This window comes from Chthoniobacterales bacterium (assembly GCA_035274845.1).
Lineage (GTDB): Bacteria > Verrucomicrobiota > Verrucomicrobiia > Chthoniobacterales > UBA10450 > AV80.
Window position 1 is genome coordinate 57672 of sequence record DATENU010000005.1, and the last position, 56092, is coordinate 113763.

Annotated in this window: 49 protein-coding genes and 3 tRNA genes (1 of these 52 running past the window's edge); 32 read left to right on the plus strand and 20 right to left on the minus strand. The window is 59.0% G+C overall.

Annotation, left to right across the window (positions count from 1 at the left end):
• Together VJU77_01770 and VJU77_01775 are read right to left on the minus strand one after the other, a co-directional pair.
• Positions 1-632 carry the 5' end (the start) of a POT family MFS transporter gene (locus VJU77_01770; GenBank protein HKP02065.1) on the minus strand. Its footprint begins 787 nt before the window's first position, so only the first 632 of its 1419 coding nucleotides appear in the window; its start codon is at positions 630-632; the stop codon falls past the left edge of the window.
• An 18-nt stretch (positions 633-650) separates the two neighbouring features.
• The gene (locus VJU77_01775) at positions 651-863 is read right to left on the minus strand and encodes a hypothetical protein (GenBank protein HKP02066.1); all 213 of its coding nucleotides are present in this window, start codon (positions 861-863) and stop codon (positions 651-653) included.
• Positions 864-1119: 256 nt separating this feature from the next.
• Between VJU77_01775 and VJU77_01780 the strand changes: the two genes are divergently transcribed.
• The 3 genes from VJU77_01780 to rimO are packed head-to-tail and all read left to right on the plus strand — an operon-like array spanning position 1120 to position 5783.
• Entirely contained in the window at positions 1120-3579 is a 2460-nt protein-coding gene (locus tag VJU77_01780) for a DNA translocase FtsK (GenBank protein ID HKP02067.1), read from the plus strand.
• 21 nt (positions 3580-3600) lie between these two features.
• On the plus strand, positions 3601-4404 hold the full coding sequence (locus VJU77_01785; GenBank protein ID HKP02068.1) for a helix-turn-helix domain-containing protein: 804 nt from the start codon (positions 3601-3603) through the stop codon (positions 4402-4404).
• A gap of 5 nt (positions 4405-4409) precedes the next feature.
• Positions 4410-5783 (plus strand): 30S ribosomal protein S12 methylthiotransferase RimO, encoded by a 1374-nt coding sequence (gene rimO, locus VJU77_01790; protein ID HKP02069.1) that lies wholly within the window; start codon positions 4410-4412, stop codon positions 5781-5783.
• Positions 5784-5957: 174 nt separating this feature from the next.
• Here the strand turns inward: rimO and VJU77_01795 are convergent, their stop codons facing one another.
• Complete coding sequence (locus VJU77_01795) at positions 5958-6125, minus strand: hypothetical protein (protein HKP02070.1); 168 nt, start codon at positions 6123-6125, stop codon at positions 5958-5960.
• Positions 6126-6156: 31 nt separating this feature from the next.
• On the opposite strand from VJU77_01795, the gene trxA reads away from it, so the two are divergent.
• On the plus strand, positions 6157-6486 hold the full coding sequence (gene trxA / locus VJU77_01800) for a thioredoxin (GenBank protein ID HKP02071.1): 330 nt from the start codon (positions 6157-6159) through the stop codon (positions 6484-6486).
• A gap of 105 nt (positions 6487-6591) precedes the next feature.
• Here the strand turns inward: trxA and VJU77_01805 are convergent.
• Positions 6592-6665 (minus strand) — tRNA-Arg (locus VJU77_01805).
• Positions 6666-6793: 128 nt separating this feature from the next.
• Between VJU77_01805 and rplS the strand changes: the two genes are divergently transcribed.
• From rplS to VJU77_01820, 3 genes are all read left to right on the plus strand, one after another.
• Positions 6794-7135, plus strand: a complete 342-nt coding sequence (gene rplS / locus VJU77_01810; GenBank protein HKP02072.1) for a 50S ribosomal protein L19 — start codon at positions 6794-6796, stop codon at positions 7133-7135.
• Positions 7136-7247: 112 nt separating this feature from the next.
• Positions 7248-7958 (plus strand): ribonuclease HII, encoded by a 711-nt coding sequence (locus VJU77_01815; protein HKP02073.1) that lies wholly within the window; start codon positions 7248-7250, stop codon positions 7956-7958.
• Entirely contained in the window at positions 7909-8253 is a 345-nt protein-coding gene (locus VJU77_01820) for a YraN family protein (protein HKP02074.1), read from the plus strand. The genes VJU77_01815 and VJU77_01820 overlap by 50 nt, the downstream gene beginning before the upstream one ends.
• Positions 8254-8261: 8 nt before the next feature.
• On the opposite strand, the gene glmS is transcribed toward VJU77_01820, so the two are convergent.
• Positions 8262-10163, minus strand: coding sequence for a glutamine--fructose-6-phosphate transaminase (isomerizing) (glmS, locus tag VJU77_01825; GenBank protein ID HKP02075.1), 1902 nt, complete (start codon positions 10161-10163; stop codon positions 8262-8264).
• Between the two features lie 94 nt (positions 10164-10257).
• Here glmS and VJU77_01830 point away from each other — a divergent pair, with 94 nt between their 5' ends.
• Positions 10258-11604, plus strand: a complete 1347-nt coding sequence (locus tag VJU77_01830; GenBank protein HKP02076.1) for a glucose-1-phosphate adenylyltransferase — start codon at positions 10258-10260, stop codon at positions 11602-11604.
• Positions 11605-11616: 12 nt separating this feature from the next.
• Here the strand turns inward: VJU77_01830 and VJU77_01835 are convergent, their stop codons facing one another.
• Both VJU77_01835 and VJU77_01840 read right to left on the minus strand, forming a co-directional pair.
• Entirely contained in the window at positions 11617-11832 is a 216-nt protein-coding gene (locus VJU77_01835) for a hypothetical protein (protein ID HKP02077.1), read from the minus strand.
• Positions 11813-12538 (minus strand): hypothetical protein, encoded by a 726-nt coding sequence (locus VJU77_01840; protein HKP02078.1) that lies wholly within the window; start codon positions 12536-12538, stop codon positions 11813-11815. Before VJU77_01840 ends, VJU77_01835 begins: the two co-directional genes overlap by 20 nt.
• A gap of 220 nt (positions 12539-12758) precedes the next feature.
• On the opposite strand from VJU77_01840, the gene VJU77_01845 reads away from it, so the two are divergent.
• On the plus strand, positions 12759-12911 hold the full coding sequence (locus tag VJU77_01845) for a hypothetical protein (protein HKP02079.1): 153 nt from the start codon (positions 12759-12761) through the stop codon (positions 12909-12911).
• A 63-nt stretch (positions 12912-12974) separates the two neighbouring features.
• Positions 12975-13379: an NYN domain-containing protein gene (locus VJU77_01850; GenBank protein HKP02080.1), complete on the plus strand. Its 405-nt coding sequence runs from the start codon at positions 12975-12977 to the stop codon at positions 13377-13379.
• 26 nt (positions 13380-13405) lie between these two features.
• On the opposite strand, the gene VJU77_01855 is transcribed toward VJU77_01850, so the two are convergent.
• The 5 genes from VJU77_01855 to VJU77_01875 form a co-directional block, all read right to left on the minus strand.
• Positions 13406-13852 (minus strand): response regulator, encoded by a 447-nt coding sequence (locus VJU77_01855; GenBank protein HKP02081.1) that lies wholly within the window; start codon positions 13850-13852, stop codon positions 13406-13408.
• Between the two features lie 186 nt (positions 13853-14038).
• The gene (locus tag VJU77_01860; protein ID HKP02082.1) at positions 14039-14992 is read right to left on the minus strand and encodes a ketose-bisphosphate aldolase; all 954 of its coding nucleotides are present in this window, start codon (positions 14990-14992) and stop codon (positions 14039-14041) included.
• Positions 14993-15078: 86 nt separating this feature from the next.
• Positions 15079-17076: an ATP-binding protein gene (locus tag VJU77_01865; protein ID HKP02083.1), complete on the minus strand. Its 1998-nt coding sequence runs from the start codon at positions 17074-17076 to the stop codon at positions 15079-15081.
• Entirely contained in the window at positions 17073-19577 is a 2505-nt protein-coding gene (locus VJU77_01870) for an ATP-binding protein (GenBank protein HKP02084.1), read from the minus strand. The genes VJU77_01865 and VJU77_01870 overlap by 4 nt, the downstream gene beginning before the upstream one ends.
• Positions 19574-20812 (minus strand): beta-ketoacyl-[acyl-carrier-protein] synthase family protein, encoded by a 1239-nt coding sequence (locus tag VJU77_01875; GenBank protein ID HKP02085.1) that lies wholly within the window; start codon positions 20810-20812, stop codon positions 19574-19576. The genes VJU77_01870 and VJU77_01875 overlap by 4 nt, the downstream gene beginning before the upstream one ends.
• Positions 20813-21056: 244 nt before the next feature.
• Here VJU77_01875 and VJU77_01880 point away from each other — a divergent pair, with 244 nt between their 5' ends.
• The 3 genes from VJU77_01880 to VJU77_01890 all read left to right on the plus strand — a co-directional run bounded on the left by VJU77_01880 (position 21057) and on the right by VJU77_01890 (position 25518).
• A complete protein-coding gene (locus VJU77_01880) occupies positions 21057-22208 on the plus strand; it encodes a hybrid sensor histidine kinase/response regulator (GenBank protein HKP02086.1) in 1152 nt (383 codons plus the stop codon).
• A gap of 74 nt (positions 22209-22282) precedes the next feature.
• Positions 22283-24709: a hypothetical protein gene (locus tag VJU77_01885; protein ID HKP02087.1), complete on the plus strand. Its 2427-nt coding sequence runs from the start codon at positions 22283-22285 to the stop codon at positions 24707-24709.
• Positions 24706-25518, plus strand: a complete 813-nt coding sequence (locus VJU77_01890) for a ParA family protein (GenBank protein ID HKP02088.1) — start codon at positions 24706-24708, stop codon at positions 25516-25518. The genes VJU77_01885 and VJU77_01890 overlap by 4 nt, the downstream gene beginning before the upstream one ends.
• On the opposite strand, the gene VJU77_01895 is transcribed toward VJU77_01890, so the two are convergent.
• On the minus strand, positions 25504-26022 hold the full coding sequence (locus tag VJU77_01895; GenBank protein HKP02089.1) for a GNAT family N-acetyltransferase: 519 nt from the start codon (positions 26020-26022) through the stop codon (positions 25504-25506). The genes VJU77_01890 and VJU77_01895 overlap by 15 nt on opposite strands.
• A gap of 50 nt (positions 26023-26072) precedes the next feature.
• Here VJU77_01895 and VJU77_01900 point away from each other — a divergent pair, with 50 nt between their 5' ends.
• Entirely contained in the window at positions 26073-26735 is a 663-nt protein-coding gene (locus VJU77_01900; protein HKP02090.1) for a UdgX family uracil-DNA binding protein, read from the plus strand.
• A gap of 244 nt (positions 26736-26979) precedes the next feature.
• Here VJU77_01900 and VJU77_01905 read toward each other — a convergent pair whose 3' ends face one another.
• The 4 genes from VJU77_01905 to VJU77_01920 form a co-directional block, all read right to left on the minus strand.
• Positions 26980-27519: a hypothetical protein gene (locus VJU77_01905; GenBank protein HKP02091.1), complete on the minus strand. Its 540-nt coding sequence runs from the start codon at positions 27517-27519 to the stop codon at positions 26980-26982.
• A gap of 54 nt (positions 27520-27573) precedes the next feature.
• Complete coding sequence (locus VJU77_01910; protein HKP02092.1) at positions 27574-28629, minus strand: N(4)-(beta-N-acetylglucosaminyl)-L-asparaginase; 1056 nt, start codon at positions 28627-28629, stop codon at positions 27574-27576.
• Between the two features lie 168 nt (positions 28630-28797).
• Positions 28798-29691, minus strand: coding sequence for a thioredoxin-like domain-containing protein (locus tag VJU77_01915; GenBank protein ID HKP02093.1), 894 nt, complete (start codon positions 29689-29691; stop codon positions 28798-28800).
• Positions 29692-29774: 83 nt separating this feature from the next.
• Positions 29775-33515, minus strand: a complete 3741-nt coding sequence (locus tag VJU77_01920) for a Calx-beta domain-containing protein (GenBank protein HKP02094.1) — start codon at positions 33513-33515, stop codon at positions 29775-29777.
• Between the two features lie 181 nt (positions 33516-33696).
• Between VJU77_01920 and VJU77_01925 the strand changes: the two genes are divergently transcribed.
• From VJU77_01925 to VJU77_01940, 4 genes are all read left to right on the plus strand, one after another.
• Positions 33697-34260: a sigma-70 family RNA polymerase sigma factor gene (locus tag VJU77_01925; GenBank protein ID HKP02095.1), complete on the plus strand. Its 564-nt coding sequence runs from the start codon at positions 33697-33699 to the stop codon at positions 34258-34260.
• Positions 34257-36455, plus strand: a complete 2199-nt coding sequence (locus VJU77_01930; GenBank protein ID HKP02096.1) for a von Willebrand factor type A domain-containing protein — start codon at positions 34257-34259, stop codon at positions 36453-36455. The genes VJU77_01925 and VJU77_01930 overlap by 4 nt, the downstream gene beginning before the upstream one ends.
• A 125-nt stretch (positions 36456-36580) precedes the next feature.
• On the plus strand, positions 36581-36871 hold the full coding sequence (locus VJU77_01935; GenBank protein ID HKP02097.1) for a hypothetical protein: 291 nt from the start codon (positions 36581-36583) through the stop codon (positions 36869-36871).
• Positions 36849-37286: a hypothetical protein gene (locus VJU77_01940; protein HKP02098.1), complete on the plus strand. Its 438-nt coding sequence runs from the start codon at positions 36849-36851 to the stop codon at positions 37284-37286. Before VJU77_01935 ends, VJU77_01940 begins: the two co-directional genes overlap by 23 nt.
• Here VJU77_01940 and VJU77_01945 read toward each other — a convergent pair.
• Positions 37283-38227: a DMT family transporter gene (locus tag VJU77_01945; protein ID HKP02099.1), complete on the minus strand. Its 945-nt coding sequence runs from the start codon at positions 38225-38227 to the stop codon at positions 37283-37285. The two genes, VJU77_01940 and VJU77_01945, sit on opposite strands and share 4 nt — an antisense overlap.
• Before the next feature lie 93 nt (positions 38228-38320).
• On the opposite strand from VJU77_01945, the gene VJU77_01950 reads away from it, so the two are divergent.
• The 8 genes from VJU77_01950 (at position 38321) to rplK (ending at position 43203) form a co-directional block, all read left to right on the plus strand.
• Positions 38321-39211 (plus strand): tetratricopeptide repeat protein, encoded by an 891-nt coding sequence (locus tag VJU77_01950; GenBank protein ID HKP02100.1) that lies wholly within the window; start codon positions 38321-38323, stop codon positions 39209-39211.
• A gap of 162 nt (positions 39212-39373) precedes the next feature.
• The gene (locus VJU77_01955) at positions 39374-40180 is read left to right on the plus strand and encodes a tetratricopeptide repeat protein (GenBank protein HKP02101.1); all 807 of its coding nucleotides are present in this window, start codon (positions 39374-39376) and stop codon (positions 40178-40180) included.
• Positions 40181-40387: 207 nt separating this feature from the next.
• A tRNA-Thr gene (locus VJU77_01960) sits at positions 40388-40463 on the plus strand.
• A gap of 70 nt (positions 40464-40533) precedes the next feature.
• Positions 40534-41727 (plus strand): elongation factor Tu, encoded by a 1194-nt coding sequence (tuf, locus tag VJU77_01965; GenBank protein HKP02102.1) that lies wholly within the window; start codon positions 40534-40536, stop codon positions 41725-41727.
• An 82-nt stretch (positions 41728-41809) separates the two neighbouring features.
• Positions 41810-41882 (plus strand) — tRNA-Trp (locus VJU77_01970).
• A 17-nt stretch (positions 41883-41899) separates the two neighbouring features.
• Complete coding sequence (gene secE / locus VJU77_01975) at positions 41900-42118, plus strand: preprotein translocase subunit SecE (protein ID HKP02103.1); 219 nt, start codon at positions 41900-41902, stop codon at positions 42116-42118.
• A gap of 1 nt (position 42119) precedes the next feature.
• On the plus strand, positions 42120-42689 hold the full coding sequence (gene nusG, locus VJU77_01980; GenBank protein ID HKP02104.1) for a transcription termination/antitermination protein NusG: 570 nt from the start codon (positions 42120-42122) through the stop codon (positions 42687-42689).
• Positions 42690-42777: 88 nt separating this feature from the next.
• A complete protein-coding gene (gene rplK / locus VJU77_01985; GenBank protein ID HKP02105.1) occupies positions 42778-43203 on the plus strand; it encodes a 50S ribosomal protein L11 in 426 nt (141 codons plus the stop codon).
• A gap of 73 nt (positions 43204-43276) precedes the next feature.
• On the opposite strand, the gene VJU77_01990 is transcribed toward rplK, so the two are convergent.
• A complete protein-coding gene (locus VJU77_01990; GenBank protein ID HKP02106.1) occupies positions 43277-43510 on the minus strand; it encodes a LuxR C-terminal-related transcriptional regulator in 234 nt (77 codons plus the stop codon).
• A gap of 402 nt (positions 43511-43912) precedes the next feature.
• Between VJU77_01990 and VJU77_01995 the strand changes: the two genes are divergently transcribed.
• Positions 43913-45133, plus strand: a complete 1221-nt coding sequence (locus VJU77_01995; protein ID HKP02107.1) for an amidohydrolase family protein — start codon at positions 43913-43915, stop codon at positions 45131-45133.
• A 12-nt stretch (positions 45134-45145) separates the two neighbouring features.
• On the opposite strand, the gene VJU77_02000 is transcribed toward VJU77_01995, so the two are convergent.
• Positions 45146-45958 (minus strand): hypothetical protein, encoded by an 813-nt coding sequence (locus VJU77_02000; GenBank protein ID HKP02108.1) that lies wholly within the window; start codon positions 45956-45958, stop codon positions 45146-45148.
• Between the two features lie 364 nt (positions 45959-46322).
• On the opposite strand from VJU77_02000, the gene rplA reads away from it, so the two are divergent.
• The 5 genes from rplA to rpoC all read left to right on the plus strand — a co-directional run.
• Positions 46323-47024 carry a 50S ribosomal protein L1 gene (rplA, locus tag VJU77_02005; protein HKP02109.1) on the plus strand — a complete coding sequence of 234 codons (702 nt, stop codon included), beginning with the start codon at positions 46323-46325 and terminating at the stop codon, positions 47022-47024.
• A gap of 16 nt (positions 47025-47040) precedes the next feature.
• Positions 47041-47736: a 50S ribosomal protein L10 gene (gene rplJ, locus VJU77_02010; GenBank protein ID HKP02110.1), complete on the plus strand. Its 696-nt coding sequence runs from the start codon at positions 47041-47043 to the stop codon at positions 47734-47736.
• A gap of 143 nt (positions 47737-47879) precedes the next feature.
• Entirely contained in the window at positions 47880-48269 is a 390-nt protein-coding gene (gene rplL, locus VJU77_02015; protein HKP02111.1) for a 50S ribosomal protein L7/L12, read from the plus strand.
• 330 nt (positions 48270-48599) lie between these two features.
• Entirely contained in the window at positions 48600-52397 is a 3798-nt protein-coding gene (gene rpoB / locus VJU77_02020; GenBank protein ID HKP02112.1) for a DNA-directed RNA polymerase subunit beta, read from the plus strand.
• Between the two features lie 31 nt (positions 52398-52428).
• On the plus strand, positions 52429-56092 hold a 3664-nt coding region (gene rpoC / locus VJU77_02025), incomplete at its 3' end, for a DNA-directed RNA polymerase subunit beta' (GenBank protein ID HKP02113.1).

The following is a 56092-nucleotide window of genomic DNA, read 5'->3' on the forward strand; positions in this document are numbered from 1 at the left end:
ATGACGGTGGCGAGAAACATCAGTACGCCCGGCAAACCAAACGCATACTTGGGACCCCATTTCGGATCGCGAAGCAGAATCGGACAAAGCCAGATGGAAAACGAAGAGCCCAGGTTGATCGAGAAGTAGAACCAGCCGAAGACGCGCGCGAGCAGGTGCTTGTTCGATTCGCCGAACTGATCGCCAACGTTCGCCGAGACGCACGGCTTGATTCCGCCCGCGCCCGCCGCAATTAGAATCAGGCCGATGGCGAGCACCCATTTTTGGCCGAACGCGATGCCGAATGGTGTGTCCATGAACGCGAGGGTGAAATGGCCGAGGCAGTAAACGATCGAGAGATAAAAGATCGTCCGATATTTCCCCAGCCAGCCGTCCGAGAGGATGGCGCCGAAGAACGGCATCCAGTAAACCGACGAAACAAACTGGTGGAACCAGCCGTTGGCTTCGTTCTCCGGCATCCCCTCGAGCACGCCGGATTTGTTGACCAGAAAATTGGTCATGAATCCGATGAGGATGGTCCGCATCCCGTAAAAGCTGAACCGCTCGGCGCCTTCGTTGCCGATGATGTAGGGCACGCCTGGCGGCATCCCCTTGAGATTTGGGGGCGACGTCGCGTAATCTGGATTAGCCATGCGGCGTCCTTGATCTACCTACGGCTTCTGTTTGTCGGGGAAAAAATTGGCTGGAGTCGAATGAGCGGCGGGCGAGGGGGAAGCGTGGCTCGGCGAACCATGTTCCTCGGCCGCAGCTTTGGTGTGCGTTTCCCCGGGCAATTCGTCGACCCGATGGCGCTCGCAGGAGCAATAAAAGATCAACGACCCGGCCGCCGACAGGAAAGCGGCGTTGCGAAGAGATAATCGCATAAAGTCTGGCACACTAAGCGCCGGGGGTTGGCGGATGCAAGGGAGAAAGATAAGAGGAAAACGTCCAACGCTCAACGTCCAACCTCCAACATCCAATTGAAGAGAGAGAAACCCGGCCGGTTGGGGAGCGCGAGCATCCATGTCCTCTGAAGTCGAACGTTGGATGTTGAGCGTTGAGCGTTGGACGTTTCTTTTCTTCGTCCCGCTCTCCCGGAATGAATTGAAAGCTCGTTTCGCCGGATTACTATGAGCCGCAGTGGCCCGCTCGGTAAAAAACAATGCCTGGAACGAAGTCTTCGCTCTGATTCTCCTCGGCGTCGGCACTCTCCTTTTCCTTGCCCTGATTTCTTATACCCCCAAGGATGTGCCCTCCTGGATCTGGTTTAGCCAGGTTTCGTCACCGAACCGGCCCGCCCAGAACTTCATTGGGCCCTTTGGCGCGATCATCGCCGGGTTCTCTTACATGATGATGGGAGCGGCTTCCTACCTGCTCGCCGTCGTCCTCCTCGGATTCGGGGGCGCGAAACTGTTTCAGTCGAACCTGCGGGTGATTCCACGCCTCGGTTGGATCGCACTCTTCATCATCTCGGGAGCGTGCCTGCTCCAATTGCAAACCCAGCACCTGCAGGGCTGGAAATCGTTCTTCAATATCCAGGGACCGGGCGGATGGCTGGGCTACTTCATTGGCAAGAAGCTGCTCCTCACCTGGATGGGCGGAGTCGGGTCGATCATTCTCCTCGCGGGCGTTTATGTGACCAGCCTCATCCTGATGACGGGACTGCGCCCGATCCACGTGATGCGCCAGACGGTGGCCGGACTCCGGAGAGGGATGGCCGGGTTACGCGAATGGCAACTGAAGCGCCGGCTCCGGAAATCGGATCTAAAGGGGCGGTTGGAGATCAGCCAGCAAGAATTGGCGAAGCAGCAGCGGGTCATCGAAAAGCAGTTGAAAAAAAAGGGCGCGCCCGTGGCCGAACCGGCAGTCACGGCAGTCATTACGCCGGAGGAATTGTTGAATCGACCGAAGCCGAAAGTGGTCGACACGACCGCGCTGCCGACGGAGCCGGCCAAGAAGAAACCGTCGCTCGCCGAATTGCGCGGCTCGGAGAAAAAGGAGAAAGCGCCGGCTGGCCTAACGAGCAAAACCTGGGATGCGCAAAATTACACGCTGCCGGGCTTCGACCTGCTCGACGTGCACGACACCGAAGGCCGGACGGCGGCGGACCCGGCAGAGCTGGAACAAATTCAACAGGTCCTGATCGAAACCCTGGGCCAATTTGGGATCGCCGTCGCGGCGGGCGACATCACAAAAGGCCCGACGATTACGCGCTACGAAGTTTTCCCGGCGAAAGGCGTGCGCGTGGACAAGATTGTTTCGCTCGAGCGCGATCTCGCGCGGGCGACGCGAGCTGAACGGATCAACATTCTCGCGCCGATTCCCGGCAAGGACACGGTCGGCATCGAGTTGGCGAACACGCGCAAGGTGAAGGTGACCTTACGCGAGCTATTGCAGTCGCAAGACTGGGAAGAAGCGCGATCGAAATCCAAAATCCCCCTGGCGCTCGGCAAGGATGTTTACGGCAAAACGATCATCGCCGATCTCGCGCAGATGCCGCATTTGCTCGTCGCCGGGACAACCGGCAGCGGCAAGAGCGTCTGCATCAACGCGCTGGTAGCGAGCATGATCTTTCGGTTCACGCCGGAAGAGCTGCGCTTCATCATGATTGATCCAAAGGTGGTCGAGATGCAGATGTTCAACGCCCTGCCGCATCTCGCGTTCCCGGTGGTGACCGATCCAAAGAAGGTGCTCCTTGCCCTGCGCTGGGTGATCGATGAAATGGAGAAGCGCTACAAGATTTTTGCCCAGGCTGGCGTGCGAAACATCACCAGCTTCAATGGCCGGCCGCCGAAGAAGACCCAGAAGGAATTGAATGAAGCCGCCTCTGAGAATGGAGGGCGGAGCTCCAGCGACGCCGGGCGCGATGCCGGACTCGCCGGAGCTCGTCCCTCCAATGAAATTAAGGTCCCGCGGGATGACGAAGTCGTGATCCCGGATCGCATGCCCTACATTGTCATTATCATCGACGAGTTGGCCGACCTGATGCAGACCGCGCCGGCGGACGTGGAAAGCGCGATCGCGCGCATCACCCAAATGGCGCGAGCAGCGGGCATCCATCTCATCGTGGCCACGCAAACGCCGCGCGCCGACGTTATTACGGGCGTCATCAAGGCGAACATCCCGAGCCGGATTGCCTTCCAGGTCGCGTCGAAAATCGACAGCCGCGTGATTCTGGATGAAAACGGCGCGGACCGTTTGTTAGGTCAGGGCGACATGCTTTATTTGCCGCCCAGCACTTCACGCCTCATCCGCGCCCAGGGAGTCCTGGTAACCGACGATGAGATTCATCGGCTGGTCGAATTTGTCTCGGCCCAAAGCCCACCGACGTTCGACACCTCGATGCAGGACAAGCTTCAGTCCACGAGCACAATGGATGAGGAAGAGGTGACCGAGGAAGACGAGGAACTGGTCGAGAAATGCCTCGAAATTATCCGGCAGGAGAAGCGCGCGTCGACTTCGCTGCTCCAGCGACGGCTCCGGCTTGGCTACACGCGCGCGGCGCGGATCGTTGATATTCTGGAGCAGCGCGGCATATTGGGTCCTGGCGAGGGCGCGAAGCCGCGCGAGATTCTCGTCGACCTCGATGCCGCGGTGTAACCGGGCGACGGACGAATTTTCATGGAAGGTCTTGGAAAAAAAATAAAAGAAGCGCGGTTAGCGCGAAACCTCACTCTCGAAGAAGCGGGCCGGCTGACCAAGATCAGGCCGGGGCGGCTCGAAGAGATCGAGAACGAGGATTTTTCGCAATTCGCCAGCCTGGCTTACGCGAAGGGGTTCCTGCTCATCTACGGCAAGTTTCTCGAAGTGGATGTGAGCCCGTATCTCGAAGCGTTCGAGACCTCGGAGCACGTCACCGTGGACGGCTACGCTTATCTTCAGGACGCTCCGGAACCAATCCAGAGCCGGCCAGTGGTGGTGCGACGGCCAAGGAGCAGCGGCGACCGCACTTCCCTTTGGCCGTTCGTTATCGGTGTCCTGGTGCTGGTGATCGGATTTACGGTGATGAAGTCGCTCCTCCAGGTGCAGCGGCTCAAGCCGAGACCCTCTCCGACGCCCGGCGCGTCGCCGGTCGCAACCTCGACCGCCTCGGACAAGATTATTGCGCCTCACGCGTTGCCAGTGGAGAGCACGACCCCACCGGCGATCGACGCGAGTCCGGCCGCGCCTACGCCGGCTCCAACCGTTGTTCCATCTGTGACGCCGTTCGTGCCTTCGGCTCCATCGGCTGAGCCTGAAGTGCGCCGGGCCGAACCCGTGCATCCGGAAGAGGTGGCCAAGCAGCCGCCAGTAACGCCACGGCCCACCGCGTCTCCAAGAAAATCGCCGCGCCGAATCAGTCCGACTCCGGCTCCGCTCACGAGTCCGCGGGGCCCGCTCGCGAGCCCGCGTCCGACCCAGCGTCCAACAAATCCCCGTTTCTGACGGCTATGGTTTCGCACGCGCCCGTCGCCACACCGAAAGTCGGGATGATCAGCCTGGGTTGCGCGAAGAACCTGGTCGATGCCGAAATCATGCTGGGCAGTGTCCTGAAACAGGGCATGGAAATTACCTCGAGCGCCGAGGAGGCGGATGTGCTCGTGGTCAATACCTGCGCCTTCATCGATTCGGCGAAGGAAGAATCGATCGAAGCAATTCTCGATGCCCACCAACAACGCGGGCTCGGAAAAAGGCCGGGCCAGAAGCTGATCGTAAGCGGGTGCATGTCGCAGCGTTTTTCGCGTGAGCTGCGCGAATCTTTGCCCGAGGTGGACGCTTTCGTCGGGCTGGATCAGGTGAGCGAGATGGGGGCGATCGTGCAACGCGTCCTTCGCGCGGAGAACGATCGTGGCTCTAGCTTCGTCACCGAGCGTCCGACCTACATTCCAGATTATGACACGCCGCGGTTCCGCCTGACGCCTTCCCACAGCGCTTATCTCAAGATCGCGGAAGGGTGCAATCATCCCTGCAGTTTTTGCGTGATCCCGCAGATGCGTGGACGGCATCGCAGCCGCCAGCCGAGTTCGGTACTGGCGGAGATACGGGCGTTGGTCGCGGAAGGGGTGAAGGAGATCAACCTGATCAGCCAGGACACAACCTATTACGGAATGGATTTGTGGGCGGCGAAAGCCGGGCCGCGCCAGCCGGTGGATTCGTCGCGGGGCCCGACGCTCGCCGCGCTGCTTCGAGAGATTCAAACGATCGAAGGTGAGTTTTGGGTGCGGCTGCTCTACACCCACCCGGCCCATTGGAGCGGGGAATTGATCGAGACGATCGCCCAATGCGACAAGCTCGCGCGCTACATCGACATGCCGCTCCAGCACATTGAGGAGGGAATGCTTGGACGCATGCGCCGCGAAACGAGCCGGGCCCACATCGAGGACCTGATTGGGGATTTGCGGTCGGGAATTCCGGGCGTGGCGTTGCGGACCACCTTCATCGTCGGCTTTCCCGGTGAGACTGAGGAGGCGTTCGAATCCCTCCTGGAATTCATCGAGCGGACTCGATTTGAGCGGCTCGGGGTTTTCAAATACTCGCAGGAAGAGGGCTCGCGCGCCGCAAAGATGCCCGAACAAGTCCCGGCGAAGACCAAGAATGATCGCTACCGGCGCGCCATGACTCTGCAACAGCGGATTGCTCGCGAGATCGCCGCCAAAAACGTGGGTCGCGAGATGCGGTTGCTGGTGGATCAACCGCTGGTCGCCCGCACGGAAATGGACGCTCCGGATGTGGATGCCCGCGTAATCCTTTCGGAGCCCGCAACTGCCGGTGAGTTTGTCGAACGCAGGATAACTGGCAGTCGCGGCTACGATTTATTGGCTTAGAGCTGGCGAAAACTTCGCGCTGGGAAGTTAGGGAGTGACAACGGCCCGCGGATTGTGCCATTTTCGGCAGCGTCTCGCTCCCCCCATGAGTGAACTAAACAAGGACACTGTCCGCCTTCCACCCGCCCCGGCGCCAACCCGGGTGGCGTCAAAACCGGCCGCAGTCGCAGTCGATCATCTTGTTTCCGCATCGGGGCCGAGAAAGGAGACGGCACGGGTGGCCATCCAGCCAGGAGTCACACCGGTGCCGATTCTCGCAGACAGGCGCTCCGCTGCCTCGGATTCCATTCCCAGATCGTACTTCTGGGCAATCGTCGGTTTGGCGGCCCTAATTTTTCTCATTCAAATTTGGAATTACGTCGTATCGTAAGGGATGGAAAATTCCGCCGCTATTACTCTGGACGATTCTAATTTTGACAAGGAAGTGAACCAAAGCGCGCAACCGGTGCTGGTCGATTTCTGGGCCGAATGGTGCGGGCCGTGCAAAATGATTGCGCCGCTGATCGACGAGATTGCCAAGGAAAAGGCGGGCTCGGTGAAGGTCGCCAAAGTGAATGTCGACGACAACCAGAGCCTCTCCATGAAATACAACGTGCGGGCAATTCCGGCGCTCCTCTTCTTCAAGGACGGGCAGTTGCGAGATCAGATCGTCGGGATGACGAGCAAGAAGGATTTGCTCGGCCGGCTGGAAGCGCTGGCGTAAATTCGGCGAAGCCGAATTTGCTGTGAATGGTGATCGGTGACTGGTGAATAATCGGCGAATCCCATCCATTCACCGAGCACTAGTCACCATTCACTAAACAAAGAATGCGCCCGGCGCGGCTCGAACGCGCAACCTACAGCTTCGGAGGCTGTCACTCTATCCAGTTGAGCTACGGGCGCAGTGTGGTTGCGAGTATAGAGGGCCACGGCGAAAGCTCAACCGGGGCGGCGGACGATTGGGGATTTGCAATTTCCCCATCCCCGCATAACAGTGTCCGCCCCGCCAGCCACCCCCGGAGGAGACCATTATGAGCAGCATTATCGACGCAATTGAGAAGGAACAGTTCAAAACCGACGCCACGAAGTTCAAGGTGGGTGACGGCGTTCGTGTCCATACCCGGGTGGTGGAAGGCGACAAGGAACGAATCCAGATTTTCTCCGGGATCGTGATTGGCCGGAAAGGTCGGGGCCTGAATGAAACCTTTACGGTCCGGCGCATTTCCTACGGCGAAGGGGTCGAGCGCGTTTTCCCGATACACTCCCCTCGGATTGCGAAGGTCGAAGTGGAGAAGGAAGGCCGCGCCCGCCGGGCGAAGCTGAATTACCTCCGCACCCGCAAGGGCAAGGAAGCGACCGCGGTGCGGGAGTAGCGAAGCGTGAATGGTGATCAGTGATTGGTGAATAGTTTCCATTCACCGATCGCCAGTCACTTTTCACACTTTCGATTTCCAGTCGGCACAGCATTAGTTACGATGTTGAAGCATGTACCGACGTTGCGGCTTCCGGCATGAACGAAAACTCCGCGCCCTCGGCATCACGAGCATCGCCGGCGTTGATGAAGCCGGCCGCGGCGCCCTCGCTGGGCCAGTCGTAGCGGCGGCGGTTATTCTCCCGGAAAAATTTCGCCACAAAAAGCTGAACGATTCGAAGCAGCTGTTGCCGGAAAAACGCCAGGAAATCTACCAGGATCTCATGGCGAACGATTTGATCCGCTGGGCGATCGGAATCGTCGATTCAGTCGAAATCGACACGATCAATATTCTGCGCGCGACCCACAAGGCGATGCGGATTGCCCTTACCGGCCTCGCTCTTCAACCCGAGCACGTCCTCATCGACGGCCTCCCGGTGTTTCCCTTCCCGCTGCCGCAGACCGCGATCATCGATGGCGATTGTTATAGCCTCAGTATTGCCGCCGCGAGCGTGATCGCGAAGGTCACGCGGGACACGATTATGCGCGACTTTTGCGCCCGGTATCCCCAGTATTGCTTCAGTCAGCACAAAGGCTACGGGACGGAGCTGCACCTGATAAAACTGCATGAACACGGGCCTTGTCCGATTCATCGACGATCTTTCGAACCGGTGGCGCAGCCGGTTTTCGAGTTCGCCTCCCCGGCATCTGCGACTTGGAACGCGGGGCGAGAAATTGGCGAGCAAGCTCCTCCGCCGGAACGGATACAAAATTCTGTCCCATAACTTTCGTGGTCGCACCGGTGGGGAGATTGACCTCGTCTGCCGTGATGGCGACACCCTGGTTTTCGTGGAGGTCAAAACCCGGACGCGAGAAGATTTCGGCCGGCCGCTCGATGCTGTCGATCGGGAGAAACGGAAACGAATTTCTCGCGGTGGGCTGGCCTGGCTACGGCTGCTCGGCGATCCCGACATCCTTTTTCGGTTCGATGTCGTGGAAGTGATCATCGCGGAAGGCGCCGAGCCACGGCTGCACCTTGTGCAAAATGCTTTCTCGCTCCCGGAACCCTACATCTATTAGGCCGCCAACTATTCGACGGTGACGCTTTTTGCCAGGTTGCGCGGTTTGTCGACGTCGCGGCCTAATTCGACAGCCATGTGGTAGGCCAGCAGCTGGAGCGGAATCACGGTCAGGATCGGGCTGAGGAAGTCGAGCACCTTCGGCACGACTACAATATCGTCGGCGATTTTTTCGAGGTGTTTTGCGCAGGCGCCCGAGGTAACGGCGATGACGGGGCCTTTCCGGGCCCGGACCTGTTCGATGTTATTGAGGTTCTTCGAAAAGATGGTGTCGTCCGGTGCGATGAAGACCGAAGGGAGTTCGGGCCGGACGAGCGCGATAATGCCGTGCTTTAATTCCGCGCTCGGATGGCCTTCGGCAAAAAGGTAGGTTACCTCCTTCAGTTTCAAGGCCGCTTCGACCGCAATCGGGTAATTGAACTGGCGCCCGAAGAAGAGGAAACCGCTGGCTTGAGCGTATTTCTTCGCAATCGCCTTCATCTGATCGCTGAGTTTCAGCACCTCTTCGATCTTTTCAGGCAACTCTTCGAGCGCCTCAATAATTCGGGTTCCCTCGGAGGTCGAAAGGTGCCGCATGCGGCCGAGGAGCAGGCCGATCGTGACCAGGATCGTGACCTGCGACGTAAACGATTTCGTAGCGGCGACTCCGATCTCGGGGCCAGCGTGCATGTAAACACCGCCGTCGCTTTCCCGAGCGATGGAACTCGCGACATTGTTGCAAATCCCGAGGGTGCGATATCCTTTTCGCCGGCTCTCCCGCATGGCCCCAAGCGTATCCGCCGTCTCGCCACTCTGACTGATCGCGAACACCAGCGTGTCGCGGGTCATGGGAGTATTGCGGTGGCGAAATTCGCTGGCGTGTTCCACTTCGGTCGGGATCTGAGCGAGCGCCTCAATCAGGTATTCGCCAATCATGGCCGCGTGCAGCGCCGTTCCGCAGCCGGTCAAAACCACGCGGCCCACGTCGCGTAACTGGGCCGGGGTCATGTTCAGCCCACCGAGCTTGGCCGTGCATTCCTCTGGGCTGAGCCGGCCGCGCATCGCATCGCGCACGGAGCCGGGCTGCTCAAAGATCTCCTTGAGCATGTAATGCGGGTAATCGCCCTTCTTAACGTCGGCGTCCGTGAACTCGACCCTACTGAGCTGGTAATTGCCTCCCTCGCCGGCGACCGAGCTGATCTCGAATTTATCGCGCTCAACCGCGACGACGTCGAAGTCGTTCAAATAGACCGCGTCCCGGGTGTAAGCGACGATCGCGCTGACGTCGCTCGCGAGAAAATTCTCCTCTTTGCCAACGCCGAGGACGAGTGGACTGCCGCGGCGCGCGCCGACGATGAAGTCGGGAATGTCGCGGTGGACGAGTGCAATTCCGTAGGTGCCGATGACCTGGCGCAAAGCGGCGCGAACGGCATCGACGAGACGTCCCTTTTTGTTGGCGAGATTCGCCTTGGACTTCCCGTTCGAGCCGGGCTCGGAATCGGCTGCGACAGAGGCGTCGTAAAGTTTCCCAATGAGGTGGGCCAGGACTTCGGTGTCGGTATCGGAAGTAAAGTTGCGGTCGCCGTCCCGGATGAGCTGATCTTTTAGCGCCTGGTAATTTTCGATGACGCCGTTATGGACGAGCGCCAGATTTCCGGAGGCATCGAAATGAGGATGAGCGTTTTGATCGGTGGGTTTGCCATGGGTAGCCCAGCGAGTGTGGCTGATGCCGTAGGTCCCGGTGGGGGGATTGTCGGCCATGAGTTTGCCCAGAGCAGCGATCCTCCCGGCGCATTTTCGCGTCTCCACACGATCGCCATCCACGATCGCGACGCCCGCGGAATCGTAGCCCCGATATTCAAGGCGCCGCAGCCCATCGAGAAGGATGGGCGCCGCCTCCGAACGTCCGACATAGCCGACGATGCCACACATGAGAGGAGCGTGACATTAAGCCGGGACGGGTGCAACCGGCCGGGCCCGGCGAAAATGTTTGATGGTGAGAGCGGCAATCTGCCTAAATTGATTTGTGGACCCGAAAAGCCGCTCTAACCGTCAGCCGCTGGACGCCACGTCCGCCCTGTCGACTCCCGCGCTCCCTCCCGGAACGACCCGGCGCACCCTGGCGATCGTGATGGGCGGCGGCGCCGGAACCCGTTTGTTTCCGCTGACGAAGGACCGATCGAAACCCGCCGTTCCGTTGGGCGGCAAATACCGGATCGTGGATATCCCGATCAGCAATTGCCTCAACTCCGGGCTGCGCTCGATCTACGTGCTCACGCAGTTCAACAGCATGTCGCTGCATCGCCATATCCAGGCGAGCTACAAGTTCGACAATTTTTCGCGCAGCTTCGTCGACATCCTCGCGGCCCAGCAAACGCCGGAAGGCTCTCAATGGTATCAGGGCACGGCCGACGCTGTCCGGCAAAACATGCGCTACTTTCTGGAGCACCCTTTCGATTACTACATCATCCTCAGCGGCGATCAGCTTTATCGAATGGATTTTCGGGCGCTCCTGCATCAGCACATCCGTTCCGGCGCTGATATCACGCTCGCGATCAAACCGGTCCCGCGCGAACAGGCGTCGGACTTCGGGATCATGCTGAGTGACGCGGATCGGCGCGTTACTCATTTTGTCGAGAAGCCGAAGGACCCGAGCGTCCTGAACGAATTCAAAATGGGGCCCGAGCTTCTCGCCTCGGCTGGATCGGCCCCCGGCGCGGAACTCTACCAGGCGTCGATGGGCATTTATGTCTTCAATCGAGACGTGCTCGTGGAATGCCTCGACAACGATTTGGTTGATTTCGGGAAGCACATCATTCCCCAAGCTATTCAGGAACGGCAGGTGAGCGGTTACGTCTTCAATGGCTATTGGGAGGATATCGGGACGATCCGGGCGTTTTACGAAGCCAATCTCGATCTCACAGACTTGCTGCCGAGCTACAGTTTTTTCGAGGCCGCGGCTCCGATCTACACTCACCCGCGATTCTTGCCGGGCAGCAAGATCAACGGAGCGACTCTGCGCCAGGCGATCATCGCGGATGGTTGCATTATCTCAGATGCGCACCTTGAGCGGTCGGTCATTGGAGTTCGCAGTATCATCCAAAGCGGGGCGACGATTCGAAACAGCATCGTAATGGGCGCTGACTATTATGAGACGGATGCTGGAGCGCAACGCGGATCGCCGCCCATCGGGATCGGGCGCAACTGTGTGATCGATCGCGCGATCATCGACAAGAATGCCCGGATCGCGGATGGAGTGGTGATTACACCCGAAGGAAAACCGGCGGACATGGACGCCGGCAACTACTTCATCCGCGATGGGATCGTGGTGGTGCCCAAAAACGCGGTGATTCCGCCCGGATTCTGGATTTAGGAAGGCAGGGCGTTACCGGCGTTGCTGGTTGAGCATCGCTCCCTGGCCTTCGCGCTCCCACTTTTGCTGCTCGTTCCACGGCAGAGACGTTTCGTGGGTCGCGCTGGGATCGGACACCAGGGCGGGCGGTTCCTTGGATGCGCAGGAACCCAGCGCCGCGGTCGCGGCGAGGATCAGCAGAAATTTGACGAATCGAAAGCCAAAGGAATCAGGAATTGTTGCCAGCATAAATGACAGTATCACCCGGTTGGACCTGGACGCCGCGCGCCAGGCTGCTGGTAATTATATCGCCGATAGCCGTGGCAGGTTCAACTGACGAAATCCGGATCCGGCCAATAAACGAACCACCTCGCAGAACCAGCATTTCGGAGTTCGGCTCGACTCCCTGGCGGCCGCCGAGGCTCAAGACTACAAAGTTGTAGGCCTGGTTCACGGCGAGAATGGTGCCCCGGATGCCGGGATTTCCTCCGCCGGCCGGTCGATTTCTCTTTTCCGCTTCAAGCTGGGCCGCCCGTTCCTGAGTCGCTTTCATTTTGTCGGAGAGCAACGTCTTCTCCCGCTCGGCGGCCTCGAGCCGTTTTCGGACGTCTTCCAATTGAGCTCGCAACTCCGCCGGGGAAGTAGCCGGTGGGCCTGCCGCGACTGCGGCCGGTTTCGGCTCCTCGCCGCGCGTGCTCAATTCAGCGATTTCGTTTTCATTTTGGCGCAATCTTGCCTGCAAATCGCCTTTCTCAGCCTGCTCGTGGAGCAGCTCGGCTTCGGTGCGGGCCACCTTCTTCTGGAAATCATCGAGTTTCGCCCGGGCGGCGGCGACGGCGGCTTCGCGTTCCGCGGCCTCCTTTTCGCGGACAATACCGCGTCGCTCCGCGGCTGCGCGGCCCGATTCGGCGCGCCCAGCGTCAGAACGCAGTTCGCGGGTCCTTTTCAGATTCAATACGCCGAAAATCACCGAAAGCGTAAGTAGTAGTACGGTAGCAAGGATCAGATTCCGGGGGGTAATCACAGCGAGGGGGGCGAGAAGTCGCGGGGGGGTCTAATTCGTATGAAACGGGGACCGCTCTGGCAATCCTATTTGCGTCCCTGGGGGAGTTTGGCGGCGGAGCCGCTCGCTTTCACGTTGCGCTGATCCGACTTCCATCCTATAGAACCCGAATATGGGTCAGCAACATCGCAAGAGGGTCAAACGTCGTCGGCGCGTGGCCTATTTGGAACGCAAGAAAGCAGCGACGAAAGTTGCTCCAGTTCGGCGCGAGCCGGCGAAGAAAAAGACCAAGCCGAAAAAGCAGGCCGCTCCGGCGGAAACCTAGGATCCTTGGGCAGCCGAGGGCTCGCACTGTTGCCGGCTCACCAGGAACCTTTGAGCAGGCAAAGTGCGCGCAGAGTATCTAATCGTTGACGGCCACAGCGTGATTTTCGCCTGGCCGGAATTGCGCCAACTGCATAAGCGCCGGACCTCCCTCGCGCGAGAGGCGCTGACCAAGAAACTGCGGGATTACCAGGATTGGACTGGGACGCGAGTCGCCGTGGTTTTCGATGGAAAGGGGAATGCAGTTAGCGAAATTTCAGATCCGGGGGAAATCCAGATTTTCTATTCGCGTGCCGGTCAAACCGCTGACTCGATCATCGAGCGGCTGGCCAGCAAATATGGTCAGAGTTTCAAGCTTCTGGTCGCGACCAGCGATGTGCTGGAGCAGGAAACTGCCAGCGCGTGTGGGGCCGAATGCATTTCCGCAGAAGCGCTTCGCTGGCTTCTCGAGGAAGCTTCGCCGGCCTGATTTTTCGAGGCGGACAGCGCGCGTTATCAGGCGGCGCCGGCCAGGACAGGGTGGGGCCGCGCGAGGGCTTCGCGCCGAGCACGCTGCTGGCAGGTGGCGAGGACGCGGGAGAGGACGCAATAAAGCTGTTCGATCGGAAGATTCTTGCTCACGTAGCCATTGGCTCCGGCGCGCAACGCGGCATGCATCCGCTCTTCATCGTATCCGACGCCCGTGAAGACAATGATGGGCAGGGTCACGCTCATTTCCCGGATGAACGAGATCAGCGAAATGCCATCCACCTTGGGCATGTTCAGGTCGACGACCACGACGTCGCATTTGTGGCGCTCAAGCCAGGCGGCGGTTTGGAAGCCTTCGATGAGGAACTCGCAGGTATGCCCTTTTTGCTTGAGGTAAGTAACGAGGAACTTGGTGATGGCAGGGTCATCATCGATGAGGAGGAACTCGACGGCATCGCGATTGAGGATTTTCATGGCTGGCTTTCTTTAGAATTACTATAATTCCTATAAGCACTATCCTTGCCAAACCGCGCCGGGCCTTGATTTGGACCCCTTTGCGGCCAGCATTGGCCACCGTCCAGCCTCGGACGGGTGTGGTCCTCGGCCTCCGGGCAGAACGCCCCTGACCCGAGACAACCCAGCGTCTAAGCTTGGCTTAGCCTAGCTCTTCAGACTCGCCCGAACCGCATCCAGTTGACCGGCTGAGCCAAGCTTCCCATTTTTGTGGGCGATGAATTTCGCGTATTCCTCGACAAAGATTTTGCCCGGCGGGCGGAAATCGAATTCGGCCGGTTTGTCTCGGAAAAACTCCCGGTGGACTCGCGTCCAGACGAGACGGCCATCGGTATCGATGTTTACCTTTGTCACACCGAGCTTGGCGGCCGGAAGATATTCCTCTTCATTTACGCCGCGAGCCGAGGGATCCAGCTTGCCGCCGGCCGCATTGATGCGCTGCACTTCCTCCACGGGAACGCTCGAACTGCCGTGCATCACAATGGGCATCCCGGGAATCAGTTTCTTGATCTCCTCAATCACTTCGAAATGGAGACTCTGTTGCCCTTTGAATTTATAGGCGCCATGACTCGTCCCGATGGCGGCCGCGAGCGAATCGCACCCAGTGCGCTTCACGAATTCAACCGCCTCTGTCGGGTTCGTTAGCGAAGCGTGTCCTTCATCGACTTTGATGTCCTCCTCGACTCCTCCGAGCTGGCCGAGCTCGGCTTCGACACTGATGCCTTTCTCGTGGGCTCGATCGACCACCCGCTTGGTAATGGCGATGTTTTCTTCGAACGATTCGTGACTCGCGTCGATCATGACGGAGCTGTAGAAACCGGAGGAGATGCAGTCGTAGCAGGTTTCCTCATCGCCATGGTCGAGGTGGACGGCGAAAATCGCTTCGGGAAACATTTCTTCCGCCGTGCGAATCATGGCTTCGAGCATGCGTTTGTCGGCATATTTCCGGGCCCCTTTTGAAAGCTGGATGATGAACGGCGCCTGGCTTCGAACATTGCCGCTAAACAGTCCCAGGAGCTGTTCCATGTTGTTGATGTTATAGGCCCCGACGGCAAACTTTCCGTAGGCGACTTTGTAGAGTTGGGCGGTGGTTACGATCATACCGTTGAATCTAGGATTTGATGGTGGATTCCGAGCGGGGACGGAATCCTAAATCGAAAATCGAAAATCGAAAATCGAAAATGGCGTCAGTCGCCGTTCGGAGTCGCCGGGAGCATGACGCTGACAGAGGTGCCGTGGGGATTGGAGTCGATATCAACGCGGCCGTTGTGATCAAAAATCGTTCGTTTCACAATCGGAAGGCCCAGGCCCATGCCGCGCGCCTTGGTGGTGCAAAAAGGCGAAAAAATCTTTTCGCGCAGGTCAGGCGAGATGCCCTTGCCGTTATCCTGGACCGTTATGACGACACCGCTGGCCCGATCTCCCTCGCGGATCGACTTGGCGGCCAGGGTGATCCGGGGTTTGCTCTGCCCGGAGGTCGCCTCGGCGGCGTTGGCGACGAGATGGGCAAACGCTTCGGTGAGCGCTTTCTCGTCGCCCAGTACTCTGGGGAGATCGCTCGGCAGCGTCGTATCGACGGCCACCCCATTTTTAGCCACGCGAACGCGCGCCAGCTCAATGGCCTTTTTCACCGAAGAACGAACATCGACGGGTTTCATCACCAATTCGGTGGGATGAGCGAAGTTATTGATCTGGGTAATAATCTTATCGAGCCGATCGATCTCCTGGACGACGATTTCATTGAAATCCTTTCGGAAATCGGGGTCTTCGAAACGCTCCGGAAGCAGCTGGGCAAAGGTCTTGATCGCTACGAGCGGATTTCGAATTTCGTGGGACATGCTGGCCGCGAGATCCGTCCAGAACGCAGCGCGATCCACCAGGTCCTGTTTCTGGCGAAGATTTTCCTCGGCGGTCAAATCATGGACCACCGCGACTGCCCCCAGCGGTGTTTTTTGGTCGATCAGGCGGCGCGTCTCGACGGAAAGCGAGCGCCGCGTGTTAGGATCGATCCATTGTCGCGCCGGTAAATTTTCCTTCGCGTCCAACGTCTCCCGAAGGAAAGTCGCCAGGCGCCCGCCGATTGCTTCGACCGGCTGATTCAGAGCCTCCCCGGCATTTACGCCGAGGATCTCTTCGGCGGTAGGATTAAACCAGCGAATGTTGGCCTCTTCGTCCGTCGCCACAATTCCGGGCGGAATCGATTTTAGGAGGGTTTCGGCGAGAGTTTTTTGGACCGTGACTTCTTCATAGAGGAGAGCATTTTCGAGGACGGTCGAGACGTGCTCGGCGAGCATCATTAGCCCTTCGAGGTCGTTGTATTCAAAACGCTGGCCAGTGACGCGGTGGCCGAAAAAGAGCCAGCCGATGATGCGACCGCGGGCGTGCATGGGGACGATGACTTCCGCGCCGAAGGTGTCCAGAGCGCGCCGCATCAGGGCGCGCTGGGCGTGTTCCACCTGGGGAAGATTGGCGCGGGAGATCAGGTGGGCGTGCAGTTCGAACCAGCGCACGAGCGAATCGCGCTCGCCATATTCGACTTCGTGGGTCTCCGGCAGACAGCGCAGGCCCGCGCGCAACCGGTAGCGATCGCTTTGTCTTATTTTGGAAAAAATGCCGACGCGGCCGACGCCAGTGGCATCAGCCACACTTTCAACCACGCTGGCGAGCAGGGTTTCGACATTATCGAATCGGCGAAAAACTCGGGGGAAACGCATAAGGGGCATGGATGATTCGCGGCGGTCTGGGGTGGGTTCGATGCGCCGCAAAGGTTCGGGCGTGACCGGCACGAGCGCGTGCTCTCGCAGGTCGCGGTTTTCCTGCAAAACGCGCAGGTGATCAAAGCCGCGGGAAACCAGGGCCTGCAATCGGCGCCGGTCGATCTGCAGATCTTCGGCCGTGTAGACGCCTGCTTGCTCTGCCTCGCGGAGAGGATCCGAGCGAGGGGTTCCGAGGGCGATGATCAGGATATCCGGCAACGCCGCCTGGATTTGTTCGAGAAGATCGCGAGCCTCTTTCGCCCGCAAATCCAAAATAAGGATGGCGGGACTGTTCTGCTGGAGAACGGCGTCGAGACGATCCGCCGAACTGACATGTCGCACCTGGGCGAGCGCGGTGAGAAACGCTTTCGCCCGGCGAATCAGATCGGGGTCCTGCGAGTAAAGAATGCAAATAGGAGTGGGGGTCATGCCGCTACGACCTCCTGCGCGAAACGGACCAGCGGCAACAAGATGTGAAAGGACGTGCCTTTGCTGAGTTCGCTTTCAACTTCAATCTGTCCGCCATGCTCCTGGATGATGCCGTGGACAACGGACAATCCCAGGCCCGTTCCGTAATCTTTCGTGGTGAAGAAAGGATCGAAGACGTGCGGGATATCTTCAGTTCGAATGCCTTCGCCATCGTCGCGGATCGTCACGAGCAACACCTCGTGCGATTCTCCATTGCTGCCCGAGATCGCGGCGACCCATTCACTGGCGGCGCGAATCTCGGTGCCAACGCTGAGTTCTCCGCCCCGATTCATGGCGTCCATGGCGTTGAGGAAAAAATTGAGGAAAACCTGCTCCAGTTGGTCGGCATCGGCGCGGATAGTATCCACATCGGCCCGCCAGGAACGAGTTAATTTGATTTCCTTCTGGTACAGCCGGTGCCCGACGAGCTGGAGCGATTTTTCGAGCACGTCATGGACGTGCATCGGCTTCAAAACCGGTTTGGCCGGACGCGCGAAACGTAGCAGCTGATTGACCAGCGAATCGATCCGATCGATCTCGTGTCCAATCAGATTCGAAAAGGTGTCCCGGAAATCGGAATCCTGATAACGCTCCGGCAAGAGCTGGGCGAAAGTCTTGATGGAGACGAGCGGATTCTTAATTTCATGCGCCATCCCGGCGGAGAGGGTCCCGAGGCTGGCGAGCCGGTCGCTCCGGCGGATTTGGAGTTCGAGGCGTTTCAAGGCGGTGATATCCGTCAATACCACCAGCGCGCCCAGCATTTCGCCCTGTTCTCCGTGGAAGATCGAGCTGCTGGCGCGGACGATGGCGTTGTGGTCGTCCAACGGGACGATGAGCTCGCCATTTTCCTGCCGGTCGCCGGTGCGCAAGGTGTCGGAAAGGATTTGTCGCAGCCCTGCCGGCAACCGGTCGATTGAATCATCGATGAGGTCGCGGGGATCCAGTCCGGTGATTTGCCCCGCCTCGTTATTGAACACGGTGACGCATTCATCCGCGCCCGCCGCGATGACGCCGGTGGTCAGATTCTCGAGCAGCGTTTCGTTATAGATCCGGGCATTCTGCACTTCGGTGAAGAGCTGCGCGTTATCGATCGCCACCGCGAGTTGCCCGCAAAGGACCTGAAGCGCGTTTTGTTCGACCGCGCCGTAAATCCGGCCGGAGATCCGGGGGCCCAGGAGCATGACGCCGGCAAGGTGCTGACGGGAAAAAATTCCGATGGCCACTGCCATCTTGAGTTTCTCCATTTCCTGAGCAGCCTGATCCATCTCCGGAGTGGTGCGAACACGATATAGCTCGTCGAGAACGAGGATTTCATGGTGCGTTTCGAGATACGAAATCATCGGCTCCTCGCGACTCAGGCGGAGCTCGCTTGCTCCCATTTCGGGTTGAGTGGGCGGGTAATGCTGCACATATGCGTCCTTCTCTGGAAGGAGAATCAAAACGCGTTCGGTTCCAACCGCTTCCCCAATCGTCGTAGCGAACCGACCAAGTAGATCCTGAAGCGTCGTCACCGATTTTAGGATTCCCGCGGCCTCGCGCATGGTGGATTGAAAATCGATCCCGCGGGTGCGGACGAAAAGGCGGTTGGCCAGGGATTGGGATATGCCTCGGGCCGGAGCCATCGCAAAGGCGAGCACGAGTGCTGCCGCCACGTGTGCGACCGTTCGGCTCTCATGAGGAAACGACGAGTGAAAAGCAGTCGATACGAGCCACCACACCGCGGTGTAGATGGCGAGCAGATATGCAGTCAGAACCGCGTAAGCGGTGATGCGACGGAAGAAAAATCCTACCTCCATGATTTTTCGCGTCGACACGCCGTAGGCGATCACCAGGCTGAAAATCACGATTCTGAAGGGCGCGAACTGCACCGCGATGTCTCGGTTCCCGAGGACCGGCATAAAGGCGAGTAGTCCGGCCAGAACCGCGCAGCCGGCGACGACAAACTGGAGCTCGACCTTCTGCATGCCGCTCGTCCTCCGGAGGTCTCGCACGTAAAGACCCATCACGGCGAGCCCAACGATCGCGCAGAAACAGCTGTAAACAGGAAGTAACGGACCGTAAACGGGGCGTGGAATCTCGCCGGCTCGGATTTCCGCGTATCTTAGGAACAAAGGCGTATAACACATCGCGCCTACGACCAGGCTGGATAGGGCCAGGATCGCCGACTGTCTCCAGATGACACGCCATCCTCCCTCCCGGCAGAGAATTGCAAGTCTGAGCACATTAAAACCAGTCGCCATGAAAAGGCCGCTGGCGGACGCATTGCGGATCCAGAAGGCCGCAGGACCACCTTGCGTGGCCCCAAAGGCGAGATGAAGCGAGACGAGCCACGCCGACAGGATTACCGAAACAAGCAGGAAACTCTGGTTAACGTAACTTCTCGGATTCGCGCGAAAAACTGCCACCCCCAGACCTAGTTGAAGGAAAAGGGCCAGCCAGAGGGGGAGGGTCGCGACGTTCATTCCTGAACGCGTTCAACCACCAGGCTGCTATTCCCTCCGCCCAAGCCGCGGACGTTGATTAGCGCAGTGTTGATCCGGCGATTGCGGAAACGACCCGGGACATAATCGAGGTCGCAGCGAGGGTCGGCCACTTCGTAGTTTGCTGTCGGTGGAATCATTTCATGCTTAAAGCACAACGCGCAGGTGATGATTTGGTGGGGGCCAGCGGCCGAGAGCGCGTTTCCCGTCACTCCCTTGATCGAGCTGACAGGAATGCTGTAAGCGCGCCGTCCGAACACGCGCTTGATCATGTCTGTCTCGACGATATCGAGAGCCGGATGCCCCGGGCCGTACGCGCAAATGTAATCGACATCTTCCGGATTCTTGCCTGCACTGGTGAGCGCACTTCGCATCGTTTGCCCTAGCCCGAACAATTCATGGCTCGAGTAATCATCACCTTGCGTGCCATAACCGGTGATTTCCAGGTGGGGCGTAACTCCGCGGGCGACGGCGGTTTCGTAATTTTCCAGGATCAGCATTCCGGCCCCCTCGGAAATAATGCCTGAATCTCGCAACAGATCGAAAGGCCGGCTGGCGCGCTCCGGGTCGGAATTGCGCGTAGAACTCAACCCCGCGGTGGCGAAACTAGCCATGGTTACCGGCGTAATCGCGGCATCAGTCCCGCCAGCAACCGCGATATCGGCCTCTCCCCTCCGAATCATCGCGGCAGCGGTGGCAACGGCATCCAAGCCTGACGGACAAGCTGATGAAATCGTCGTGGCATGCGCGGATATCCCCAACGCCATCGTCAGGACTTGAGTAGCCGCCTGCGGTTGGCCATCTATTACTCCCGCGCGGACACCTCGCGGCCCGCGTTCGGAAAGATCACCCCAACAATCGTCGAGAATGTCCATCGCTGTCGTGCTGACGCCCAGCATAACCGGAATAGGATGATCGACTGGATGTCTCGATGGCTCGAACTCAGCGTCCGCGAGCGCCATCTTCATCGCGGCGAAGGCGAACTGAGTATGACGCGCCATCCGCTTTGGCTTGAACTTCGGCTCGATGTAATCCAAAGGGTCAAAATTCTTCACCTCACCGGCGATTCGGCTCTCGAACGCGCTTGGATCAAACCGCGTAATCGGCCCGACGCCACTGCGGCCGGCGACAAGCGAGTCCCAAAAGGCTTTTAAGCCAATGCCATTGGGCGCTAGGATGCCCATTCCTGTAACAACGACGCGATTTCGCATGAACATGGCCGCTTCTTATATTGATTCGGATTTCGACACAAAGTCGGGCATTCTAGCGATTACGTTAAATCCAGTCATTATATTTTTTTCGCCCGGCTGACAAATGTTATTCACCAAATTATCGACTTATTCACAAGTTGTATCTTGTGTTCGGCCCGAAAATCTTCAGGCTCTCAGAGGCCGATGGACGGCGAGGGTCCCTTAATATACACTCTTTTCACGGCACGGCCTTAGCTATCTTTCACCGACAATGTCTGTTGCCTCCGATCTTCCTCAAGTCCTCGTCATCGATGACGAATTAGGTCCCCGCGAAAGTTTGAGGATGCTTTTGAAGCCGAATTATCAGGTTTACACGGCCGATTGCGTCGACGCCGGGATCAAACTTTTAAAGGAAAAGCAACCCGATGCGGTGATCACGGACATTCGGATGCCCGGGGCGAGCGGGATAGATGGCCTCCGGCGAATCCGGGAGATCGACCCCCACGTCGCCGTAATCATGCTGACTGGTTTTGGGGCGCTGGAAACGGCGCAAGAAGCGCTGCGACTGGGCGCGAATGATTATATCAACAAGCCATTCGATGCCCGCGAGATGCGGGAAGTAATCGGACGCAACGTCGAGCGAACTCGCGTTCACCGCACCGGCGTGAACGCGGCCGAAGAAATCAAGGAGCTGAATAACCGGCTGCTCAAAGAGCTCGCGCAAAAGGAAAGATTGGCCTCGTTAGGCCAGGCCTCCGCCGAGTTCGTTCACGATCTCGGCAACCCTCTCACCATTGTCTGGGGCTACGTTCAGCTCCTCGCGAAGAAACTTGAGCAATCGGAAAAGGAGAATGGCTCGAAGACTCCGACCTCCGCGAAGGAGCTCAATATTATCGAGCAGAATGTGCGGCTTTGTCGTGAACTGCTCACCATGTGGCAGAGTTACGGCAGCGTGGAAGCCGCGCCGCACAAGGAGATTTCGGTTTCGGGAATCGTCCGCGAAGTCGTCAAAGGCGTGGGCCCGATGGCGGTCCAGAGCGGCGTCGAGCTAAAGTGCAATATTTGCGATGATCCTTGCACTCTTTTGGGCGATTCCGTGCAGCTGACGCGCGGGATCCAAAACGTCATTATCAACGCCTTGCAGGCCTCCGGCGAGCAAAAAGGCGCTGTGACGGTGAGCTGCTTGCGCAAGGATTTTTACGTCGATGTTCGGGTTGAAGATACCGGGGCCGGTATCACCCCGGCGCAGATGTCGAAAATCTTCGATCCCTATTTTACGACGAAACAGGGGAAGAGCGGGACTGGTCTCGGCCTCTATATCACCAAGAAGGTCGTCGAAGATCACAACGGTTCCATCAAAGTGGACAGCACTCCCCCGATGGGGACGAGTTTCACCATTCGTTTGCCGCTGCTGAATAACTAGCCATCCCTCCGAGTTCGAGAATCCCCCCATGACTTTCGCTTGTCACTGCGAGCGGCTTCCGTTCTCTTGAACGAGTGTCCGACTCCGTCTATCGCGTCGCTCCCATTTTTCTAATCCGGATGGCCGGCGTGCCGTTCGATGTCCTCGAAAAACTGGCAACGGCGGAGAGTGCGGCTCTGGCGCGTGATCTCATGGTCCGGCAGGACACTTTCGCGAAGTCGAAATCGGAGGTCGAAGGCCTTCTTCGGCACCGAGGTCACGGACTTTCCGAGGAATTGTTTCGAGCCTGGCGTAAAGCGATCCGTTCCGGAACAATGCCGCCCGCGGCCGACCAGCCGTCTCAAGCGTTCGCGCATTGTTGGGAAGTCGCGTCTGGTCTCGCGGCAGCCGAAGCGCGGCTCGAGGAATCATTACAGCGAGAGCTGGCTCTGGCGCGGACAGCTCTTTTGGAAGCTGCGGGCACCGTTCTGCCGCCGTACCTGGTCTTCACGGCGGGGGACTTGCGCGAGCGTTTAGCCAGGCAGACCTCCGGCGCCGCCGGATGCTTGCCGCCTCGAAACAAGCAAGCGCGCGCCCACGAGCGGCATCTGCTTCTCTATTTGCAGCGCGTTTGCGCCAAGAACGATTCGTTGAGCGCATTTGGCCCCGAAGGATGGGGAACGATCGCAGGAGAACCCAGGGCGCTTCGGCTCGAGCCCCAGCCCGGGATCGCCGCGCGGGAAACTTTCCTGGAACGATGGACCGCCCAGGGTGCCGCCGCGGCGCTGAATGCAGATCCAGACATTCGCCCTGAGCTGGCTCCGCGCCTAAATCCGTGTGGGCAGCTGGAGGGAGATCAATTTGTTTTCACCGGCACGGGAGAAAAGATCGCGCTCGACCCGGAAGCAGTAGTGCTCCTTTCACGCTGTGACGGCGGAACCCCCGCGCATGGGTTAGATCCGAGCTTAACCCAGCTCGAACAATTCGCGGCCCAGGAAATCATTCGCTGGGAAGTGGAGGTTCCCGCGCTTGAGCCGCATCCATTTGATGTTTTGGTCACGGACGTTCAGTCCTGGCGGGATTCTCCCGTTCGCCGCCGGTGGCTGGAACAGCTCCAGCCAATCTCCGCGCTTCCGGGCAAGTTTGCCGCCGCAGAAGAGATGGCTGCGCGCATTCAAATCATCGACGAGGCTGATAATCGTCTCCGGGAATTAGGCGCCGTGCCCAAGGCAGGAAGCCGTTTTCTTTATTCGGCGGCGAATCCGATTGGCGAGGAATGTTTTCGGGAATGTGGTTTTTCCATTGGCGAAAACCTGATCAACGAAGTCACGCGCGACGCTGAACCGTGGATTGATCTCTGGCGCGATTGCTACGCGTTCATCGCAAGCCGCGTCGCGGCGGGATTGCGGGGATTGCTCGAAAAAGCGCCGCTGCAAAATGGCGCGCTGCCTTTGCCTGCCTTCCTGCGACATTGCGAGCATCTTAGAATGCCCCTGACCGGTCCGGCCATGGTCGGGCTGGCCCATCTGGCTTTTCAGGAAGTGAAGGCCGCTTTTCGGGAGCGGGTTCGGCAGCGTCCAGATGCGGAAGAATGGCAACTCACAACAGACGACTGCCATTTCATTCGCCGGGATTTCCAGTATCCGACGTTTGACGAGTACACTTATCCCTCGGCTGACATGCAGATCTCGGCCAGGTCAGTCGAAGCAGTGGCTCGCGGGGAATACGAATGGGTCCTGGCGGAACTTCATCCGCCCGTGGCGATGCTTCACCACGGGTTTTACTGGGCATGCCCGGATAAGGAAGCCCTCGGTCGCGCCCTGGCCAGCACGACCAAAGGGCAGCCAACCTTTCATTACGGATTTTTTGCGACCGATTTCACCGCCACCACCACCGTGCGGGTATTCGATGCTCTTCCGGACTTGACGAATTTCGTCGCGCCGCAACGAGGCAATCCTCGCTGGCGAATTATTCCGCCCGCCGAGATCGAAGTGTTCGCTGACGAATTGAGTGGCGATGTCGGTTTGCGCACGCGGAGCTCGCGCGAGTATCTCGGTTCCTTCGCCCGCGCCTGGGTAATCCCGCTCGGGTTCCATCCGTTTTTGTTCGGCCGCACTCCGCATATGCCGAGGTTGCGCTGCGGAAAGGTCATTGTGCAACGCCGCTCGTGGACAGTGAGCCTGGAGGAATTGCCGGCCGGGGATTATACGGGGGTCTCTCGAAACCTCGTCGTGGCGATCGAGCGATTACGGGCGGCGAAGGGCTGGCCGCGGTGCGTTTACATTCGTCCCAGCGAACAAGCCCTCCGCCGTAGCGGAGTGGAAGGCCGCGACAAGGATACGAAGCCGGTTTTCGTCGACCTTGAGAGTTATCTTTTTCTCGAGATTTTTCACGGCTGGCTGACGAAATCCGGAGAGCTCGAAGTCACTGAAATGTTGCCCGATCCCGAGCATTTGCTCTGGCAGGAAAAGGACGGCCGCCGCACTTTCGAGCTCCGGACCCAAATCGTTCCCAAGGCATGAGAATCATCGCGATCGCAAACCAGAAAGGCGGGGTCGGCAAGACCACGACGGCGGTGAATCTCGGATGTGCGCTCGCCGAAGCGGGGTTGCGGATTTTGCTTATCGATCTCGATCCGCAGGGGAACGCGACCAGTTCGTTCGGGTTGCAGGAGCTCGAGGGCGAGAGCTTGTACGAGCCGTTGCTCGGCAATGCGGCCATTGCGGAGAAAGTTGTGCCGACGCGCGTCGAACGCGTTTTCATTGTGCCGGCCGATCTCGATCTGGCGGGCGCGGAGGTGGAAATCGCCCGGCTCGACAATCATCTAACCCGGCTCGCCGAAACGCTCGCGCCTTTGCGCGCTGATAACACTTTCGATTTCGTTCTGCTCGATTGCCCGCCGTCGCTCGGCATTCTCATGACGAATGCCCTCGCGGCCGCCGACGAATTGCTCACGCCGATCCAATGCGAATTCTTCGCGCTGGAAGGCCTGGTGAAGATCGTCCGGATCATCGAACAGGTACGCGACTCCGGCGCGAACGATCGCCTGGAGATTGGCGGGATCGTCATGACAATGTTCGACAGCCGCACGAATCTGAGCGCACAGGTAGTTGCTGATGTGCGCGCTCATTTTGGCGAACGCGTTTACGAAACCGTGATTCCGCGCACCGTCCGGCTGAGCGAAGCGCCCAGCTTCGGTAAATCAATCCTCGAACACGATTCGAGTGGCGCCGGCGCGCGGGCCTACCGCGCCCTGGCGAAGGAGTTTATCCAGCGACACGAAAAAGGGTCTGCCGATGTGATCGTTGCCCCGCCATCACCGGCTGCCTGACGTGGGATTGTCGATACTGAACACGATCGTCGGGAAACCGCGGAAGACGGTTTCTTTTTCCAGCGTCATCCCATTTTTTTCCGCCACGCGACGGGAGGCGGCATTGTCGGGATGGATGAGTGAAATAATTCGTCGAAGATCGAGTTTGGTGAACGCATGATCGCGGACGGCGTGGGCTGCCTCGGTGGCGATCCCTCGGTTCCAGAACGCGGGATCGATGCGGTAACCAATCTCCAACTCCTCCACATCGTTGACGATCTGGAGGAAGAAGCCGCAGTAGCCGATGAGGAGTCCGTTCTCGCGCAAAACCACTGCGAATTGCGACGGTAACCCCGCGCGATCGCGGGCCCGCACCTTCTCGAGAAAGTCCGCCGTCTGTTCGCGGGAAAAAATGCCGAGGGAGAAACGCATGAAATCCTGGTTCGCCATCAGCGCCGACAGAGCGTCGAGATCATTCTCGATGAAGGGTCGCAAGATCAGGCGGGCGGTCTGGAGCGAAGACATGATTGCGTATAGCAAAGAAAGACAGTCTGCACGCGCGGGAAACGCAAGGAATGCGAAGAACTGTTGTGGCCACGAAGTTTGTCGCGAAGAACGAACGAGATTGGATTCCCGCGCCCGTGCCGGAAACAACAAGTCTGACGACGTTGAAGACCGCGGCGAAGTCCTGCACGGCCTGCCATCTTTATCGGCATGCAACCCAAACCGTCTTCGGCGAAGGACCGAAAGGCGCCACGCTGATGCTGCTGGGCGAACAGCCGGGAGACCAGGAAGACGTGACCGGCAAACCGTTCGTCGGCCCTGCCGGGCAAATTCTCGATCGCGCCCTGGAGGCAGCGGGGATCGATCGCAGCGAGGTTTACGTCACGAACACGGTAAAGCACTTCAAATGGGAACCGCGCGGCAAGCGTCGCATCCACAAGAAACCAAACTCACGCGAGATCGCCGCTTGCCGGCCATGGTTGGAGGCGGAGCTGCGAGTCGTCAGGCCGGCCCTGCTTGTTTGCCTGGGCGCGACCGCAGCCCAGGCGATCTTCGGGCCGTCGTTTCGCGTCACGCGGGAGCGCGGCAAAGTTCTCGAATCCGAGCTCGCGCCGAAAGTCGTGGCGACGGTGCATCCCTCGTCCCTGCTCCGGCAGCCGGACGAAGAATCGCGCGAGCGCGAGTACAAGCTTTTTGTCGCCGACCTGCGGGCGGCCATTAAGGCGGCGATGTGATGTTTCTTGACGCCAAAGGCGTCATTTCAATCAAGCCTGGGGCAACGCCCCAGGTAAGCGGGTTCGCAAATGGCGCCAGCGCTGAAAGCGCGGTTCACAAAAGCGCTACGTGAGAGGATTTGAGTCGCGCTTTCAGCGCTGTTCGCATCAAAACTCCAAGTCCTGGGGCGTTGCCCCAGGCTTAGGTTGAGGGCGCGCCCTCGGCGCTTCCGGCGTTGCCCACAGTGCAACAGCTATGGGGACGCTACGGTTTAGGCGAGGCGGAAGGCGAAGCGCTCGGTTCGGCGCTCTCTTTCTCCTTCTTGCGCGCTTTGGCTTTTTCGTCCGCCGCCTTTTCGGCGTCCGTCTTCGGCCCGAGTTTCACGGTTTTCGCTTCGAGCGATCCATCCATGACCTTCCAATAGGATCCGCGCGCCTCTTCATTGGCGACGATATCCTTCATGGTGGCGGGCTTGCCCGCCTTGGTCACCACGGTCTTGTCGGTGATTTTGAAAACGCGCGAATGCTCTTTCCCGGCGATCGTGAACGTTTTCGCCCTTTGATCGACGGCGGAGATCGTTCCGTGGAATGGGATCGCGCGCGCTTTGTTCGGGTCGGTGGTCGTGTTGCCGGCGGGCGAGCTCGTTGTTTTAGGAGCAGGCGACGGTTTGGATTTCGGCGAGACCGAAGCCATTGGGCTCGGAGTCGGCGAGGGCGCTTTTTTGGTGGCCGCGGAAAGAGCCATCGGTGTGCAGCAGGCGAAGGCTGCGATACAGGCCGTGATCGTGTGTAATTTATTTTTCATGGTGGGGATTGGGTTGGATTGCGGTTGTAACGATTTGAAGTCGGGAACGCGAGCTTAATCCTCCGCCCTTCCCGGCAAGAGCGCCTCGCAGGGCAATGTCTCCGGACCTTTCTCCGTGCAGACAGCGTAGGTCGTTTTTACGACTTCCCCGGTGCTCTCCCGGATAAATTCGGGATACATGGAAACCCCGGCGTATTCGCCCTTCGCATTCAGGATGTAGAAATTGATTCCGAAATTCGGATTGCCCTTGCTGTTGAGCAGGCGCTTCTCAACCGTGTTGGCTTTGATTCGGCGGCAGGCTTCCATGCCGGCATCTTTCGGATGCATGCCCTTGCGCATATTTTCGACGATCAGGAAGGAGCAAAGGTTGTAGAGATTGGCTTCGCCGCGGCCGGTGGAACCAGCAGCGCCGATTTCGCCGTCCACGTAAAGGCCGGCCCCCAGAATGGGCGAATCTCCGACCCGCCCGGGAATTTTCCAGGAAAGGCCGCTCGTCGTTGTCACGCCGCAGACCTCGCCTTTGGCATTGACTCCGTCGCAATTGATCGTGCCGTAAATATGCCGGGGATCGATCAAGCCTTCCGCAACCATTTGCCGCATCGCCTCGCGCCCCGCCTCCGCTCGTTTCTGTGGATCAAGGTAATGCTTTGGGTCGATCCGCCGTTTCCAATCCAGCCAGAGCTGCCGCGAATGTTCCGTGTTCAAATCATCCTCGATCTTGAAGCCAAGCCCGCGCGCGAAATCCTGGGCGCCTTTGCCGACAATGAGATGGTGGTCCGTTTGGTCCATGACCGCCTTGGCGACCAACGACGGCGTCCGCACCCCTTCGAGGCAGGCAACGCCGCCGGCCCGGCGTTTTGGTCCGTGCATGCAACAGGAATCGAGCTGCACCACGCCGTCCGCGTTCGGCAACCCGCCGTAGCCCACGCTGTCGTCGAGCGGATCGAGCTCCACGATGTTTACGCCGGCGATCAAGGCGTCCAAGACATCGGAGCCCCCGCTGGTCATCATCGTGAACGCTTTTTGGACGCAGGTCATCTCCCCGCCATTTTTGAATTTGTTACCGTTCGCCGAAGCGATCACGACCGGCTTGACTGTTTTCGAGTTCATAACGGTAGGCGACTGGCCCAAGAGCGCGCGGGGCGTGACCGCCAGAGTCAATCCTCCCGCGACGCTCGACTGCACAAAGCGGCGTCTGTTCATGCCCGATCAGAACAGATGCGAAGTTATTTGGCAATCGGCGTTCCGGGAGCGACGCCGCTGATCGAAGGCTAATCCTTACTGGATTCCGGCAATGCCCGGAGTCGACGATTTCGCGAACATCGCGGTGAGGTCTCCAATGACCTTCTCCGGGCCGAGGTAATTTTTTCCGGCGTAGGTATCGGCAACGACGTTGCCAGCGGCATCCACGACGACCAGGCAGGGAATGCTCTCGCCAGCATATTTTTTGATCGCCGCTTTGCCGGGCAGCTTGGCGAAATCGATGGCTGGCCAGGGCATCTTGCTTTCGCGCATGTACGTTTCCATTCCGAAGGGCGACTTATCGTAGCTGACGAAAACAATTTCGAACTCCGGATGCTGGGCCGCGGTTTGATTGTAAAATTCAACCAGCTTGGGCGTGAATGCGCGGCAAGGCCCACACCATTGGGCCGAGAAATAGAAGGCGATTAGTTTCTTTTTCCCCAGTTGCTCGTCGTCGAACCGAACAAGGCTCCCGGTTTTCCAAGTCACGAGGTCGCCTTTGAGAAGGCCCGTGACTGCGGAAGAGGATTCCGTCTTCGAAGGCGCCGCGGCTCGCTCCCGGGCGAGCTGGCTTTGGTAAAGCGTGTCGAATTTGCGCGAACGCTCAGCCTCGAGCGCCTGTTTCTGCTTCTGGAGCGCGATTTGATCCTGGGCAGCCTGGGCATCGGCCGGCGAGCTTTGGTACGTTCCTTTTTTGAGGACCTCGATCAGTGCTTCAGAGGCCCCGGCGTCGCGCAAAACTTTTTCCGCGGCGGCGTCGCACGTCCCCGCAAAATGGCGAGCGGCTAATTCCTCCTGCACGGTTTGGCTCGAGTAGCCGGCCCGCAGCATGAGCGCCACTTCCTTCGCGGTGAGCGGCAGGACGCGGGCAACGGCGCTGCTGAAAGCCGTTGCGACGAGAATAAGCAAAATAAAAGCGAGCCTGCGCATCCCATTTTACGAGCACATGACAGGCCATTCGCCCTCGCATTTGTGCGGCTCGGGGCCGCGGTCGATCCGCTCTGAGAGCGCTGTTACGGGAGGTGATAGACCTCGATCAACCCCACACCCACAGTTCCATTTACGCCGCGAACCACAGCGGTGTAATTGCCCGGCTGCAAGGTGGCTACGATCGCGGATTCCGCGTCGTTCTGGGGCGGGATGGTGGCCAGGATTTCTGCCTCCTGGTCGGTTCGCCAGTTATCGTTGGCGGCGAACTGGGTCCCGTTGCCGTCATGCAATTCGAGGGTGGGATCGGGGAGCGTTCCATTGAAGGGAAGGGATGGGCCGAGGGCACGAACAATGACGTGTTGGGATTGCTGCCCCAGGACAATGAACCCGCCAATCAGGATGTTGTTACCGGTCTGGACCGGCGCGCGCGTGGAAATATTGGCGAGCTTGGAATCGGCGGCCGTATTGAGATCGTAAACTTCGACGACCGCGATCCCGGTGGTGCCGTTGACTCCGCTGACGATGGCGGTGTAAGCCCCTGGCGCGAGGGTGGCGACAATGGCGGATTCCTTGTCGTTGGTCGGCGGAAGGGAATTGAGAATTTCCTGTTTGTTGGGGCTGTCGACCCAGTTGTCGTTGGTCTGCAGCAACTGGCCGTTGCTGTCATGCAGCTCCAGGGTCGGATCAGCGAGCACTCCTGGAATCGGCAACGAAGGCGCAATCGCGCGAACGATCACCTTTTTGGATTGAGTGCCGGTGATGATGAAACCGCCGATCAAGACGTCGTTGCCGGTGCCGACGCTAATGCGCGATGAGATGTTGCCGAATTGGGCGGGGATCGGGGTCGGCGAACTGCCGGGCGTCGGAGTTGGGGTGGCGGTGGGAGCAGGGGTCGGCGTCGGCGAACTGCCCGGTGTCGGAGTCGGCGTGGCCATCGGAGTAGGGGTGGGTGTGGCCGATCCGCCGGGTGTCGGACTTGGCGTCCCCGTGGGCGCGGGTGTGGGCGTCGCCGAACTGCCGGGTGTCGGACTTGGCGTTGCGGTGGGCGGAGGTGTGGGTGTCGGCGTAGCCCCTCCGGTAGGCGTGAGGGTGACGGTAGCCGTCGCGGGCGTCCCTAGTGATCCGTTGAGTGGGTTGGTGAGATTGACGGTAAATGTCTTGTTGGTAACGGCGGCCGGGTTGTTCAAAAGCGTGATTGTAATCGTCTTCGCGGCGGTGTCGGCGTCGATCCAGGAAAGCGTGCCGCTGGCCGCCGAATAGTCCGTTCCGGCCACCGCCGTGCCGTTCGCGGTTGCGAAATCCACGCTTACGGGTCCGGTGCTGCCGCTGGTGCGGGTCACGCTTAAATTCGCCACTCCGCTGTTGTGCGGAAGGGTGATGCCGGAGGTAGCATGCTGCATCGTTCCGGACGGGTGAGTCGACTTCCAGCTTTGCAGCAAAGTCGCGAGCGCCTGAGGCGGGTTCGTCGGTCTGGGAATCGGGTTCGCTACGGTCCCGCTCTGATCTGACGTGTTGATGCCATGGCAATTCGCGCAGCTCCGGATTTCGCCTTTCTTGAAAGTGACCCAGAAGCGTTCCTTCACCTGGCTGGTCTTGTTCGCGTCGTTATCGAGCAGGTGCCAGGTCATTGCTTTTCCGGCCGGCAAAATCGCGGCGAACGAGCCGTCATCCCCCAGCCGAACCGACCCGGGAGGTGCGCCCGGGGTGGCGACGTTTTCCGACATAGTGTCGTGCAAAGGGGTGGCGACAACGCGCCGGCCTTCCGAGGGCGTGGCGCCGCCCAGCAGATAACCCCGGCGAAGATCGGCCTGGAGGAACTGGATCCAGCCAACGTTGTAAAGCGGAGCGTTGTTAGGCGAAGGCGCGGTTGTCTGCGTGTTCGACCAGGAAATTTTCAAGTTGAAGGGTTGCTGGCGATCATGCAGGTCCCGTTTTGTGACGTTGCGGCTGACGCTAAGCGCGGCGTTTTGCTGGACGAGATAATTTTGGAACGTGGGAATATCGACGCCGTTGGCGGCGAAGACGGCGGCTTCGATCGGATCGATCGTGGAGCTGGTTGCGACCGGCACCGGGCGGGCGGCAATCTCAACCGGATCCAGTTCCCATGCGGCGACGTTCGTAAAGGTGACCGGCTGCGCTACTCCTGGAATGAAGTAGCTCGTTGTGATCGTTAGGCCATTTGTCAACGCGATGTCGGGCACGAACGTGCCGCTTTGGAGCTTGAGCGACTTGATCCTGAAATTCCAGGGAGTGGAGGGCTGCGAAACCGTCCCGCGATTCCAATCAGTCTGGTCGATCCCGGTGGCGGTCGAGGCGATGAGCACGCCATCGGCGAGCGGCACCGGCGTCCGATAAAGCGTTTCCGGGGTGGTGAGCGGGGTGAAGGGAGTGGGGGGCTGGGTGATGTTCATCCCGACGCGCACAATCGGGATATTCTGCGGCTTGGCCGCGCCGGTGACGCTCGAGGTGACGTAGCCGACCAGCATGGTGTCGGGATTCACATTCGCGCCGGCGTTCGTCAGTTTGACGATTTGTCCGGCGCCGTGGGTGCCGAGGTCGACGGAATCGGTGCCGAAAAAAGTTCCCGCCTGGAGCGGGTCTTCGTGCGCCCAAAAGAAGTTGCTGAAGAAGTTATGGGGAACCAGGCCGCCGTAACCGGGTGCCAGGGAGGGATTCAAATCCACCAGGTTGTTATCGGTAGTGAAGTTGCGTTTGATCGCGCCAGCGACTTCGTGACGACCCACATGATTCAGGATCTCGCTGCCGGTGCCATCGAGATTGATCATCCACGGCATAAAAATATTGGTCGCGACGCCGTTGATGGTGTTGTTCCATTCGAGAGTGAGCGTCTTTTTGTCGGCGTTCCGCGGCTCGGGAAAGAAGTCCAGGTGCGGGCCCTGACCCCACGGCAATCCAAGGACGAAAGCTGCGCCCGCGGTTTCGTCCGCAAAATTTCCGGAGCCATTACCGGTGGCGTGCCAGCCGCCGAAAACGTTGGGGTCGGGTTCGCTAAAGCTCGGATCGCTATCGCGTTCATCCGTGACGGCCTCGATGTCGCGCGAGAGATGGTCCCAGTTCACAAAAATGAGCCGGCCTGCGCTGTCGATTGAGGGCGAAAACGCCCCGCTGGGCGCGTGATGAAGCAACTGGAGGATGTTGGCGGCGGGGTCGAGCTTCCAAAGCCCGCTGACGGTAGGGAGGCCGAGGTATTCCTCCCGCTGGGTCAGGTGCGGCTGGCCGTTGTAGGGACGGTCACTGGCGAAAACGAATTGGCCGCCGGGCGCGTAACACGGCATGACGTTGTTATAAGCGGGCTGGTTCGCTACTTTCGTCAGGACGGGCTGGACGGCGGCATTCAGTTGCGCCTGGGTGGGAAGAGTAATTTCGTAGAGCTGCCAGACGAAATTGGTGGTGTCGTTAGGCCCGGTCGGCGCGCCCGCGACCATGCTGAAGACCGCTTTGCTCTTGTCCCAATAAACGCTCGGATTCCGGACGGCGATGGCGCTCGCCCCCGGGTTGCCGCCGGGGATCGCGCTCCAATCGGCGACCGCCAGCAGGTCCACGAGTTGATGATTGAGATTAGGATTTGCGTTGGCCGGGAAACGAACCCAAAGCGAGCCGCCTCTGCCCGCAAACGCAGTCCCGCCCAGATGACTCCCGAAAGGGGACACGCACGACATGTAGCTGCTCGGGATCGTGCGCGTGTTTACCTCTTCCGGCATCGGAACCTGGGTGACGAAAAGAATGGGATTGGTCGGATCCGCGGCGAGGGCCATTGAGACCGGGAGGACAATCCAAAGAGGGAAAAGAAGGTGTCGTTTCATGTGAAAACCACTCCAGAATAAGATCAAAATAAGGACGTTAAGTCGCGCAAAATCACAGCAGGCCACACGCCAGAGCAGGCAGCGGCGGAGTTCTTCCGCACGAAGAGTGAGTGGGGCGACGGATGGCCCCAAATATCCGTTAATTTTTCCCGCGCTCGCGCGTTAGTCTTGGTGAGAAGAAATGCAAAGCGTCCGAGTTGAAGCGGGAAAAATGAATGGCCAGCAAATGGAGGCGCTTCTGCAGCGGTTCGAACGGCCGCTTCTCCAATACGCGACCCGCATTCTTGGCGACAGCGACCGAGCCCGCGATGTGGTCCAGGAAACTTTTGTGAAGCTCCAAAATGAAAACCGAGAGCAGATCGATAACGCGCCGGCCAAATGGCTGTTCACGGTTTGCCGGAATGGGGCGCTCAATATCTGCCGGAAGGAAAAACGCACGACCTATCTCGATCAGGATTTGCTCGAGACCCGGGAGAGCGAGCAGCCCGCGCCCTACGAGAAACTCGAAGCCAAGGAAGCGAGCGGATTCCTCCTCAAAATCCTCGGCACCCTGCCGCCGCGGCAGCAGGAGGTGCTGCAATTGAAATTTCAAAATGACCTCAGCTACCAGGAAATCAGCGAAATCACCAAGCTCTCGGTCAGCAACGTGGGCGTGATCATTCACAACGCCCTCAGAACTCTGCGGCAGCGCTACGGGGAAGCTTCCCGGGATTTCCTGCCGTTCACACCTCGAATCGTTTCATGAAAATTAATCTCGATGATCCAAATCTAACCGCGTATGCGCTCGGCGAACTGTCGCCTAACGACCATGCCAAGGTCGCACTCGCGGTCGCGGAGTCGCCCGAAGCGCAAAAGTTCGTCGCGGAGACGCAACAATTTGCCCGGCTCTTGAGGGCGGAGTATGAGGCCGATCGGGTAACGTCCATGGCGAACGGCATCGCCCGGCGCTCCTCCCAGCGGCTGGAAAACGTTGTCCGGATGGAAGAGGAACGCCGCGAATCGTCGCGCTTCCAATGGGGATCGCTGGCCGCGGCATTGGCGATCTTCGCTGTGCTCGGCGCGCTGGCGGTTTCGACAGTTCTCCGGGAGGACTCAAGCGGGGCAAAACGAACTGCGGATAACCTAAGACCGGCCGGACCAAAGGAAAGCACCAGGGAAACGACGGTCGAAGCGGAACCGGCGCCCAGCGTTGAAATGGAAGTGGCTCAACAACCAGTCGAGCCGCCGAATCCCAAGACCACCCCCAATTCAGCTGACGCGTTCAAGGATGAAAGCCGAAGCGCTGCCGGAAAAACCGGCGGTCTCGCCTTGAATCCGTCGGCGCCGCCACCTGTTTCCCGGATGCTAAAAAAACCCGCGCCCGGCGATAGCAAATATGCGGCGGGGCTCGTTCCCATGCAGCCGTCCCCGATGCTTGCGTCCCGATCAGCCGGCGGCGAGACCGCTGAGATTGAACCATCCTCGCGATATCGCCAGGATTTCAACACCGCGACCTACGACAAGGTGGAGGAGAATCCGTTCCTGCCCGCGGCGACCAACCCGCTTTCCACCTTCTCGATCGATGTGGATACGGCGTCCTACTCGAACGTGCGGCGGTTCATTAATTCGGGATCGCTCCCGCCGAAGGATGCGGTGCGCGTCGAAGAAATGATCAACTACTTCAGCTACGATTATCGCGAACCGGAAGGGGACAAACCGTTCTCGATCGATCTGGATTCGACCGCCTGTCCCTGGGACACAAGCCATCGCCTGCTTCGCATCGGACTCAAGGCCCGCGAAGTGGCGAATGAAAAACGGCCCGCGAGCAATCTCGTGTTCCTCCTCGACGTCTCGGGCTCGATGATGCCGGCGGAACGACTCCCTCTTGTGAAGCAGGCGATGCGTTTGCTCGTGGACAAGTTGGGCGAGAAAGATCGCGTCGCGATTGTCATTTACGCGGGCGGCTCGGGACTCGCGCTCAATTCGACCAGCGGAAATGAAAAGGAGAAAATCCTGCGCGCCCTGGAGGAATTGAAAGCCGGAGGATCGACCAATGGCGCGGAAGGGATCGAGCTTGCCTACCGAGTCGCAGCCGACAATTTCATCAAGGGAGGAGTAAACCGCGTGATCCTCGCGACGGATGGCGATTTCAATATCGGCGTCACGAACCAGGGCGATCTGATTCGCTTGATCGAACAAAAGGCCAAGAGTGGTGTGTTCCTCACCGTGCTTGGCGTGGGAACGGACAACCTGAAGGATTCGACGATGCAAAAACTCGCCGACAAAGGAAATGGGAACCACGCCTATCTCGACTCGGTGGATGAAGCCCGGAAGGTCCTGGTGCAGCAGATCAACGGAACGCTGATGACCGTCGCGAAGGATGTGAAAATCCAGGTGGAATTCAATCCGGCCCGGGTCGCGTCGTATCGGTTGATTGGCTACGAAAAGAGGATGCTGCGGAAGGAGGATTTCAACAACGACAAGGTGGACGCGGGCGAGATCGGAGCGGGCCATACGGTAACGGCGCTCTATGAAGTGGTCCCGGCGGGAACGGGCGCCACAGATCCGGCCGCGAGTGTTCCGCCGGTCGACCCGCTGAAATATCAGTCGCCGAATCCTTCCGCGGCGGAAGCGAAACGAACAGAAACGAGCGCTTCGCAGGAGATGGTCACGGTGAAGTTGCGTCACAAGAAGCCCGATGGCGAAACGAGCGAACTGACGGAACGCTCGCTCGTCGACAACGGCTCGAAATTCGAGAATGCGGCTCCGGATTTGAAATTTGCGGCGGCCGTGGCGGAGTTTGGGATGCTGCTGCGCGACTCGCAGTACAAGGGGCAGGGGAGCTTCGGCGCGGTGATCGAATGGGCCCAGGAAGGCAAGGGGCGCGACACTGCAGGCTACCGCGCGGGATTCATCGAACTCGCTCGCAAGACGCAGGAGCTCAAGACGCACGAGGGTTGATCTTAATTGTAGGGCAGGCGCGTCGCCTGCCGCAGCTAAGATGGCAACCGGAGCGGTCGCCCTACAATCGCTCGTTCTTTGGAAACAGCGCTTGCGTTATTTGGTTACATTGGTAACAGTGTAACATGAAGAAGCAGGAAGCTGGTTCTCCTAAACGCGTGGAGCGCGTCCAAATCGGCGCGCGAATGGAGAAACGCCTGGTCAAGGTTCTGCGGGGCCTGGCCGATTATCTGGATTTGTCGCTCGGCGATTTGCTCGAGGGGATTACGCTCCACGCCCTGGAAGGGAAGGCTCCGTTCAGTCAGGAGACCCTCGGTCACATCAAGCGCTTTAAGACCGTGCACGGGTTGAACCTCACGGCAAAGGACAGTCATCAACTGGTCGAGGTTGCGGATGCAAAACGGGAACGGAGCTAGCAGCGAGGAATTGGTCGCGCTCGAAACGGGCGCGCTCGACCCCGGTGCATTCCCTCATCGGGAGCATGTCCGTTTCGCCTATGGAATGCTCGAGCGATATCGGTTCGGCGAAGCAGTGGACCGATTTTCGCGCGGATTAAGATTACTCGCCGCGAAAGCGGGCCGGCCGGAGGTTTATCACGAGACGATCACCGTCGCGTTTCTCGCGCTGATCAACGAGCGCCGGGCGCGCCTTGGATTCCAGAACTGGAGCGAGTTCAAGACGAAAAACTGCGATCTGTTCGATAAACGTTGTCTCGAGGGATGGTACGATGCCGAACAGCTCGCCTCCGATCTGGCCCGGCGGACGTTTTGTCTGCCCCGACTGAAACCGACTCAAGATTGTCTGACCACGATCGCGGTCACAGCGGCTTAAAGTTCTTCCACCGCTGCCGGATCGGTAGGAGCCTTCACCCGCATCGCGAGGAACGCGCCAAAGAGCAGAAGCCCCGAGCTCCAGATTTGCGGCTGGGAAAGACGTTCGCCGAAGAAAATGGCGGAGAGCCCGAGCGCCCCCGCGGGACAAATAAGCTGGAGAGTTTGGGAAAGAGCGACCCCGACCTTGCGGATGGCCACGTAATACAAAACGTGGGCGAGGCTGATGCAGGTTACGGCGGAGATGATCAGGATGATATTCACGCGGCCTCCGGCCTGAAGGGGCGTCTCAATTGTCCCGAAGGCCAGAGTGAGTGGCAACAGGAGTGCGGAGGTGATGAAACTGATCACGCCAAAGCTGCGGATCGGTCCGAGCCGCGCGGAAGGGCGTTTGACGAGCACGCTGTAGAGCGCCCAGCAAAAGCTGGCCGCGAAAGCGATCGCAATTCCCTGGAGTGAGATGGCGCCGCCTTCCGTTCCCGGTTGGAACCAGAGAACGCCGACCGCGCCGAGCAAGCCCAGAAGCGTTCCCAATTGAAATCGCCATTGGCGGATGATCCACCGCTCCTCCGGGAAAAAGAACAGCGCCAGCAGCGCCGTGATGATGACTGATGATCGGATAAAGATCGCAAAAACCCCCGGGCCCATATGGTGGAGCGCGACGGTTTGAGCGATTTGGTGGACGACGTTGGGCAGGGACGGAATGAGGCAGGCGACAAACAGGCCGCGATCAAAACGCGGTCCTCTGCTCCGGCGAAAACGGTAGTAAGCGAATGGAATTACGGCGACACAAGCCACCGCGTAACGATAGAAATTTTGCGCCCATGGATCGTAATAACGGTTGAGATAAAATTGAAAAAGCGAGGGGGTCGACCAAATCAGGACGGTCGCGAAGATGGCGGCATAGCCTCCTGAAAAAGTGGATTGCTTTGATTTGGTCATGATCCCGGGCTCCCGGCAAGGGATTCGCCGATTCGAAAGAAAGTAGCCTCCGCTTGCAATCGTTTAACGCTTCCATCTAATAGGCAGACGAACATGAAGAATTACCAAATCGGAACCATCGTCAGTCTTGCGATCGCGCTCGTGGCTTATCCGAGCGGAGTTTTGTATGCAAAGAAGCGGCCCCCCGCTGCCCAACAGCCAGCCGGCAATACGAAAGCGAATCCAAAAGATCCCGGCGGGCACTCGGCCGCTGGTTTCGAAGCCACCAAGGCCAAGGATTACGAAAAGGCGATCGCCGAGTTCACCAAGGCGATTGAGGCGGAGCCGGGCGATGCAAAAAATTATTTCAATCGCGCGACCGCCTATCGCGCCGTCAACAAGCTGACCGAGGCGCAGGCGGACTATACCAAGGCGATTGAGCTCGCTCCGCAAGACGACCGGGCCTTGATCGGCCGCGGTGAAGTGCTTTTGGTTCAAAAACAGCAGGACGCCGCCCTGGCAGATTTCGACAAGGCATTGCAAATTTCGCCCAACGATCCCAATGCCCGGCGCTTTCGCGGATTCGTTTATGTTTCCAAAAGCGAATGGCAGAAGGCGATTGATGATTACTCGGTCGTAATTCAAAAAGTTCCGACTGACGGGGACGCTTATGAACGCCGGGCGTTTGCCTACCGGAATCTGAAAAAATACCCGGAAGCCATCGCCGATTACACGAAGTCGATTGCGACCGACCCGAAAGATCCTGAGGGCTACCGGCGCCGGGCCCTGGCTTACACCCTGGCCGGTGATAGCAAAAAGGCCGCCGAAGATTTTCGCGCCATTTTGAAGATCAAGCCGGATGACATGGATGCGCAGAGCCGATTGAAAGCGCTGGAGACCCGAACCAATGCACCAACGAGCCCGGCGGCTCCGGCCCCGCAGACCCCCGCGACATCGCCCGCCACGGCGGCGTCGATGGCACCGCCAGCCGCGTCGCCACGATAAGCAGGGAACCAAAACGCAACTGCCGAACGTTTCTTTTGTGGGGAGGCGCGGGCAGCCGCGCCCATGAGTAACGCGCTGGGCGATTAAGCTTTCCGTGCCGTTGCCCGGGAGATAAGAAATAGCCTGTCCCGAAAGTCACCTCAGCCGAAGGATCAAATGAACATGCCCAAGAACCTATTCGCCTTAGTTGCCATCAGCTTCGTTACCCTGGCCGGCGGGCCTCTCCTCTGCGCAGCCGATTCGGGCGCGATGGCGCACGCCAATAAGGGAGTCAAATTCGCACAGGAGGGAGCCTTTGATCAGGCCATCCTGGAGTTCACCGAAGCGATTAAGCTCGAACCAAGGGATATGCGGTTTTATCGCGATCGGGGCGGAGTTTACCTGACGACCAAGCGTTTCCAGGACGCAGTCAACGATTTTGCAAAAGTGGTCGAGCTCGCGCCGAAGGAATTTTCCGGGTATTCTCTCCGGGGCGCGGCGAAGAGCGAACTGCTTCAGCTCGACGAAGCCCTGGTGGATTTGAGCAAAGCGCTGGAGCTGAAGCCTAACGATCCTCAGAGTCTGGAACGGCGCGGCCTCGTCTATTACCGGCAGAAGAATTATCAGGCGGCGCTGGACGATTACAATAACGCCCTGACCCAGAATCCAAACAGCACCCTCGGGCTGAGCCGCCGAGCGGATGCCTACGTGGCCTTGAACGACTACGCGAAGGCGCTCCCCGATCTCCAGGCGGTGTTGAAAGTCAAGCCGGACGATTTCGAAATTTCTCAAAGACTCCAGTACGTGCAGGCGAAGCTGGCCACGCCTAGACCCGTGGTGAGGACTTCGGCCCCGCCGCCGACACCTACGCCCACGCCCGCACCCGAACCGATGAGCATGCAGATGAAGCTTGGCATCGGCGCCGGAGGCCTGCTCCTGATCATCATTCTGATCATCATCCTGGCCCGAAAAAAAAGCCGGGGATATTGAAACGGAAAGGGCGCGGAAAGGGACCGAGAAATTTCTTTGACACCCGGGAGCGGGCTGTTAGCTTGCCCACGCTTTTTCGGAGAACGAAAGGAGGTCCCATGGTCGTTCCAGACGGAAGTTTGACGACTCTGGGACTTTTACTTCTAAACGAAGAAGCAACCGGTTCATTCCGCTCCGGCGGGGTGAGCAATTTGATGATACGCAGCGGCCCATGTAGCTCAGTTGGTAGAGCACGTCCTTGGTAAGGACGAGGTCACCGGTTCAATCCCGGTCATGGGCTCCAGAAGCGGCTCGGGACCGGCAGTTAACAACCCAAAAAAAAGACGCAGTTAGTTCAAACGAGGAAAATCGAGATGGCTAAGGACAAATTCGAACGCAACAAGCCGCACGTGAACGTCGGCACCATCGGACACGTTGACCACGGCAAGACCACATTGACTGCCGCGATCACTACCGTGCTCGCCAAAAAAGGCTTCGCCGAAGCGCGCGCTTACGATTCCATCGACGCCGCTCCCGAAGAAAAAGAACGCGGAATTACGATCTCCACTGCGCACGTCGAATATCAGAGCGACAAGCGTCACTACGCCCACGTCGATTGCCCGGGTCACGCTGACTATGTGAAGAACATGATCACCGGTGCCGCGCAAATGGACGGCGCTATCCTGGTCGTTTCCGCCGCGGACGGTCCCATGCCCCAGACCCGGGAGCACATCCTGCTCGCGCGCCAGGTGGGCGTGCCCTCCATCGTCGTGTTCTTGAACAAGACCGACATGGTGGACGATCCGGAGCTTCTCGACCTCGTCGAAATGGAAGTGCGCGATCTGCTCACCCAGTACGAATTTCCAGGCGACAAAATTCCAATCGTTAAGGGCAGCGCGAGCAAGGCTCTTGCGGCCGGCGATCCCGCCAGCCCGGATGCCAAGTGCATTCTCGATCTCATCGCGGCGGTGGATGATTACATCCCCGTCCCGGAGCGTCCGGTCGATCTGCCGTTCCTGATGCCGGTGGAAGACGTGTTCAACATTGAAGGCCGCGGCACCGTCGCGACCGGTCGTGTCGAACGCGGCATCCTCAAGAAGATGGAGGAAGTCGAGATCGTCGGCCTCAAGGACACGACGAAGACGACGGCGACCGACATCGAAATGTTCCGCAAGCTTCTCGACGAAGCGCGCGCCGGCGACAACGTCGGGGTGCTGCTCCGCGGCGTGAAGAAGGAAGACGTCATGCGCGGCCAGGTCATTGCGAAGCCCGGCAGCATTACGCCGCACCGCAAATTCAAGGCGGAAGTTTACGTGTTGAGCAAGGAGGAAGGCGGACGTCACACCCCGTTCTTCACCAACTACCGTCCTCAATTTTATTTCCGCACCACCGACGTGACCGGAACCGTCAAACTGCCGGATGGCGTCGAGATGGTGATGCCGGGCGACAACGTCTCGGTGGAAGTCGAGCTGATCACCCCGATCGCGATGGAAAAAACCATCCGGTTCGCTATTCGCGAAGGCGGCAAAACCGTCGGCGCCGGTCGCGTGGCCGAGATCATGGACTGACGAAGAATTGCCGATTGCCGAAGGCCGATTGCGGAATGAAACTGAGGAGTTGGCGGTTTTCGTGAAAATCGAAAATCCCGATAGGTCAGTAGCTCAATTGGTAGAGTAGCGGTCTCCAAAACCGTCGGTTGGGGGTTCGAGTCCCTCCTGACCTGGTGTTTTAGAATTTTCCATGATCACGAAAACAAAAAACTTTTTCGGTGAAGTCCGAGCCGAATTGCAGAAGGCGTCGTGGCCCTGGGAAGCCAAGGACAAGGGAATCCGCCGCTACAAGGAGCTGACCGATTCGACCCTCGTGGTCATCATCGCGATGCTGTTGCTCGGCGGATACGTCGCGCTCTTCGATTTCGTGCTGATCAATTTCATCCACTTCTTCACGCGCTTTCATTGACATGGCCCAGGTCCTCGCTCCCAAAGATCAGTGGTTTGTCGTGCACGTGCTTTCCGGCCAGGAAAACAAGGTCCGCGACAACATCGAGAAGCGAGTCAAGACCGAGGAGATGGGCGATGTGATTTACGAAGTGCTCGTTCCGACGGAGCGGGTCTCGGAAATCAAACGCGGCAAGAAGAGCGAGACGACGCGGAAATTTTTCCCCGGCTATCTTATCGTCAATATGCACCTGCTCGATGAAAACAATCAGCTCGTCGGCCGGACCTGGTATTTCATTCGCGAGACCACCGGCGTGATTGGTTTTGCCGGGACGAAGGACAAGCCGATCCCGATGCGGAAATCGGAAGTGGACAACATGCTCGCGCAGATGCGCGAACGCGAAGAAAAGGTAAAACCGAAAGTCAGCTTCGAAGTCGGCGAGACCGTGAAAGTGGCCGACGGCCCATTCCAGAATCAAAACGGCATCGTGGAAGAAATCGATCCGGACCGCGGCAAGCTTCGCGTTTCCGTCACCATCTTCGGCCGCGCCACCCCGGTCGAGCTGGAGTACTGGCAGGTGGAAAGAGGGTAGTTAATTGCAGATTGCAGATTTCAGAATGCAGATTGAAGCAGCTGCCTGCGCAATCTGAAATCGGCAATCTGAAATCTGAAATTAAATTATGGCCAAGGAAATCATAGCTCACATCAAATTGCAGATCCCGGCAGGGCAAGCGAACCCGGCGCCGCCCGTCGGCACCGCGCTCGGACCGCGTGGCGTCAACATCATGGCGTTCTGCAAGGAATTTAACGCCGCTACCCAGAAGCAGGCCGGCGACATTCTCCCGGTCGTCATCACCGTTTTTAAGGACAAGTCGTTCACCTTCATTACCAAGAGCCCGCCGGCCGCGGTTCTCTTGAAAAAGGCGGCCAACATCGCCGCCGGTTCCAAAGAGCCGAACAAGACCAAGGTCGGCAAAGTGACGCGCAAACAGATCATGGAAATCGTGAAAACGAAGGCCAAAGACCTGAACTCGCGCAGCGACGAAGCCGGTTTCCGCGTCATCGCCGGCACCGCCCGCCAGATGGGCCTCGAGATCGTCGACTGACAAACTGTAGCGGCGGTCTCTGACCGCCGATTATCGAGCCGGGATCACGCGGATTCGAACGCGGACAAAGTGGTCAGGTTTGCCAGCTCAAGCTTACCGCCGCGGTTCGGTTGGTGACCTTCATCTTCTTCAGAATATTCTCGACGTGCTTGCTCGCGGTGGAGCGGCTGACGCCAAGAGCGCTGGCGATTTCTTTGTCGGACGCGCCCGTTCGAAGGACCTCGAGGACATCTCTTTCCCGGCGCGTCAAAGGCCATTGGGCGAGGATTGAATTTGGTTCGCCGCGAGTCTGGGGAGACGTCTTCACTATCGTGTAATACAGTTTTCTTTTTCCCAAGTCCGCAAAAAATAAATACGGAATTCTCCCTATAGACGGCTGCCATCGTTCTCCGGCAGTCTTCTGTCGGAGTAGATCTGTTCCCCCCGAACCTGGTCCCCCCAGCCGGAGCGGTCCCACGCCGCTCCGGCACCGGGAGTTTCGCTGCCTGAGGTCGTCAAAATGTCCCCGTCTGAGTTGTAATTCTTCTCCAAGCCGATCTGAACTCGCGCAACGATTCTTCACGCGCCTTGCTTTCAGGCATGCAATTTCATATTCGAGGCCATGATGAATTTGCTTCGCGTTTTCTCTGCGATCTTTGCGTTCTCCGCGGTAATCCCTTCCGCGTCGGCCGCTGAACCCGTCACTACTATCGCCCTTAAGGCCGCGCGAATGTTCGACGGAAAATCCAAAGCCCTCGTCGCGAACGGCGTTGTCATCGTTCAGGGCGACAAGATCACCGACGCCGGCAGCAATCTCCCGATCCCGCAGGGCGCCCAGGTCATCGACCTTGGCGACGCCACGCTATCGCCCGGCTTCATGGACGCGCACACCCATCTCACCTTCGACTTCAGCGGAAATTACAATGAGCGCCGATTGAAAGGACTCGAGATGAACGTCTCCGAGCATGCCTACCTCGCGATTCCGTACGCGCAAAAAACCGTCGAAGCCGGTTTTACCACCGTCCGCGATCTCGGCAGCCGATTCGAAGGAAGCCGCGATTTTGTCGATGTCTCCATGCGCAATGCCATCGCCAAGGGTGTGATTTCCGGCCCGCGTATGCTTGTCGCGACGTTCGGCATTGGCGCTACCGGCGGACACTTTGACGACACGAATGGCTTCCGTGATTTGCTTTTCGGTCGCGAACCCGATTATGCCGACGGCATCGCCGATGGACCGGATGCGATTCGCAAAGCCGTCCGCTACCAAATCAAGAACGGCGCCGATGTCATTAAGGCCGCTGTTTCGGGCGGCGTCCTGTCGATGCACGACGAAGTCGACGTTCCGCAATTGACCCCCGCGGAGATGGCGGCGCTGGTCGACGAAACTCATCGGCTTCGCAAGAAGGTCGCCGTCCATTGCCACGGTGATCAGGCCGCGAAGGATGCAATTGAAGCGGGCGTCGACTCCATCGAGCACGGTTCGTTTCTGAAACCCGAAACGCTCCAACTCATGAAAACCAAAGGCACCTGGCTCGTGCCCACCCTGATGGCGACCGAATGGATTTTGGGCAAACTCGATTCCTATCCACCGGCATTACAAGCCAAAGCCAAAGCCGCGGGCGCCGCGCGCACCGAGATGTTCCGCAACGCCGTCAAGCTGGGCGTAAAGATCGGATTCGGGACCGACGCCGCCGTTTATCCCCACGGCCAGAACGCCAGGGAATTCAAACTCATGACCGATCTGGGCATGCTCCCGCTCGAAGCCCTCCGCGCCGCCACCTCCGCCAACGCCGACCTCTTCGGCGTCGCCGCCAAGGTCGGCACCCTCGAAAAAGGCAAACTCGCCGACATCATCGCGATGCCCGGCGACCCCACCACCGACATCGCAGCCACCGAGCGCGTCTCCTTCGTGATGAAGGAAGGCAAGATTGTGAAGAACGCTGTTAAGTAAACATTCGACCGATCAGCGCGCCGCTATGATCGCGAGGGTCACTGAGCTGCTCGTGTTGCCGATGTAGTAAAGTGAGGTGTTCCCGGCGCCGTAGACCGGATACAGGATGTACGGGATGCCTTTCATGTAGACCGGGTGTTTGTGGTCGATCGACATGCCGCGGGAAGTGGAGTGGGAGACGGCGGAGATGTAATCGCCGATCAGGTGTTGATCGTCTTTCAGGTCGCCGCCCAAATAGGGGGTCAGGTGGCGATTGCCCCGGAAATGAGGCAGTGCGGTGCGTTGAACGCTGCCAATGGGACCAATGTAATTGGCGACATCGGTGTAGGTGCGAACGGTGTCGATGATGGCGGGCTCGACGACGTTCTCTCCCGCGTAACGAAAAACGTTAAAGGCAAACTCGGTGTCGGGGCCGCCCCATTGGCTGAGATTGACCGGATGTCCCGAAGCAACTTCGAAGACGTGCAAATTGTCGGCCGGAGATTCGCTGGTGTTGGGTTCCTGAGTCGTTGGCGCTGGATTTCTCGGCGCGGGGGTTTTGACTTCGGTGGCGGCAATCTCGGCGGCAGATGCGATGACGGCCGGGCTGCGTAGCGATTGGACGAGCGAATCGCTGGCGCCTTGGGATTTCAAAACCGACTCCTGCTGCGGAGTGAGCGCTTTGGCGAGTTTTCTCTCCTTCACCTCGTTCTGAATTGATTTGTCGGTCTCTTTGGCGCGAACCCAGAGGGAAACTTCGTTGAAGTTGATCGGAGCGGCGAGGGTGGAGAACGCTCCGGCTAAAACAGTGATAGCCGTAACGAGTATAATTTTCGTGGAGTGCATGACGCTGGTTTAACAGGTCGGTCTGAACTTTGACAATCCACAATTTTCGGAAGCTCACATAAAGGGCGTGAAGCGTCAGAAAAGGAGAGAATTTTCTTTAACCGCGGATTACGCGGATGACTGGGATACTAAGAAGATCAGAAGGAAAACAATTGCTTTCCTATCCGTGAAATCCGCGTAATCCGCGGTCGATTTCTTCCTCGTGCGACGAAAGTCGACGGCGGTGTGAGGCAGCCCACGTCCGTGTCCGGCAGCGTAAGATTCGCTTTGACAGGAGGCCGAGGGGCGCTAGTTTCCACGTCCCGCGCCGGGGTGGCCGGGCAACGCAGGAGAGCATCGGGGCTCGCTGGAACTGCACAAGATCATGCAAAAAAATCGTAGCAAACGTTATCGCGCGGCCGCCGAGCAGGTGGATCGCACCAAAACTTACAACCTGAACGAGGCGGTCACGACTTTGAAGAAGTTGCCGCCGACGAAGTTCGACCAGACCGTGACGGTCTCGTTCCGGCTCGGGGTCGATCCGAAACAATCGGACCAGATGGTTCGCGGGACCTGTCCGTTGCCGCATGGCAGCGGGAAACAGGTGCGCGTGCTCGTTTTCGCTGAAGGCGCCGCGGCCAAGGCGGCGAAGGATGCCGGCGCGGAGCATGTCGGTTTCAAGGACATGATCCAGAAGTGCCAGGAAGGATTTCAGGATTTCGACGTGGCGATCGCAACTCCGGCGGCGATGTCCGAAGTGCGAAAGCTCGGAAAAGTGCTCGGTCCTCGCGGCCTGATGCCGAATCCGAAGACAGGCACGGTGACCGAAGACACAGCGAAAGCGGTGGCGGAAGTGAAGGCGGGCCGCGTCGAATTCAAGCTGGATAAGAACGGCAACGTCGCGGTGCCGGTCGGAAAATTTTCATTTGCGGAGAACCAATTGGTCGAGAACGGGACGGCGGTCATCGAAGCCGTGGTGCGTTCGCGGCCGGCGACGGCGAAAGGCCGTTTTGTGGAAGGGATGACGCTGAGCGCGACGATGTCGCCCGGATTGCACGTCGATCCGTCGCCTTACTTGAGCATTTAACGGGAGCCAAATCGCCATGAGACCAGAAAAAGCCTCAATCGTTTCGGACCTCTCCGAGAAGCTCACTCGTTCGCCGTTTCTGCTGGTGACCGATTACCAGCGGATGAAGGTGGACCAGTTTGGCGAGCTGCGGAACCGGCTCGCTCCCGCCGGCGCGGAAGTGCGCGTCGTAAAAAACAGTTTTCTCAAAAGAGCCATGGCCGATTCCGGGATGCCGGATGTCGCCGACAAACTGACCGGGCAGACGGCGATCGTGATGGGTGAAAAAGATGTCGCCCCGGTCGCGAAAATTTTGAAGATGTTCGCGGCGGAATTCAAAATCGCGGCGCTGAAGATCGGTGTCGTCGACAAGGAAGTTCTCTCGACATCGGACGTGGAAGCACTGGCCGAGTTGCCGTCCCGCGAGGTTCTTCTCGCGAAGCTTCTTGGATTGCTTTTGGCGCCGGCGACCCAATTGGTCAGAGTTTTGAATGAGCCGGCCTCGGCATTTGCGCGTCTCTTGAAAGCCAAGGCGGACAAGGGCGAAGCGTCGGCTCCGGCTCCGGCCGAAAAAGAGGCGCCTGCGCCTGAAGCGAAAGCCGAAGCGGCCCCGGCAGCCGAAACGAAGGCCGAGGTGCCTGCGGCGGAAACAAAGGCAGAGACCCCGGCAGCCGAAGCGCCAGCGGAGGCCCCGGTCGCAACCGAGACCAAATCGGAGGAACCAAGCGCATAACAATTTTGTAGGGCAGGCGCATCGCCTGCCTCTGGCAACCGAAGCGGTCGCCCTACAATAAACAAGAAACAACGTCCGAGCCGGTGGCTATCGGCTTCAATTCTCCGGAAGCTTCCGGAGGCGGCGAATGAGAGGAAAATAAAATGGCAGATACAAATGCAATCGTGGACCAGCTCAGCGGCCTGACCGTTCTGGAGATCGCCGGCCTGGTGAAACAGCTTGAAGAAAAATGGGGCGTTAGCGCAGCGGCACCGGTCGCGGCGGCAGCTCCGTCAGCCGGCGCGGGCGGCGGTGCGGCTCCGGCAGCGGCGGAAGAGAAGACCTCGTTTGAAGTCATCCTGAAAGAAATGGGCGCGAACAAAATCGGCGTGATCAAGGAAGTGCGCGGCGCGGTCCCGGGCCTCGGCCTGGCGGAAGCCAAGGCGCTCGTCGAAGGCGCTCCCAAGACGATCAAGGAAGGCGTGACCAAGGCGGAAGCCGAAGAGATCAAGAAAAAGATCGAAGCGGCCGGCGCGAAGGTCGAGATCAAGTAAATCTTGGTAGGGACGCCGCGCTGCGGCGTCCGGGGGTCTGGCGGGCGGCGGTCAGCGCAGCGCGCCGACCCTACCTATCAAAAAAGCTTGCACGGCGGCGAGCCGTGTGTCAGAAATCCTTTTGTTAGAGCGGTAGAAATATTTTCAAACTCGCAACTGACGGACAAAATTTAACCAGGCAACAAAACGGGCGGCGCAGCAGATTTGACGCCACCTGTTTTGCTGCTATTTTTGCGCTCATCGCTCGCGGATAGAAGCGCGAGTTTTTCATTCGCCATCCCGTGTGCGGCCGGGGTGTCGTCAACAACCTCGGAGATAGGCCTAGTAATTATGTCGGAACGTATCTACTTCGGAACCATCAAGGAAGGCATCGAGCCTCCAAACCTCATCGAGGTTCAACTCAATTCCTACGTCGATTTCCTCCAGAAGGACGTGCCCTTTTCCAAGCGGAAGAATTCCGGGCTCCAGGCCGTGTTCAAGGAAGTGTTTCCGATCGAAAGCTACGACGAGAAAGCGACCCTTGATTTCAGCCATTATGAAATCGGCGAACCGAAACTGACCGCGCTCGAAGCGCAGCGCGAAAGCCAGACCTACAGCGCACCGCTCCACGTGACCTTTCAGCTCCGGGAAGAGAAGGGGACCAAGGAAGAGAAAGTTTACATGGGCGAGATCCCGCTCATGACGCCGCAGGGAACGTTCGTCATCAACGGCGCGGAACGCGTGGTGGTGAGCCAGCTCCATCGTTCGCCCGGTATCGCCTTCGAATCGAGCATCCATCTCAACGGCAAGGTCCTCTACAGCTTCCGGATCATTCCGGACCGCGGTTCGTGGATCGAAGTGCAATTCGACACCAGCGACCTGCTTTACATTTACCTCGACCGCCGCAAACGCCGGCGGAAATTTCTCGCCACCACTTTCCTTCGCGCCCTCGGTTACGGGTCCGACGAGGAAGTCATCAAACTTTTCTACAACATTGAGACGCTGAAGCTGAGTGAAAAACTCGGCGAAGAAGAACTCGCGACCAAGGTGTTGATCGCGGACGTCCTCGACGGCGAGGTGACGGTGGCGCGCGCCTTCGAACCGCTCACGGCCGCGACCGTGCGCCAGATCATGGGCCTTGGGCACAAGGACGTGAAGGTGATCGATATCTCGAACGACGACACCGTCGTGAAGGCGCTGAAGAAAGATCCGGCCCACGACCAGGAAGAGGCGTTGAAAGATATTTACCGCAAGCTGCGCCCCGGCGATCCGCCGACGGTGGCGAACGCGAAGGCGCTGTTGAAGCGGCTCTTTTTCGACCCGAAGAAGTACGATCTCGGGCGGGTTGGCCGTTACAAGATCAACCAGAAGCTCGGGATCGACGTCGATCTCGGCGAGCGTATCGTCACGGACAAGGATTTCATCGGCGCGATCAAATACCTGATCAACCTCCGCCGCGGCGAAGGCACTTTGGACGACATCGATCACCTCGGCAGCCGCCGGGTCCGGACGGTGGGCGAGTTGCTCGCCAACCAGTGCCGCGTCGGGCTCGCCCGGACGGAACGCCTCGTCAAAGAGCGCATGACGTTGTTCGACATCAACATCGACGGCATGACTCCGCAGAAGTTGATCAACCCCAAGGCGCTCAGCGCCGTGATCCGCGATTTCTTCGGCCGCTCGCAGCTGTCCCAGTTCATGGATCAGACGAATCCGCTGGCGGAGCTGACCCACAAACGCCGCCTCTCTGCCCTCGGGCCAGGCGGGTTGAGCCGCGATCGCGCGGGCTTCGAGGTCCGCGACGTCCACCCGTCGCACTACGGACGGATTTGCCCGATCGAAACGCCGGAAGGCCCCAACATCGGTCTCATCAGCTCGATGAGCACGTTTGCCCGGATCAACGAGTTCGGATTTATCGAAACGCCCTATCGTAAAGTCGAGAAGGGCCGGGTCACTGACCAGGTCGATTATTTGACCGGAGATCGCGAAGAAAATTTCCTCGTGGCCCAGGCCAACGCGACCATGGACGCAAAGGGCCATCTCACCCAGGAGAAGGTCTCGGTCCGTTATCGCGGCGACTTTTTGGAAGTTGAGCCCTCGAAAGTCCACTACATGGACGTGTCGCCGAAGCAGCTGGTTTCGGTCGCCGCCGGCCTGATTCCGTTCCTCGAGCATGACGACGCGAACCGCGCGCTCATGGGCTCGAACATGCAACGCCAGGGCGTGCCGCTGATTGTCTCGGAAGCACCGCTGGTCGGAACCGGATTGGAAGGCAAAGTCGCGCGCGATTCGCACGCGGTCTTGATTTCAACTGAGAGCGGGAAGGTGGCGTCGGTCACGGCGGACCAGATCGTGGTCACGAAGGACGGGCACATGCCGGAAGGCAAACGCAAGCTCAAGACCGATCTCGAAGCGGGGATCCACGTTTATGAGCTGCGCAAGTTCATGCGCTCGAATGCGGGCACTTGTGTGAACCAGAAGCCGATCGTGAAGAAGGGCCAGCATGTAAAGCGTGGCCAGGTGATCGCCGACGGCCCGAACACCGACCAGGGCGAGCTCGCGCTCGGCCGGAACGTGCTCGTCGCGTTCATGCCCTGGAACGGCTACAACTTCGAAGACGCCATCATGATCTCGGAGAAGGTCGTGAAGGAAGACATTTACACTTCGATTCATATCGATGAATTCGAGATCGGCGCCCGCGACACCAAGCTGGGGCCGGAAGAAATCACGCGCGACATTCCGAATGTCAGCGAGGAAGCGTTGCGCAACCTCGGGCCGGACGGCGTGGTCCGCGTCGGCGCGGAAGTGAAGCCGGGCGACATTCTCGTGGGCAAAATCACGCCCAAGAGCGAAACGGAGCTGGCGCCGGAAGAGCGTTTGCTTCGTGCCATCTTCGGGGAAAAAGCAGCCGACGTGAAGGACACGTCGCTGACCGTTCCGTCGGGCACCTACGGTATCGTCATGGACGTGAAGGTTTCGTCGCGGCACGAAGTTTCACGCGAAAAGCTGACGCCTTCGGAGACGAAACGGCAGCTCAAGACGATCACGGAAGATAATCGTAAGAAGAAAGAAGAGCTGACCGAGCAACTGACGGACGCGCTCTCAAACATCCTGCTGGGCGAGAAAATTCCGCTCGACGTGGTGAACGCCGAGACCGGCGAAATCATCATTCCCGCGAACCGGAAGATCACCAAGACGCTCCTGCGCAAACTCGCGACGGTTTACGATCACATCGAAATCGATCCGAGCCCGATCCGGAACAAGATCCGGGAAATCATTGCTTCCTACGAACACAAGTTCGCGGAGCTCGAGCTCGAGCGGGAACGCTCAATGGACCGCGTGGAAAGCGGCGACGATATCGACCCGGGCATCATCAAGCAGGTCAAGGTTTTCATCGCCAGCAAACGCAAGCTCAGTGTCGGCGACAAGATGGCGGGACGTCACGGGAACAAGGGCGTCGTTGCCCGAATCGTGCCGGAAGAAGACATGCCGTTCCTCGCGGACGGAACTCCGGTTGAGATCGTGCTCAATCCGCTCGGCGTGCCGAGCCGTATGAATGTCGGCCAGGTTCTCGAGACTCACCTTGGCGTGGCGGCAAAAGCGCTTGGCTTCAAGGTTGCGACCCCGGTTTTCGACGGTATCGCCGAGACGAAAATCCGCGAATATCTGAACGACGCGAAAAAGAAGGACGGTTTCACCTGGGTCCAGGAAACGGGCAAGGCGCGGCTGTTCGACGGCCGGACTGGCGACACTTTCGATCAGGAAGTGGTGGTCGGTTACATCTACATGATGAAACTGGGCCACCTCGTGGCCGACAAGATTCACGCTCGCGCGGTCGGACCGTATTCGCTCGTCACCCAGCAGCCGTTGGGCGGCAAGGCGCAATACGGCGGCCAGCGTTTCGGCGAGATGGAAGTCTGGGCGCTCGAAGCCTACGGCGCCGCTTACACCCTGCAGGAATTGCTCACGGTGAAGTCGGACGACGTGCAGGGACGCACGCGCATCTACGAGTCCATCGTCAAAGGTGACAACTCGCTCGAGGCGGGCACACCGGAATCTTTCAACGTGTTAATCAAGGAAATGCAGTCGTTAGGCCTCGACGTGAAAGTCGGCGGCCAGGCGCCGAGCGCTTTCCTGGAAAACGTGGCGTAATTTTTCAACAACAGATCTTTTTTAAAACATAATGAACGAACATTCCTGGCGGGAACTAGTCGGTGAAGAGCGCGCCGTCGGCTTCGATCAAGTGGCGATCGGGGTCGCGTCGTCGGACACGATGCGGTCGTGGAGCAAGGGGGAAGTCAAGAACCCCGAGACGATCAATTACCGGACGTTTAAGCCGGAAAAGGGTGGCCTCTTTTGCGAGCGCATTTTCGGGCCGACCCGGGATTGGGAATGCTCCTGCGGAAAGTATAAGCGGATCAAGCACAAGGGCGTCATCTGCGATCGTTGCGGCGTGGAAGTGACCCTGGCGCGGGTGCGCCGCGAACGGATGGGCCACATCGAACTGGCTGTCCCGGTTTCGCACATCTGGTTCTACAAATGCATGCCATCTCGCCTCGGTCTCATGCTCGACATGAGCGCCCGGCAGCTCGAGCGCGTGATCTATTACGAGGATTACATCGTCATCGATCCGGGTAAGACGCCGCTGACCAAGACGCAGCTCCTGAACGAAGTCGAATATCGCGAAGCCCAGGAACAATACGGCGAAGAATTCGTCGCCGGCATGGGCGCGGAAGCGGTCAAGAAACTCCTTTCTGAAATCAACCTCAACAAGCTCAACAAAGAGCTGGAAGAGGCGATGGGGAACACGAAGAGCAAACAGATTCGCAAGAAACTGGCGAAGCGTTTGAAGCTCGTGCAGGGCTTCGCTTCGTCGCACGCCCGTCCGGATTGGATGGTGCTCGATGTCCTGCCGGTAATTCCGCCGGATCTTCGTCCGCTCGTTCCGCTCGAAGGCGGCCGGTTCGCGACCTCCGACCTTAACGATCTTTATCGCCGGGTCATCAACCGGAACAACCGGTTGAAGAACCTGCTTCAGCTCAAGACGCCTGACGTCATTATCCGTAACGAGAAGCGTATGCTTCAGGAAGCGGTTGATGCGTTGTTCGACAACGGCCGCCATGGCCGCGCCGTCACGGGCGCCGGCAATCGCCCGCTGAAATCGCTCAGCGACATGCTCAAGGGCAAGGGCGGACGTTTCCGCCAGAACCTGCTCGGCAAGCGCGTCGATTATTCCGGCCGGTCCGTCATCGTCATCGGGCCCGAGCTGAAACTGAACCAGTGCGGTTTGCCGAAGAAGATGGCGCTCGTTCTGTTCGAGCCGTTCATCATTCGGCGTCTGAAAGACCTCGGCTACGTGCACACGGTGCGCAGCGCCAAGAAAATGATCGAGCGCCAGACACCGGAGGTGTGGGACATCCTCGAGGAAGTGACCAAGGGCCACCCGGTGCTGCTGAACCGCGCTCCGACCTTGCACCGCCTTTCCATCCAGGCTTTCGAGCCGCTCCTCATCGAAGGCGAAGCGATCCGGATTCATCCGCTCGTTTGCACCGCGTACAACGCCGACTTCGACGGTGACCAGATGGCGGTCCACGTGCCGCTCTCCGTCGAAGCGCAAATGGAAGCGCGCATGCTCATGCTGGCGCCCAACAACATCTTCTCGCCCTCGAGCGGGAAACCAATCACGACGCCGTCGCAGGACATTACGCTCGGCTGCTACTACCTGACGCAGAATCCGCGGCGCGCCGCGGGTACCGACAAGGAATTGCGGTTGCCGCTCTTCTCGAACGCGATCGAAGTCGAGTTTGCGATGGCGGACGGAAAGATCCGGACGCACGATCGGATTCGGTTCCGCAACCCGGACATCGGCAAGGAAACCATTTACGGGAACTCGACCGACCGCGTCATCGAGACGACCGCTGGCCGCGTCATCTTCAACGGCATCTGGCCGGAGAAGCTCGGCTTCTTCAACAAGCCCGCCGGCAAGAAACAGCTCAGCGACATCATCTGGCGTTGCTACCAGGTGGCCGGGCAACAGGGCACGGTCGAGACGCTCGATCGGCTGAAAGAGCTCGGGTTCGCGGAAGCGACCAAGGCCGGAATTTCCATCGGAATTTCCGACATGATCATTCCGAAAGAGAAAGAGACCGAGCTGCAGAACGCCTACAAATCGATCAAGACGGTCGAGCAGCAGTACCGCAAGGGCATCATCACGGATGGCGAGCGTTACAACAAGATCATCGACATCTGGACGCACGCCGGTGACGAAATCTCGAACGTCATGTTCCGCACCCTCGAGCATAACGAGGGTCGCAAGGAGTTGAACCCGGTCTTCCTCATGGTGGACTCAGGAGCGCGAGGCAATCGGCAGCAGGTGAAACAGCTGGCCGGCATGCGCGGTTTGATGGCGAAGCCCTCGGGCGAAATCATCGAGCGGCCGATCACGTCGAACTTCCGGGAAGGCTTGAGCGTTCTCGAATACTTCATCTCGACGCACGGCGCGCGCAAAGGTTTGGCCGACACGGCGCTCAAGACGGCGGACTCCGGTTACCTGACCCGTAAGCTGGTCGACGCGTCGCAGGACGTGATCATCAACGAGATGGATTGCGGCACGGTCAACGGCATCACGGTGCGCTCAATTTACGAAGGCGACGAAGAAGTCGTCGATCTCGCGACCCGCATCATTGGGCGCGTGAGCTGCGAATCGGTGGTGGATCCGGTCACGAAGAAGAAGGTCGTGAAAGCGAACCAGCTCATCGACGAGCATATTGCCGCCGCGATCGAAAAGGTCGGCGTGGAGAGCCTGAAGATTCGGTCGGTCCTGACCTGCGAATGCGGACGCGGCGTTTGCGCGCAGTGCTACGGAAGGAACCTGGCGACCGGCCAGTTCGTGAAGCTCGGCGAAGCGGTCGGCATTATTGCCGCCCAATCAATCGGCGAGCCCGGCACGCAGCTGACGATGCGGACGTTCCACATTGGCGGCACGGCGAGCCAGACGTTTAAGCAACCAATCATCAAGGCGAAGAACGACGGCACATTGCAGTTTAACGAGCTGCGCACGGTCCAGGCGCTCGACGGCAGCTGGATCGTCCTGAATAAGAACGGCTCGATCAGTGTGCATAACACCGAGGGCCGCGAGCTCGATCGCTACAACGTGGTCATCGGTTCAGTCGTTTCCAAGCCGGATGGCGCCCACGTCAAGAAGGGCGAGACGTTCGTGCAATGGGACCCGTACAACGTGCCGATCCTCACCGACAAGAGCGGCAAGATCGAGTTCCGCGACATGATCGCGGGCGTGACCATCAAGCGCGACGTCGACGAAGCGACCGGCCTCATGGGCACGGTCATCATCGAGCACAAGGAGGATCTGCATCCGCAGATCGTCGTGGTCGGTGACAAGAAGGAAGTGCTCGCGAGCTATTCGATTCCCGCGGGCGCGCACGTCGTGGTCGAGGAAGGTCAGAAGATCCGCGCCGGCGCGTTGCTCGCGAAGACGCCGCGAAAGATCGCCAAGACCAAGGACATCACTGGCGGTCTGCCACGTGTGGCTGAGCTGTTCGAAGCGCGCCGTCCGAAAGATGCGTGCGAGATCGCGAAGATTGACGGCGTCGTTGAAATCGGCGGCACCGTGCGCGGCAAACGACGTGTGGTTCTCACCGATCCCGACACCGGCGCCGAGGAAGAGCACCTTGTCCCGCTGAACAAACACATCATCGTCTTCAAAGGCGACTTTGTGAAAAAAGGCTCGCAGCTTACCGAAGGCCCAGTCGTGCCGCACGAAATCCTCGATGTCTGCGGCCCGCAGGAACTCCAGGAGCACCTCGTCAACGAAGTGCAGGAGGTTTATC

Coding starts and splice junctions, on each gene's coding strand:
- VJU77_01950 (HKP02100.1), top strand. CDS start 38,321: ATGAAGAATTACCAAATCGGAACCATCGTCAGTCTTGCGATCGCGCTC.
- VJU77_01860 (HKP02082.1), bottom strand. CDS start 14,992: ATGATCGTAACCACCGCCCAACTCTACAAAGTCGCCTACGGAAAGTTT.
- rplA (HKP02109.1), top strand. CDS start 46,323: ATGCAAAAAAATCGTAGCAAACGTTATCGCGCGGCCGCCGAGCAGGTG.
- trxA (HKP02071.1), top strand. CDS start 6,157: ATGGAAAATTCCGCCGCTATTACTCTGGACGATTCTAATTTTGACAAG.
- VJU77_01865 (HKP02083.1), bottom strand. CDS start 17,076: ATGACCCCCACTCCTATTTGCATTCTTTACTCGCAGGACCCCGATCTG.
- VJU77_01890 (HKP02088.1), top strand. CDS start 24,706: ATGAGAATCATCGCGATCGCAAACCAGAAAGGCGGGGTCGGCAAGACC.
- nusG (HKP02104.1), top strand. CDS start 42,120: ATGGCCCAGGTCCTCGCTCCCAAAGATCAGTGGTTTGTCGTGCACGTG.
- VJU77_01895 (HKP02089.1), bottom strand. CDS start 26,022: ATGTCTTCGCTCCAGACCGCCCGCCTGATCTTGCGACCCTTCATCGAG.
- VJU77_01835 (HKP02077.1), bottom strand. CDS start 11,832: ATGCTGGCAACAATTCCTGATTCCTTTGGCTTTCGATTCGTCAAATTT.
- VJU77_01815 (HKP02073.1), top strand. CDS start 7,248: ATGTACCGACGTTGCGGCTTCCGGCATGAACGAAAACTCCGCGCCCTC.
- VJU77_02000 (HKP02108.1), bottom strand. CDS start 45,958: ATGCACTCCACGAAAATTATACTCGTTACGGCTATCACTGTTTTAGCC.
- rpoB (HKP02112.1), top strand. CDS start 48,600: ATGTCGGAACGTATCTACTTCGGAACCATCAAGGAAGGCATCGAGCCT.
- rimO (HKP02069.1), top strand. CDS start 4,410: ATGGTTTCGCACGCGCCCGTCGCCACACCGAAAGTCGGGATGATCAGC.
- VJU77_01940 (HKP02098.1), top strand. CDS start 36,849: ATGCAAAACGGGAACGGAGCTAGCAGCGAGGAATTGGTCGCGCTCGAA.
- rplJ (HKP02110.1), top strand. CDS start 47,041: ATGAGACCAGAAAAAGCCTCAATCGTTTCGGACCTCTCCGAGAAGCTC.
- VJU77_01875 (HKP02085.1), bottom strand. CDS start 20,812: ATGTTCATGCGAAATCGCGTCGTTGTTACAGGAATGGGCATCCTAGCG.
- VJU77_01925 (HKP02095.1), top strand. CDS start 33,697: ATGCAAAGCGTCCGAGTTGAAGCGGGAAAAATGAATGGCCAGCAAATG.
- VJU77_01775 (HKP02066.1), bottom strand. CDS start 863: ATGCGATTATCTCTTCGCAACGCCGCTTTCCTGTCGGCGGCCGGGTCG.
- VJU77_01845 (HKP02079.1), top strand. CDS start 12,759: ATGGGTCAGCAACATCGCAAGAGGGTCAAACGTCGTCGGCGCGTGGCC.
- VJU77_01935 (HKP02097.1), top strand. CDS start 36,581: ATGAAGAAGCAGGAAGCTGGTTCTCCTAAACGCGTGGAGCGCGTCCAA.
- rplS (HKP02072.1), top strand. CDS start 6,794: ATGAGCAGCATTATCGACGCAATTGAGAAGGAACAGTTCAAAACCGAC.
- VJU77_01870 (HKP02084.1), bottom strand. CDS start 19,577: ATGAACGTCGCGACCCTCCCCCTCTGGCTGGCCCTTTTCCTTCAACTA.
- VJU77_01910 (HKP02092.1), bottom strand. CDS start 28,629: ATGAACTCGAAAACAGTCAAGCCGGTCGTGATCGCTTCGGCGAACGGT.
- VJU77_01955 (HKP02101.1), top strand. CDS start 39,374: ATGCCCAAGAACCTATTCGCCTTAGTTGCCATCAGCTTCGTTACCCTG.
- secE (HKP02103.1), top strand. CDS start 41,900: ATGATCACGAAAACAAAAAACTTTTTCGGTGAAGTCCGAGCCGAATTG.
- rplL (HKP02111.1), top strand. CDS start 47,880: ATGGCAGATACAAATGCAATCGTGGACCAGCTCAGCGGCCTGACCGTT.
- VJU77_01900 (HKP02090.1), top strand. CDS start 26,073: ATGCGAAGAACTGTTGTGGCCACGAAGTTTGTCGCGAAGAACGAACGA.
- VJU77_01880 (HKP02086.1), top strand. CDS start 21,057: ATGTCTGTTGCCTCCGATCTTCCTCAAGTCCTCGTCATCGATGACGAA.
- VJU77_01930 (HKP02096.1), top strand. CDS start 34,257: ATGAAAATTAATCTCGATGATCCAAATCTAACCGCGTATGCGCTCGGC.
- glmS (HKP02075.1), bottom strand. CDS start 10,163: ATGTGTGGCATCGTCGGCTATGTCGGACGTTCGGAGGCGGCGCCCATC.
- VJU77_01915 (HKP02093.1), bottom strand. CDS start 29,691: ATGCGCAGGCTCGCTTTTATTTTGCTTATTCTCGTCGCAACGGCTTTC.
- VJU77_01855 (HKP02081.1), bottom strand. CDS start 13,852: ATGAAAATCCTCAATCGCGATGCCGTCGAGTTCCTCCTCATCGATGAT.
- tuf (HKP02102.1), top strand. CDS start 40,534: ATGGCTAAGGACAAATTCGAACGCAACAAGCCGCACGTGAACGTCGGC.
- VJU77_01795 (HKP02070.1), bottom strand. CDS start 6,125: ATGAGAAAAATTAGGGCCGCCAAACCGACGATTGCCCAGAAGTACGAT.
- VJU77_01945 (HKP02099.1), bottom strand. CDS start 38,227: ATGACCAAATCAAAGCAATCCACTTTTTCAGGAGGCTATGCCGCCATC.
- VJU77_01995 (HKP02107.1), top strand. CDS start 43,913: ATGTTCGACGGAAAATCCAAAGCCCTCGTCGCGAACGGCGTTGTCATC.
- VJU77_01905 (HKP02091.1), bottom strand. CDS start 27,519: ATGAAAAATAAATTACACACGATCACGGCCTGTATCGCAGCCTTCGCC.
- rplK (HKP02105.1), top strand. CDS start 42,778: ATGGCCAAGGAAATCATAGCTCACATCAAATTGCAGATCCCGGCAGGG.
- VJU77_01920 (HKP02094.1), bottom strand. CDS start 33,515: ATGAAACGACACCTTCTTTTCCCTCTTTGGATTGTCCTCCCGGTCTCA.
- VJU77_01785 (HKP02068.1), top strand. CDS start 3,601: ATGGAAGGTCTTGGAAAAAAAATAAAAGAAGCGCGGTTAGCGCGAAAC.